51 protein-coding genes (2 of these 51 cut by a window edge) are annotated in these 57,671 nt (G+C 53.6%); 10 read left to right on the forward strand and 41 right to left on the reverse strand.

Annotation, left to right across the window (positions count from 1 at the left end; translation table 11 throughout):
• The 4 genes from FHT67_RS18585 to FHT67_RS18600 form a co-directional block, all read right to left on the reverse strand.
• On the reverse strand, positions 1 to 366 hold the 5' end (the start) of the coding sequence (locus FHT67_RS18585) for a carbohydrate ABC transporter permease (protein ID WP_132312004.1). 474 nt of this gene lie to the left of the window's left edge; 366 of the gene's 840 nt are visible here — the first part of the coding sequence; it begins with the start codon at positions 364 to 366; its stop codon lies beyond the left edge, outside the window.
• A 14-nt stretch (positions 367 to 380) separates the two neighbouring features.
• On the reverse strand, positions 381 to 1,274 hold the full coding sequence (locus FHT67_RS18590) for a carbohydrate ABC transporter permease (RefSeq protein WP_132312002.1): 894 nt from the start codon (positions 1,272 to 1,274) through the stop codon (positions 381 to 383).
• Between the two features lie 91 nt (positions 1,275 to 1,365).
• Positions 1,366 to 2,775 (reverse strand): ABC transporter substrate-binding protein, encoded by a 1,410-nt coding sequence (locus tag FHT67_RS18595; RefSeq protein WP_132312000.1) that lies wholly within the window; start codon positions 2,773 to 2,775, stop codon positions 1,366 to 1,368.
• 281 nt (positions 2,776 to 3,056) lie between these two features.
• Complete coding sequence (locus FHT67_RS18600) at positions 3,057 to 3,980, reverse strand: ArsR/SmtB family transcription factor (RefSeq protein WP_132311998.1); 924 nt, start codon at positions 3,978 to 3,980, stop codon at positions 3,057 to 3,059.
• 244 nt (positions 3,981 to 4,224) lie between these two features.
• Between FHT67_RS18600 and FHT67_RS18605 the strand changes: the two genes are divergently transcribed.
• A complete protein-coding gene (locus tag FHT67_RS18605) occupies positions 4,225 to 4,557 on the forward strand; it encodes an antibiotic biosynthesis monooxygenase family protein (protein WP_132311996.1) in 333 nt (110 codons plus the stop codon).
• Positions 4,558 to 4,572: 15 nt separating this feature from the next.
• Here the strand turns inward: FHT67_RS18605 and FHT67_RS18610 are convergent, their stop codons facing one another.
• Positions 4,573 to 5,025 carry a MarR family winged helix-turn-helix transcriptional regulator gene (locus tag FHT67_RS18610; protein WP_132311994.1) on the reverse strand — a complete coding sequence of 151 codons (453 nt, stop codon included), beginning with the start codon at positions 5,023 to 5,025 and terminating at the stop codon, positions 4,573 to 4,575.
• 129 nt (positions 5,026 to 5,154) lie between these two features.
• On the opposite strand from FHT67_RS18610, the gene FHT67_RS18615 reads away from it, so the two are divergent.
• A complete protein-coding gene (locus FHT67_RS18615; protein ID WP_167200569.1) occupies positions 5,155 to 5,589 on the forward strand; it encodes a GNAT family N-acetyltransferase in 435 nt (144 codons plus the stop codon).
• A gap of 84 nt (positions 5,590 to 5,673) precedes the next feature.
• Here FHT67_RS18615 and FHT67_RS30690 read toward each other — a convergent pair whose 3' ends face one another.
• Positions 5,674 to 5,772 carry a DUF4085 family protein gene (locus FHT67_RS30690; RefSeq protein ID WP_481856090.1) on the reverse strand — a complete coding sequence of 33 codons (99 nt, stop codon included), beginning with the start codon at positions 5,770 to 5,772 and terminating at the stop codon, positions 5,674 to 5,676.
• Positions 5,753 to 5,986: a hypothetical protein gene (locus FHT67_RS18620; protein ID WP_208403346.1), complete on the reverse strand. Its 234-nt coding sequence runs from the start codon at positions 5,984 to 5,986 to the stop codon at positions 5,753 to 5,755. Before FHT67_RS18620 ends, FHT67_RS30690 begins: the two co-directional genes overlap by 20 nt.
• Before the next feature lie 238 nt (positions 5,987 to 6,224).
• On the opposite strand from FHT67_RS18620, the gene FHT67_RS29725 reads away from it, so the two are divergent.
• Positions 6,225 to 6,479 (forward strand): pentapeptide repeat-containing protein, encoded by a 255-nt coding sequence (locus FHT67_RS29725; protein WP_208403347.1) that lies wholly within the window; start codon positions 6,225 to 6,227, stop codon positions 6,477 to 6,479.
• On the opposite strand, the gene FHT67_RS18625 is transcribed toward FHT67_RS29725, so the two are convergent.
• The gene (locus FHT67_RS18625) at positions 6,461 to 7,459 is read right to left on the reverse strand and encodes an aldose 1-epimerase (RefSeq protein WP_132311990.1); all 999 of its coding nucleotides are present in this window, start codon (positions 7,457 to 7,459) and stop codon (positions 6,461 to 6,463) included. The two genes, FHT67_RS29725 and FHT67_RS18625, sit on opposite strands and share 19 nt — an antisense overlap.
• Before the next feature lie 19 nt (positions 7,460 to 7,478).
• Complete coding sequence (locus FHT67_RS18630) at positions 7,479 to 9,368, reverse strand: beta-L-arabinofuranosidase domain-containing protein (protein WP_208403348.1); 1,890 nt, start codon at positions 9,366 to 9,368, stop codon at positions 7,479 to 7,481.
• Positions 9,369 to 9,545: 177 nt separating this feature from the next.
• Here FHT67_RS18630 and FHT67_RS18635 point away from each other — a divergent pair, with 177 nt between their 5' ends.
• On the forward strand, positions 9,546 to 10,418 hold the full coding sequence (locus tag FHT67_RS18635; RefSeq protein WP_208403349.1) for a helix-turn-helix transcriptional regulator: 873 nt from the start codon (positions 9,546 to 9,548) through the stop codon (positions 10,416 to 10,418).
• On the opposite strand, the gene FHT67_RS18640 is transcribed toward FHT67_RS18635, so the two are convergent.
• The 19 genes from FHT67_RS18640 to FHT67_RS18730 all read right to left on the reverse strand — a co-directional run bounded on the left by FHT67_RS18640 (position 10,411) and on the right by FHT67_RS18730 (position 31,894).
• The gene (locus FHT67_RS18640) at positions 10,411 to 11,472 is read right to left on the reverse strand and encodes a glycoside hydrolase family 76 protein (protein WP_208403350.1); all 1,062 of its coding nucleotides are present in this window, start codon (positions 11,470 to 11,472) and stop codon (positions 10,411 to 10,413) included. The two genes, FHT67_RS18635 and FHT67_RS18640, sit on opposite strands and share 8 nt — an antisense overlap.
• Entirely contained in the window at positions 11,472 to 12,536 is a 1,065-nt protein-coding gene (locus FHT67_RS18645) for a glycoside hydrolase family 76 protein (RefSeq protein WP_132312151.1), read from the reverse strand. Before FHT67_RS18645 ends, FHT67_RS18640 begins: the two co-directional genes overlap by 1 nt.
• A gap of 28 nt (positions 12,537 to 12,564) precedes the next feature.
• Positions 12,565 to 13,719 (reverse strand): glycoside hydrolase family 76 protein, encoded by a 1,155-nt coding sequence (locus FHT67_RS18650; RefSeq protein ID WP_167200575.1) that lies wholly within the window; start codon positions 13,717 to 13,719, stop codon positions 12,565 to 12,567.
• A gap of 5 nt (positions 13,720 to 13,724) precedes the next feature.
• Positions 13,725 to 14,648, reverse strand: a complete 924-nt coding sequence (locus tag FHT67_RS18655) for a carbohydrate ABC transporter permease (RefSeq protein WP_208403351.1) — start codon at positions 14,646 to 14,648, stop codon at positions 13,725 to 13,727.
• Positions 14,649 to 14,662: 14 nt separating this feature from the next.
• Positions 14,663 to 15,550 (reverse strand): carbohydrate ABC transporter permease, encoded by an 888-nt coding sequence (locus FHT67_RS18660; protein ID WP_132311982.1) that lies wholly within the window; start codon positions 15,548 to 15,550, stop codon positions 14,663 to 14,665.
• 103 nt (positions 15,551 to 15,653) lie between these two features.
• Positions 15,654 to 17,003 carry an extracellular solute-binding protein gene (locus tag FHT67_RS18665; protein WP_167200578.1) on the reverse strand — a complete coding sequence of 450 codons (1,350 nt, stop codon included), beginning with the start codon at positions 17,001 to 17,003 and terminating at the stop codon, positions 15,654 to 15,656.
• 82 nt (positions 17,004 to 17,085) lie between these two features.
• Positions 17,086 to 18,381: a glycoside hydrolase family 125 protein gene (locus FHT67_RS18670; RefSeq protein ID WP_167200581.1), complete on the reverse strand. Its 1,296-nt coding sequence runs from the start codon at positions 18,379 to 18,381 to the stop codon at positions 17,086 to 17,088.
• Positions 18,382 to 18,586: 205 nt separating this feature from the next.
• The gene (locus tag FHT67_RS18675) at positions 18,587 to 19,105 is read right to left on the reverse strand and encodes a CBO0543 family protein (RefSeq protein ID WP_132311976.1); all 519 of its coding nucleotides are present in this window, start codon (positions 19,103 to 19,105) and stop codon (positions 18,587 to 18,589) included.
• Positions 19,106 to 19,132: 27 nt separating this feature from the next.
• Positions 19,133 to 19,687, reverse strand: a complete 555-nt coding sequence (locus FHT67_RS18680) for a CBO0543 family protein (RefSeq protein WP_167200583.1) — start codon at positions 19,685 to 19,687, stop codon at positions 19,133 to 19,135.
• A gap of 127 nt (positions 19,688 to 19,814) precedes the next feature.
• A complete protein-coding gene (locus tag FHT67_RS18685) occupies positions 19,815 to 20,966 on the reverse strand; it encodes a GntR family transcriptional regulator (RefSeq protein ID WP_167200586.1) in 1,152 nt (383 codons plus the stop codon).
• A gap of 184 nt (positions 20,967 to 21,150) precedes the next feature.
• Positions 21,151 to 21,846, reverse strand: a complete 696-nt coding sequence (locus FHT67_RS18690) for an SDR family oxidoreductase (protein ID WP_167200589.1) — start codon at positions 21,844 to 21,846, stop codon at positions 21,151 to 21,153.
• 141 nt (positions 21,847 to 21,987) lie between these two features.
• Positions 21,988 to 23,595, reverse strand: coding sequence for an ABC transporter substrate-binding protein (locus FHT67_RS18695; protein ID WP_167200592.1), 1,608 nt, complete (start codon positions 23,593 to 23,595; stop codon positions 21,988 to 21,990).
• A gap of 64 nt (positions 23,596 to 23,659) precedes the next feature.
• Positions 23,660 to 24,541: a carbohydrate ABC transporter permease gene (locus tag FHT67_RS18700; protein WP_167200595.1), complete on the reverse strand. Its 882-nt coding sequence runs from the start codon at positions 24,539 to 24,541 to the stop codon at positions 23,660 to 23,662.
• Between the two features lie 10 nt (positions 24,542 to 24,551).
• Positions 24,552 to 25,466 carry an ABC transporter permease gene (locus FHT67_RS18705; protein WP_167200598.1) on the reverse strand — a complete coding sequence of 305 codons (915 nt, stop codon included), beginning with the start codon at positions 25,464 to 25,466 and terminating at the stop codon, positions 24,552 to 24,554.
• A 75-nt stretch (positions 25,467 to 25,541) separates the two neighbouring features.
• Complete coding sequence (locus FHT67_RS18710) at positions 25,542 to 27,146, reverse strand: response regulator transcription factor (protein WP_167200601.1); 1,605 nt, start codon at positions 27,144 to 27,146, stop codon at positions 25,542 to 25,544.
• A complete protein-coding gene (locus FHT67_RS18715; protein WP_167200604.1) occupies positions 27,121 to 28,899 on the reverse strand; it encodes a sensor histidine kinase in 1,779 nt (592 codons plus the stop codon). Before FHT67_RS18715 ends, FHT67_RS18710 begins: the two co-directional genes overlap by 26 nt.
• A gap of 80 nt (positions 28,900 to 28,979) precedes the next feature.
• Entirely contained in the window at positions 28,980 to 29,987 is a 1,008-nt protein-coding gene (locus FHT67_RS18720; protein ID WP_167200607.1) for a LacI family DNA-binding transcriptional regulator, read from the reverse strand.
• Between the two features lie 110 nt (positions 29,988 to 30,097).
• Positions 30,098 to 30,829 carry a ThuA domain-containing protein gene (locus FHT67_RS18725; RefSeq protein WP_167200610.1) on the reverse strand — a complete coding sequence of 244 codons (732 nt, stop codon included), beginning with the start codon at positions 30,827 to 30,829 and terminating at the stop codon, positions 30,098 to 30,100.
• Between the two features lie 15 nt (positions 30,830 to 30,844).
• A complete protein-coding gene (locus tag FHT67_RS18730; protein ID WP_243867286.1) occupies positions 30,845 to 31,894 on the reverse strand; it encodes a Gfo/Idh/MocA family protein in 1,050 nt (349 codons plus the stop codon).
• Positions 31,895 to 32,020: 126 nt separating this feature from the next.
• Here FHT67_RS18730 and FHT67_RS18735 point away from each other — a divergent pair, with 126 nt between their 5' ends.
• On the forward strand, positions 32,021 to 32,890 hold the full coding sequence (locus tag FHT67_RS18735) for an AraC family transcriptional regulator (RefSeq protein ID WP_167200616.1): 870 nt from the start codon (positions 32,021 to 32,023) through the stop codon (positions 32,888 to 32,890).
• Between the two features lie 30 nt (positions 32,891 to 32,920).
• Here FHT67_RS18735 and FHT67_RS18740 read toward each other — a convergent pair whose 3' ends face one another.
• Positions 32,921 to 33,946 carry a PocR ligand-binding domain-containing protein gene (locus FHT67_RS18740; protein ID WP_167200619.1) on the reverse strand — a complete coding sequence of 342 codons (1,026 nt, stop codon included), beginning with the start codon at positions 33,944 to 33,946 and terminating at the stop codon, positions 32,921 to 32,923.
• 213 nt (positions 33,947 to 34,159) lie between these two features.
• Here FHT67_RS18740 and FHT67_RS18745 point away from each other — a divergent pair, with 213 nt between their 5' ends.
• Both FHT67_RS18745 and dhaK read left to right on the forward strand, forming a co-directional pair.
• Positions 34,160 to 35,296: a glycerol dehydrogenase gene (locus tag FHT67_RS18745; protein ID WP_132311948.1), complete on the forward strand. Its 1,137-nt coding sequence runs from the start codon at positions 34,160 to 34,162 to the stop codon at positions 35,294 to 35,296.
• A 1-nt stretch (position 35,297) separates the two neighbouring features.
• Positions 35,298 to 37,058, forward strand: a complete 1,761-nt coding sequence (gene dhaK, locus FHT67_RS18750) for a dihydroxyacetone kinase subunit DhaK (protein ID WP_132311946.1) — start codon at positions 35,298 to 35,300, stop codon at positions 37,056 to 37,058.
• 62 nt (positions 37,059 to 37,120) lie between these two features.
• Here the strand turns inward: dhaK and FHT67_RS18755 are convergent, their stop codons facing one another.
• Both FHT67_RS18755 and FHT67_RS18760 read right to left on the reverse strand, forming a co-directional pair.
• Positions 37,121 to 37,528 carry a nuclear transport factor 2 family protein gene (locus tag FHT67_RS18755; protein WP_167200622.1) on the reverse strand — a complete coding sequence of 136 codons (408 nt, stop codon included), beginning with the start codon at positions 37,526 to 37,528 and terminating at the stop codon, positions 37,121 to 37,123.
• Positions 37,529 to 37,568: 40 nt separating this feature from the next.
• Positions 37,569 to 38,036 carry a DinB family protein gene (locus FHT67_RS18760; protein WP_167200625.1) on the reverse strand — a complete coding sequence of 156 codons (468 nt, stop codon included), beginning with the start codon at positions 38,034 to 38,036 and terminating at the stop codon, positions 37,569 to 37,571.
• Positions 38,037 to 38,242: 206 nt separating this feature from the next.
• Here FHT67_RS18760 and FHT67_RS18765 point away from each other — a divergent pair, with 206 nt between their 5' ends.
• Positions 38,243 to 39,145: a LysR family transcriptional regulator gene (locus tag FHT67_RS18765; RefSeq protein ID WP_167200628.1), complete on the forward strand. Its 903-nt coding sequence runs from the start codon at positions 38,243 to 38,245 to the stop codon at positions 39,143 to 39,145.
• Between the two features lie 83 nt (positions 39,146 to 39,228).
• Here the strand turns inward: FHT67_RS18765 and FHT67_RS18770 are convergent, their stop codons facing one another.
• From FHT67_RS18770 to FHT67_RS18780, 3 genes are all read right to left on the reverse strand, one after another.
• The gene (locus tag FHT67_RS18770; protein ID WP_165930804.1) at positions 39,229 to 39,390 is read right to left on the reverse strand and encodes a hypothetical protein; all 162 of its coding nucleotides are present in this window, start codon (positions 39,388 to 39,390) and stop codon (positions 39,229 to 39,231) included.
• Between the two features lie 109 nt (positions 39,391 to 39,499).
• Entirely contained in the window at positions 39,500 to 40,450 is a 951-nt protein-coding gene (locus FHT67_RS18775) for an aldose epimerase family protein (protein ID WP_167200631.1), read from the reverse strand.
• Between the two features lie 94 nt (positions 40,451 to 40,544).
• Positions 40,545 to 43,883 carry a DUF5107 domain-containing protein gene (locus FHT67_RS18780; RefSeq protein ID WP_167200634.1) on the reverse strand — a complete coding sequence of 1,113 codons (3,339 nt, stop codon included), beginning with the start codon at positions 43,881 to 43,883 and terminating at the stop codon, positions 40,545 to 40,547.
• Between the two features lie 160 nt (positions 43,884 to 44,043).
• On the opposite strand from FHT67_RS18780, the gene FHT67_RS18785 reads away from it, so the two are divergent.
• On the forward strand, positions 44,044 to 44,934 hold the full coding sequence (locus FHT67_RS18785) for an AraC family transcriptional regulator (protein ID WP_132311934.1): 891 nt from the start codon (positions 44,044 to 44,046) through the stop codon (positions 44,932 to 44,934).
• A 19-nt stretch (positions 44,935 to 44,953) separates the two neighbouring features.
• Here the strand turns inward: FHT67_RS18785 and FHT67_RS18790 are convergent, their stop codons facing one another.
• A complete protein-coding gene (locus FHT67_RS18790; RefSeq protein ID WP_167200638.1) occupies positions 44,954 to 47,074 on the reverse strand; it encodes an alpha-galactosidase in 2,121 nt (706 codons plus the stop codon).
• 242 nt (positions 47,075 to 47,316) lie between these two features.
• Between FHT67_RS18790 and FHT67_RS18795 the strand changes: the two genes are divergently transcribed.
• Positions 47,317 to 48,795, forward strand: a complete 1,479-nt coding sequence (locus FHT67_RS18795; RefSeq protein ID WP_167200640.1) for a sulfatase — start codon at positions 47,317 to 47,319, stop codon at positions 48,793 to 48,795.
• Between the two features lie 10 nt (positions 48,796 to 48,805).
• Here FHT67_RS18795 and FHT67_RS18800 read toward each other — a convergent pair whose 3' ends face one another.
• The 6 genes from FHT67_RS18800 to FHT67_RS18825 form a co-directional block, all read right to left on the reverse strand.
• Positions 48,806 to 50,425 (reverse strand): response regulator, encoded by a 1,620-nt coding sequence (locus FHT67_RS18800; RefSeq protein WP_167200642.1) that lies wholly within the window; start codon positions 50,423 to 50,425, stop codon positions 48,806 to 48,808.
• A gap of 2 nt (positions 50,426 to 50,427) precedes the next feature.
• Complete coding sequence (locus FHT67_RS18805; RefSeq protein WP_243867288.1) at positions 50,428 to 52,377, reverse strand: cache domain-containing sensor histidine kinase; 1,950 nt, start codon at positions 52,375 to 52,377, stop codon at positions 50,428 to 50,430.
• Positions 52,334 to 54,028, reverse strand: a complete 1,695-nt coding sequence (locus FHT67_RS18810; RefSeq protein WP_132311926.1) for a type 2 periplasmic-binding domain-containing protein — start codon at positions 54,026 to 54,028, stop codon at positions 52,334 to 52,336. Before FHT67_RS18810 ends, FHT67_RS18805 begins: the two co-directional genes overlap by 44 nt.
• 85 nt (positions 54,029 to 54,113) lie before the next feature.
• Entirely contained in the window at positions 54,114 to 55,013 is a 900-nt protein-coding gene (locus FHT67_RS18815; protein WP_167200644.1) for a carbohydrate ABC transporter permease, read from the reverse strand.
• Between the two features lie 3 nt (positions 55,014 to 55,016).
• On the reverse strand, positions 55,017 to 55,907 hold the full coding sequence (locus tag FHT67_RS18820) for an ABC transporter permease (protein ID WP_132311922.1): 891 nt from the start codon (positions 55,905 to 55,907) through the stop codon (positions 55,017 to 55,019).
• A 164-nt stretch (positions 55,908 to 56,071) separates the two neighbouring features.
• Positions 56,072 to 57,671, reverse strand: the 3' portion of a protein-coding gene (locus FHT67_RS18825) for a beta-mannosidase (RefSeq protein ID WP_167200646.1). It continues 872 nt past the right edge of the window; 1,600 of the gene's 2,472 nt are visible here — the last part of the coding sequence; its start codon lies beyond the right edge, outside the window; its stop codon occupies positions 56,072 to 56,074.

Raw genomic sequence — 57,671 nt, forward strand, 5'->3', positions numbered from 1 at the left:
TACAACCGAATAAGGAATCATCATCGTGCCAAGCAGCGCCATAAAGATCCATTCCTTAAACGGAAAATCGAATTTCGAGAACGCGTAAGCCGCCATTGCGGCAACGAACAAGCCAACCGTCAGCACGCATACGACCACGATGGCGCTGTTCATAAAGCCGTATAACAACGGCGCTTTCGACCAGACATCCTTATAGTTGAGCCAGGTGAGCGGTTCGGGAATCCATTGCGGCGGCACATCGAACACATGCTGCTGCGTCTTAAGGGAAGTGGATACGGTCCATGCCAGCGGGCCAAGCATTATGACGGAGCCCGCAAGCAGCAGCACAAAAATGACGGTATTGATAAGTCGGCGTTGATTAGCCATTTGCCAAGTCCCTCCTAATCCTGATACACCCACCGCTTGGACAAGCGGAATTGTACCAATGTAATGATGAATATAAGTATGCCAAGCACCCAGGCTACCGAGCTGGCGTAACCCATGTTGAAATATTTGAACGCTTCTTGGAAAATGTAGTACACGATTGTCGCGCCGCTGTATTCCGGCCCGCCGTCCGCTGCCAGGATGTACATTTGGCTGAAGGACTGGAACGTTCCGATAATGCCCATAACGACAACATAGAAGTGAATCGGCGACAAAAGCGGAAGCGTAATATGCCTGAATTGGTGCCAACGGGTAGCCCCGTCAACTTCTGCTGCCTCGTAATAGGTAGAAGAAATGCCCTGGAGTCCGGCCAGATACAGCACCATCGTGCCGCCAACGCCGCCCCATAATCCCATAATAATGAAGGATGGTTTCACCCAATTCGGATCGCCCAGCCAGTTCGGTCCCTGCGTTCCGAAGATTTTCCAAATAAACTCGTTAACCAAGCCGTAATCATAGTTCAGCATCCACTGCCACAAGAGAGAAACCGCAATAATCGGCGAGATGACGGGGATGTAATAAATCGTCCGGAAAATCGAGATGCCCGCCAGCTTGCGGTTCATCATGATGGCAAGAATCATCGAGATAATCATGCCAAGCGGAATGCCCAGAAGCAGGAAAAAGGTGTTGTAGAGAGATTTATAAAATTTCTCGTCGTTAAACATGTAATGAAAATTATCGAAGCCGACAATTTCCGAAGGGGTCAGCATATCCCAGGTCATAAAGCTGAGACCAAACGAGGTTAAAAGCGGCGCCAGCCCAAAGATCAGAAAGCCAAGCACGGGCGGCATGACAAATATAAGCGACCAGATCATTTCCTTGCGCCGGTATCCGGGTATCTTTTTCTTCATGAATAATCCTCCCTGGCCGAAGGTAAGAGGGGCAAAGACATCGCCTCAGGCGACTGTCTTCCCCCCGCGTACTCCAGCAAGTTCAACCTTCTTACTTGTTGCCTTCGTCGTACAGTTTTTGAAGCTTCGGCTGCTCCGCCTTCACGAAGTCGGCTGCGCTTTGCTTGCCGGTCCATACCGCGCTGGCGTCCTGCCAGAACGTATCCAGCCATTTGGTGTTTTTCGAGCTGTTCTCGATTGGAGGACGACCGTAGTCGGAAATGATATCCAGGAATACTTGGCGGCTCTCCGGTTTTTTGTCCATTTGCATAAATTCGCCTTTAGCCATATCCATCAGGTTTGGAACCGCTTGGCCAAGCTCATAGTTTTGTCTTTGCGAATCTTGGTCCAGGCTGAGGTAAGCGGCAAGGCGGAAGGCGTCATCAGGGAACTCGGTTTTTGCCGATACGACAAAGCCAAGCGATCCAAGCCATGTTGCTGTTTTACCGGTGTTCGGGCTAGCCGGCCATGCCGCGATATCCCAGTTGAACGGCAGATCCCAGAAGCCCGGTTGGTCCCAAGGGCCCATCGGGAACATCGCCACTTTGCCCGCCACGAAACGCGCGTAACCGTTTTGCGCTTTTTCATCGTCCGGGGAAGGACTTACTTTGTTAACAAGGCTAAGATCCGCCACGAATTGCATCGCTTGCGCGAACTCCGGAGTATCGATGGTGATCTTGCCGTTGCCGTCCGTCCAATCTCCTCCGTTTGCCCATACGGCAGACTCGGTGGAGTAAGCCGCTACGCCAAAGGTATCGATTTTGCCGCGTTCGTTAGCCACAGTCAGCTTTTTCGCGTCGGCAAGCATATCGTCCCAAGTGTATTCGCCGGCTTTCGCGCTAGGATAAGGAAGACCGGCTTTGTCGAACAGATCTTTGTTGTAAGCAAGCGCCCAAGGGCCAACGTCTTTCGGAAGACCGTAGATATCGCCTTTGCCGGAAGCCGTACCGTCATAACGGTAGCGGTCCAGAGCGGCAGGCCATACGTTGCTCTGGTCAACCAGACTGCTTGTGTCCAGCATCTTCTGCAGGTTCATCAGCACGCCGCTGCTTACGAGCTTGTTGAAGTTCGCGCCGCCTGCGTAGAACACATCCGGTGTTTTCTTCGCCGCGATCAAGGTATCAAGCTTCTGGTAGTACTCGCCCGGAGGTACAACCGTGTATTTTACCTTTTTGTTCGGATACTTCTTCATATAAGCATCGATCAGCTTTTGGAAGACGGCTTTCTCCGTGTCTCCGCCCCAGCCCATGAATTCGATGCTCGATTTCGCGTCGGCTCCGGTATCCGTGCCTTCCGCCGCAGCTCCCGTATTCGAGGATTCCTGCGCTGCCGCATTGCTGTTGTTCTTGCCGTTATTCGAGCTCTCCTTGCTGCCGCCGTTATTGGAGCTGCAGCCTGCCAGTACGATCATGAGACAAAGCATTGCAGCCATCCAAACTTTACCGCTTCTCCATTTCGCCATTTGTTGCTTCCCCCTTCATAATGAATGAACGATATGATTTCCTGCGCCTAAACAAATAAGCCATGACCCTTATGTACAGTTCAAACGGCCTCCGCTAGCGTTCCTTCAATAGGCTCGTATATACCGACATATTTTTTAGTTTGTTTCAACTTATTTGTTTATAAACAAAATATACATGCGTAAAATCTCGATGTCAACGCTTTCTTACAATAAAACTGTATCATTCAATAAAAAAGTTCCAGATGCCTTTGTGCTAACAAAACATCTGGAACAATCGGACGTTATTCGTATTGCATCCGCATAATAATTCCCTGCGCGTAATCGCCAAACGATTTGCCGAACAAGTTCATCCCGCCCTGATGCTTGGCATCCGGCTTCAATCCGATCCGGAATGTAATAAAGGGCTTCTGGTCCATCTGCAGATCCCGCAGCGTCGTCGAGGAGCTCTTCTCGTTATCGATGGTGCTGCGGCTTTCTTCGATCGCCCAGGTTTTGAGCAGTCCGTGCTGGGTGCTGGAATCATTCCACCAAGGCGGATTCAGCTTGCCCCGGTGGTCTCCGAAATCGCCGGGCGAAATCCAGGAGCCTATCTCCATGTCATTTACCCATACCGTAATTTCGGAAGGCCAGTCGTTATTGTAATTCGGCGCTTCCGAGCATAGCTCTAGAGAGAATTCGAGCGATTTCACCTTTGCGCCGGCCGGCAGCTTTTTCGGGAACCGGTATTCGATCCAGCCCTTGCGGAACCAGATAATCTCGGCCGTCCGGCTGTCCGGGTGATAGAAGTTTTCGGGCTCGTCCTCAATAAACAGCATGCCGGTCGTATTCGCCATCCCGCAGGTTGGCTGGATGTCGAAGTTAATGAAATGGCCGATCGGCATTTCGACCTCAACAGCCTTGCTCGTATTCTGGTAGTAAGCTATCGGATTAAGGATCATGCGGACATCGTCGAAATTCCGGCTGCATACCTTCATGGCCCCGCGCGACGCCGGCTGAAGCTCGGTCAGAATAAGCTCGGCCTCCTCGAGCACCTTCACGTTGGTAGCCGCCGTGGAGACCGGTATATCAAGCGCTTCCGCAATTTCGATAATGTTCAGGTTTGGCTTGGCAAGCAGCAGCTTTATGATGCCGATTCTGGTATGTGTACTAAGAGCATGCGCAACCTTTACGAGACGATCGGGCTCGTCTATCGTTAATTCTAACAACGCAAAGTCCCTTCTTCCTCTGTATCGATTATGTTTCTTACAATCAGATTAGCGTCATTCGGGCATTTTGTCTAGTTTATTTGTAACAAAATATAAAATTGTTTTTATTACAGTTTTTTTGAAAGATTATGAAGTTATGAAATTCTTTAATGCGCGGCATGATCAATCTTCATTTCTATTATTCGGTAATCCGTAGTATAGTCTAATCCATACAGCAGCTTTATCCCAAAGGAGCCGATGGAAGATGTCAAATGAAGCAGCAGGGTCTTATTACGCGGTTATTTTTTCGAGTCAACGAACGGATGGGGATCATGGATACGGCGCCATGGATGACAAAATGGATGAGCTTGCCGCAAAGCAGCCCGGATTCCTATCCGCGGAGAGCGTGAGGAATGCATCGGGAGCAGGCATTACGATTTCCTATTGGGAAAGCCTGGAGGCGATTCATAATTGGAAGCAGAATGAGCTGCACCGGGCTGCCCAGGAGAAAGGCAAGCAAGTCTGGTATCAGAGCTACAACGTGAAGATCTGTAAAGTTGAACGGGCCTATTCCTATGCGGCAGCCGATCTTTCCTGACGGCTGCCTTCGCTTTCAGTAGTCCCTTTTATTCCCCTTCTTTACGTAATCCCATTCGACCTCGATATTTTTCCTGACCCTTTGCAGCAGCCGGAAAAGGATTTCCGCTTCTCCCTCCGTCAATCCCGCCAGCGCAACCGAGTTCGAATAATCCCCTTCCCTCTTCAAGAAGGGATAAGCTAGGTTGCCCTTCTCCGTTGTAAACAGCCTTTTGATCTTCTTGTTGGATTCATCTTCTTTTTTCTCGATAAAGCCTTGGATCTCCAGCTTTTGGATCGCGCGCGCAGCCGTTGTCCGGTCCACCTTGATCATTTCTGCCAGCTTCTCCTGAATGATACCCGGGTGCTCGTAGATGCGAACCAGATACAGGTATTGTCCCTTGGTAAGCTCAAGCTCCTTGAACTCGATATTGCTTATGGAATCCAATGCTCTCGCAATCATGCCAACCTCACGAAGTATTTCCCTCATGCGCGCACCTGCCACCGTTAAATTTTGTTGCATTTACAACAATAATATAATTATATATACTGCATTTATCGCTGTTATTCATTATGACGATTTCCGCCAAAAAAATAAATCCGTAAAGGACGGGAGTTTATGAATTCCATTATTATTGCAACGCCAGAGGAACTGGAGAAGGCCTTTTCCATTAGAAAAAACGTATTTGTCGAAGAACAAGGAGTACCGCTTGCGGATGAATTTGACGAGTTTGACCGGTTGGACGGAAAATGCGAGCATATTTTGGCCTATTACGAGGGACAACCGGTTGGTACGGGAAGAATTCGTACCGTCGAAGGGATCGGCAAGCTAGAGCGTATTTGCATAGTAGAGCCGTATCGCAAATTCGGGATTGGCAGACACATCATTGCCGCGTTGGAAAACATCGCGCTTGAAAAGGGACTGCCCAAGGTTAAACTGCACGGGCAAACGCATGCAAAGGGATTTTATGAGAAGCTTGGTTACGGGGTATCGTCGGCTGAATTCATGGAGGATGGCATCCCTCATGTCCTTATGACAAAGTCTATGGAATAAGGCTATGGAATAAAGGTTTGAGCTATCCTACCGCTGGGCAGCCTCGGAGCAATGCTCATAATGAAAATCGCAAGAAGCTATGCGCTATGAGATGATCTCCAGGGAAACATGCTCCGCTGCAACGGCAAACTCCTCTAATGGACACTCAAACAAAACGCGAAGCTCAAATCCCGTTTCCGTCATCCATCTTATCTCTATTCGTTTGGGTATGGATCAGAGCATCAAGCTTCTCGATAATAAGCTTCTCATTCTCCAATTGCTTCTTCATCTTCCCGTCAATGTTGAGCACGGCCAGCAGAATAATAACAAACCCAATAAACAAAAAAATCCCCATATCTTCGCCTCCACTGCCGATCGCTGCCGATCGCGAATTGTTGTAATTATCAGCCTGTTTCAATTAAAGTTTAACGCATGAGAATCGCTGAAGTTGCGCTTTGCCCCGCTAACGAAACTACAGAGCCTTAGAACGCGAAAAACAACCTCTTACCAGTTTTAACGAAACTATATATCGCTATATGGCATGGCATTTAGGCGATCAAATGATAGCTTGAAACAGATAATAACGATATGTAGTTTCGTTACAAATACAAATGCCTTGTTTTAGAGCGAATAGCGCTATGTAGTTTCGTTGCAGAGTGGAAGAGCAGGTGAGCAGCAGTCTGGTGGGCACGGATCTGGTGGGCACGGATCTGGTGGGCACGGATCTGGTGGGCACGGATCTGGTGGGCAAGCAGTTTGGTGAGCATGCAGCCCGGTGTCGCACGATCCAGCCATCAAGCGATCCCTTGAGCAGCAGCCAGACACACGCACGCGAAAAAGCTGCCTCTCCTCATCCCAAGGATGACGAGAGGCAGCCCTCGCGCTCAAGCTATCAGCCTTTTATAACATAAAGCCGGCTGGATTCCTCGAAAATCTCTCCCGCAGCCAGGCTCAGAAGGCCGATTTCATCGGCTGGCAGATCCACATTTGGCGCGTTCACCAGGTTGATCTGCGGCTCAGGGCAGAAGAAGCCCTCAGTCGCGTTGTTATTCCAGATCATCCACTGCTTGTAGGAGGTGCCTACATCATAGACAAGCTTAATGCCCGCTTTCGTATCGGTCAGCTCCATCCGGTTGCGTCCGTTCTGCGGGCGAGCCGTATAATGGTTATCCATCGCTTCGAAGAACGGAAATACCCCGCTGTCGCGCATAAGCTGCTCCTCTTCCTTAAGTGGCTGATACTGTTTCGTTGGCAGCATCCGCTCATTCAGCTCCCAACGCTCGCCAAGCGTCATATGGATGCGGTAATCTTTAGCCTCTCCGCCAGGCACAAACGGCGCGTTCACCGAAGTATGGAAAGCAAGAAGGCAAGGCATTACCTCTTCGCCGTCATTGCGGACCGTCACTTGCTGCAGCAGGCCGTTCTCGCTTAACGAGTAACGGAGACGGATCGTATAGTTAAACGGGAAGCTGGCATAAGAAGGATGGTTCTCATCCACCTGAACCGATACAACCACATAGCTTTCCGTCTTTGTTGCCCCGAAGTCTTCGACCTGCCACGGCGTCTGATAGAGAAAACCATGCAGATGGTTGCCCGTTGCCGGTTCATTGACATCAAATTGATGAACTTTCCCCTCCCAAGGGAATTTGCCATCCTCATAGCGGTTCGGAGGGAACAGCACGGGAATGCCATGGATCATCGGTCTTGCCTTGAAGCTATCCATCTCCTCGGGCGTTGGTTCATGCAGGAACGCCATTTCCGCCTCCGTATCCCGAAAAGCAATTAGATTGCCGCCAATCTCGGGAAGAAGTGCAGCCTCGTACGGTCCAAAACGCAGCCAAATCGCGCGTTCGCCGTGAAATAATCCTTCGTTTGCTTGATTTACCGTCATTCTTCTTACACCTCGTCTGTTAGTTTCCGTATTGTCGTGTTCTTGATGTCTTTCGTTCGCCGATTAACGGGAATTCCCCGATCCGAAGCTTTGCTCCGCCATACGGAACAAGCATAAGCTCGGTGACCGGCTGATCATCTGTATTCGGTGCGATTGGCGGAGTTCCTGCATTATTGCCTTCCATTCGCCAATCCGGCACCAGCTGGCCCAATACGGCGAGCTTAACAGGGGACTCTGCGGCCAGGAACGGCTGGTACGGAATTTCTTCGCTGCCTGCAACCGCCTTAAATGGGGTATCGGCAAGCAAGCCGTATTTCCAAGGGGAAGCCGGATACAGCTCATAGTCATGGAACCGTTCGCGCTTCCGCAGCAGCTGCCAGCTTTCCTCCACGGGAAGGACATATACAAGCGGTCCGCGCTCCACGCTTACGGCGTACAGATTGCGGGAGACGGTCTTCGGCTCCATCGGCAGCGACAGCTCAATGCGGTCCCCCGTCTGCCATTCGCGGTAAATGGCCGCGTAACCCTGGTTGATTTCAAGCCCTGCAGCGGTACCGTTAACCGTAATGACCGACGAATCGCACCAGCCCGGAATACGCAGCCGTACCGCAAAGCTGGCTGGACGCTCCAATTGAAGCTCTACTTTGACCCGCTCCCGGAACGGATACTCTCCCGATACCCGAAGCTCGGCCTTCACGCCGCCCGCAACTTCCGTGCGAACGACACAAGGCGCATAAGACACGGCGGCCAACCCGCCTTCGTTGTCCTTCATCCATAAATGGGAAACCAGCTTTGGCCAGCCTTGGTGCATATTAGCCGTGCAGCAGCCGAAATTCGGCTCCAGGCCAAAGACGTTGGCATAAGGGCCGTTGCTCCAGGCGCGCGGGGCTACGTTGCAAATAATCTGGTTCACTTGCTGGTCGTATTGATGGGAAGTCCAATCCGCGGAAATAGCGGCAGGCAAAGCGTTAAAGGCTACCTTTTCCAATACGTCGGCAAACTTGCCGTCTCCGAAAATCCGCGTCAGCTGCTCCAGCGTGAACATATACTCCACAACCGCGCATAGCTCCACGCCTTGGCTAGGATGCGTGCCCGACAGCCATTCGTCGCCGGAGAACATGCCATGCGCCTGCCCGTGATAGGTCATCAGGCTTTCGATTCCGCGGTACACCGCTTCCAGCTCATGGTTGTCCTCGGTCAGCTCGTAGAGCACGCCCGGCGTCTTCAGTCCCATCGCCACATTGACGACATGCGTTCTCCAATCCCACTGCTCGACCTTCCGCCAGAACGGAAATTCGTAAAAAATATCGGTCCAGTCCGTCGTCTGCTCCTTCACGATAGAGGCCAGCTTCAGCAGCTCTTCCTTTCCGGTGCGCTTATACAGCCAGATCAAGCAAAGCAGCAGCTCCGCGCCGCGCGCTTTGGCCCATCCCTGCAGCGGCTGGTCCTCAATCTGCCCGGCTACGTAATCGGCGAATTTCGTCAGGAAAGGGACTACGCGCGCATCGCCGGTTGCTTCCTCGTATTGCGTAAACACCTTGAGCATGATCATGTAATGCCACCAGTCCTGCTCCTTGTTTACGTCATTATTCACCGTTTCGATCCGCGCCGGGCCAAACATGCCGTTCTCCTGCTGGCTGTTCAGCGCCCATTCCACCCAGCGGTTTGCCTTCGCAATCAATTTCTCGTCGTTTAAAATATAGGCCAGCGGCAGCAATCCGTCCAAATAATAAGGACCGCGCTCCCAGCTTTCACCGCTGCCGCCAATCCATCCGTTATCCGGGCCAACGTCAGGCCAATGCTCCTCCAAATGTCCCGTTAACCCGTCTGCCTGAATCCGAAGCTGGTTGTACAGCCACCCCTCCGCTTGAATGCTGCCTAGCGGCAGAGCCTCAAAGTTACTCTTCATGGTTAAGCTCCCTTCCATTCGTCTGATTCGAATATACCATTAAACCGGCCCCTTGCCGGATAGACAATCGCAACTATTAATTGTCCGATCACAACCTAATAGATCAACGAGTCATTTACGAATCTCCCGCATTTATCTATACTGGATTCATTCCTGTTTAATTGGAGGAGCCTTATAATGTTTCATTTTGAATGTCCGCCTATGCCCCACTTTGTTCAAATCGGAGAAGATACGTACCAGCCGGGCAGAAAACATCCCGACCGCAGCAGCATTGGCGTATTCGATCTTCTGTTTGTAACCAGAGGATGTCTGTATCTGGCTGAGGGGGAAAACGAGCTCACCCTGCCAGCCGGTCATTTCGGCATTTTGCGTCCGGACCTGGAGCATCATACCGTCACTCCTTGCCGGGAAGAGACCCATTTCTACTGGCTGCATTTCCAGACGACCGGGCAGTGGCATCCCGAGGCTTACGACAAAGAGCCCTTGCCGCCTGAGCAAGAGCCTCTTTATCCGCCTATCGAATACTTCTCCTTCTATTTGCCGCGCTCCGGCCCGGTTCAAAGCCTAGGGACAGGGGAAGAGAAGTTCCGGGAGCTTCTTCACCTGTATAAAAACCCGGCCGGCAATTCCCGCTGGCAGGAGCAGCAGCTGTTCCACGCGATTCTTCTCAAGCTGCAGGAGGACAGCAAGGAAGAGACAACGCAAAGCTCCCATCTGCAGCTGGCCGAGGATGCCGCCCTCTATTTGCGCAAGCATTACCGCGATCCGCTAAGCTACAAGCGGATGGCGGAGGAGCTGCATTTTCACCCCAACTACATCGCTTTGTGCATGAAAAGAACGTTTGGCTGCACGCCGCTTGACTATGTCACCCAATACCGGATCGAACAGGCCAAACGGCTGCTTATTCATACCAACAATCCCGTCGGCGCCATTGCGGAGGATACCGGCTTTGGCTCCTTCCCGTATTTCGTCCGCTGCTTCCACAAGCGTACCGGTAAGACGCCAAAGCAGTTCCGGATGCTGTACCGTCAGAGCAAGCCGCCTACCTAGGCGCCAGGAAGCCGTCTCTCTCCAGCTCAGCCATTGCCTCCAGCAGCATCACGCCGCTGAGCTGGCCGCTCAGTTGAACTTCCGGCTCCGGCTCTCCGGCCCAGGATAAGCTGAACAAGCCGGACTCCGAGCGCCCTTTCTCCCACAAGGAGCCGGCGTTATGCCGGATCAGATTGACCCATGGCAGCGACAAATCGGGCTGAATGCGAATGAGGTTAACCAGATAGCGGATCAGAATGCCTTTGAATAGGCCGCAATCGTCGTTCCCTTCGCGAGGCAGCATGCCCGTCACCGGATCGACCAGTTCCTGAACGGCTGCTCCTGCGGTTCTCTGCGCATCAACCAGATAGCTCTCATCCCCCGTGCAGTTGTACAGCTCAATGCCGGCTCCGATAAAGACGCCTTGGCAATACGTATACTTCCAATCGTAATCGATCCGTCCGTCGCCAAGCCGGTTCATGCCGTCCCACACAAAGCCGGTCTCCGGATCCACAAGCCGTTCCTTGTTGAATCGGTAGATCCGCTTCGCCCATTCCAGGTCTTCTTCCCGGCGGTCCGCTTGATAGATCCGCGCAGCAAGAATGGAGGCCGGAGCATTCGCGGGCGTGTTTTTGTAGTCCAGCTGATCCTTCTTCCAGGCCATGCCGCCGCCCATATGATCGTTCCACGCCGTCTTGATATCCTCCCACAGCTCAAGAGCGCCTTCCTTGTAGAACGACTTCCCTGTCGCTCTATAAGCTCTGAGCAGCGCAAGCGCCATCCATTCCATATCGTCATAGTAGTTATGAAGAAGCGTATCGCCGTTCCACTTCTTTGCCCCGCGGAATGCCCGCTCCAGCAGCGCCTCATCCTCTTCCGACTTGGTACGCGCCAGGGAATCTACCAATACGTCTACCACATGCGCATGCCACCAATAAATCCAATGATCGTTGCAAGTGCCATTGCAAGGCACCACCTGGTCCATCACGCCGCGCTCTTCATTCCAGAACAGACGGCGAAAATCCTCCTGCGCGGTTGCCGCGCGTTCTGCCCAATTCGTTTGTGCCGCTATCATTAGGACTGTACCCCCTCGGTTAACGCCGTGCTTGTCATGCCGCGCTTCTCCAGCACCGCCAGCTGCTCCAGCAGCATGATGCCGCTAAGCTGCGTGCTAAGCGTTACGCGCTCTTCCGGCTGAACGCTCCAGAAGGTGCTGAACACCCTGCGCGCCGGATCGGCGCCGCGCGTCCACAGCGCCTGCCCCTGCTGCTCCAGCAGCGCCGACAGCTCGGCGCGCTCCTCCGATACGGAAGCCAGCTCGCCCAGATAACGGATCAGAATGCCTTTGAACAAGCCGCCGTCTCCATCGCCCTCATCCGGCCAAAGCCCGCTCTGCAGCAGTTCGTCGGCCGCAACTTTAGCCGTACGCTCAGCATCCCGCAGGTAAGCCGAATCGCCCGTAATCCGATACAGCTCTACCGCCGCGCCAATATAGACGCCTTGGCAATAAGTAAATTTCCAGTCCTTGTCGATGGAGCCGTCGCCGGTTCGGTTCATGCCGTCCCACACAAAGCCGGTCTCGGGATCCACAAGGCTTGCTTTCAGCCAATTGTAGATTTTATGAGCCCATGCCAGATCCTCTTCCCGTCCAAACGCCTGATACAGTCTTGCCGCCAAAATAACGGCAGGCGCGTTGGCCGGGGTATTCTTGTAGTCCAGCTGCGGCTTCTGCCAGGCGATTCCGCCGCCCGCATGCTCGTTCCAGCCGGTCTGAATGTCCTCCCACAAGAGAAGGGCTGCTCCTTTATATTTCTCTACGCCGGTTGCCTGATAAGCCCGCAGCCAAGCGATGGCCATCCACTCCATGTCGTCGTACAGTTCATTGGGCCACGCGCCGCCGTTGCGGTTCAAGATTCCTTCATGGAACGCAGCCAGCCGCTCCCGGTAGAAGTCGCTTCCCGCCCGGTTCAGCCCGTCCGCCAACGCATCCACGGCATGCGCCATCCACCAGTAATGAAAAATCGTATTGCAAGCACCGTCCGGGCACGGAATTTCGATATCGTACATGTTAATGGAAGGATTCCAATACAACTGCTCCAATGCCTGCTGCGCTTCTTCCGCTCTTGCCGCCCACACCATTGCTCTCACTCTCCCCGCACTCCTCTGTCTACTGTAATTGTCCGTTTTTCTCCAATACGGCCATCTGCTCGAGCAGCATCAATCCGCTTAGTTCCGCGCTTAACTGCACGATCGTATCCGGCGCTTCGGCCCATGAATGGCTGAATACCGCTTTGTCTTCCGCTTTGCCGAATTGCCATAAGCTTTCGGCATTGGTCTTCAGCATTCCAATCAGATCATTGCGTTCCGGCTCATCCGGATCAGCGGCGATCAGCTCTCCCAAATAACGGATCAATACGCCCTTGAACAAGCCCCCGTCACCGTCGCCTTCCGATGGAAGCATGCCGGTTGCCGGAGACAGGAACGCCTCCTTCAGATGAGCCGCCGTCCGGCGGGCATCCTCCAGATAAGCCTGATCCTCCGTTACCCGGAACAATTCAACGCCGGCCCCGATAAAGACGCCTTGGCCATAGGTGAATCGCCATTCCTTGTCGATATTGCCGTCGCCCGTTCGGTTGATTCCGTCCCATACGAGACCGGTATCCGGATCCACAAGCGTCTCTTTTTGCCAATCGTAAATCTTTTTCGCCCAGGCCAGATCTTCCCCGTTACGAAAATGTCCGTACAGCCGAGCCGCCAAGATAGCGGCAGGAGCGTTCGCCGGCGTATTCTTGTAATCGGTCTGCTCCTTGCGCCAAGCGATGCCGCCGCCCATTTCCCCGTTCCAGCCGCCTTTAATCTCTTCCCACAGTTCAAGCGAGGCCAGCTTATACCTCTCGTCCTTGGTGGCGTCATAGGCTCTCAGCCAAGCCAGCGCCATCCATTCCATATCATCGTAATAATCGTTGATCATGACGCCGGCGTTGCGGTCAAGCAGACCTTGATAGAGCTTGGCGATTTGCTCCGCATACCGTTCATCGCCGCTGCGCTCGTAGCCGTCGACCAGCGCATCCACCGCATGCGCCAGCCACCAATAGTTGAAGGGATCGGTGCACAGCTGCGCTATGCATGGGGCGGCATTGTTGTAAAGCCCTCGCTTGTCATCCCAAAAGGACTTTGTCAGCTCAAGCTGCGCCTCTTCCGCCCGCTCCTGCCAAATGACGGAGGAGGCCGGATTATCCTTCCCTCCCAATGACCAGACCAACGCGATGAGGATAACTGCCGCAGCGCCGGCCAGCCACAAATACCGCTTGTTTCGTTTCAATCCGATCAGCCTTTCGTCCCCGTAAAGGCAATGCCCTGTACGAAATACTTCTGAAGCAGGAGGAACAAGACGAGAATCGGCAGGATCGCGATCAGCGCACCGGCCATCATAGGGCCGAAATCGGTCTGATGGTTGAATGAGAACGCCTGCAGTCCCATCTGTATCGTTGCTTTTGCCGGATCATTCAAGACGATCATCGGCCACAGGAAGCTGTTCCAGCCCGCCTGGAAGGTAAAGATCGAAAGAGTTGCAAGCGCCGGCTTCGTCAGCGGCAGATAAATATTCCAGAAGATGCGGAACTCCCCGGCCCCTTCGATCCGCGCCATCTCCATCATGTCGGAAGGCAGCGTCAGGAAGAACTGCCGCATGAAGAAGACCGCGAACGAACCGGATGCACCCGGCAGAATAATCCCCCAGAAGGAGTTCAGGAAGCCGTTGCCTCCGGCTCCAAGGATGTCATTGCCGCCAATCAGCGGGAAATGCTTCAATACATAGAAGCTTGGAATCATTGTAACGATGCCCGGAATCATCATCGCCGCCAGCAGGATGCGGAACAGCGGTTTATTCAGTTTAAAGTTCAGCTTGGCAAAGGCGTAGCCGCTGATGGACCCAAAGAACAGGTTGCATAATACGCCAGCTGCGGCCAGAATAAAGGAGTTGGCGAAATATCCCGCGAACGGTACGGTCGTAAACGCCGACCGGTAATGCTCTAACGTAAGCTTGGACGGAATCCACTTGATCGGCACCGAGAAGATCTCGTTGCTTGGTTTAAACGAAGTAATCAAACTCCAGAAAAACGGCAAGAACATTGCTGCCGCTATAGCTATCGCAACCGCGTAGAACAGAACGCCTAACAAGACCCTTTTGAGAGTATAAGAAGGCGGCTTTGGTGCGCGTACTGCGATTGATTTGACAATAGGCTGTGCCATGACCATACCCCTCCTTACACAATCGGTTCCTCGGATTTATTAATGCGCATGTTAATGAAAGAAAAGATCAGAATCGCCACGGCCAGCACAAACGCTTGGGCGGAAGCATAACCCATCTTGAGCTGGTTGAAGCCCTGGTTATAAATGAGATATACCGGCGTCTTCGTTACGTTGCCCGGACCGCCCTGCGTCAGGACAAACGCCTGGTCGAACAGCTGCAGCGCCCCGATAATCGCCATCGTGCTGACAAGGAAGGTTGTTGGGCGAAGCTGCGGCCACGTAATATAGCGGAACCGCGCAAAAGCCGTTGCTCCGTCCAGCTTGGCGGATTCGTACAAGTAATCCGGCACGCCCTGCAGGCCTGCGATATAAATGATCATATTGGAGCCGACCGACTGCCATAACGTCACCATAATAATGGAGAACATCGCCGTCTCGGTCTGAGCGAGCCAAGCCGGACCGGTAATGCCCGCATAGCTGAGCAGGTTGTTCACCAGGCCGAACTCCGGATGGAGCAGCCAGATCCAGACGGTAGACGCCGCAACCGCGGAGGTTAAGGTCGGAAGATAATTCATCGTTCGGAACAGCTTGACGCCAAACCGCTTGAAGTTCAGCAGCATGGCTAGCAATAAGGAAATGATGATATTGAGCGGCACGAAAATAACGGAATAGAAGAATACGTTCTTGAACGTCGTCCAGAACAGATCGTCCTCAAGCAGCTTCTTGTAATTGTCGAGCTTAACGAATTCCATTCGGCTGACCACATCGTAGTTCGTAAAGCTTAAGTAGAGCGCCATGACGACAGGAATAATGGTAAAAGCGAAAAACAGCAGCATCGTTGGCGTAATAAACAGGTAGGCCATGCGGGCCTGATGCTGATTAAGCTTGCCCATTGAAGACATCAGCACTCCTCCCTCCTTCGTAGTGAATCCCAGCCTGCCGGAACAGATAAAGGGAGGTCTCCCTCCCTTTACCGTCCGGTCAGCTCCACCGGGAGACCTTCAATTATTTCACGTCTTCGTTATCCGCAAGCTGCTGGTCGCCCCGCTGCTGCGCTTTCTTAAGCGTATCCTCCGCGTTTTGCTTCTTCTGCTGGTACAGCTCCAGGTTCGGAATAAGCGCTTCGGTCTCCATGACGGAGTAGCCAGGGTGAGCCGGACGAGTCTTCGCGAATTCGAGCGTATCGAGGAACGGCTGCCAGAGCGGATCTTCCTTGAAGAACGGATCTTCAAGCGCCGGCTTGTAGCCAGGGATGTTCAAGCTTGTTTTTGCCCACAGAAGCGCGTTGTCCTTGTTAGCCGTCCACCATTTGATGAACTCCCACGCTGCTTCCTGGTTCTTCGAAGCTTCCGGAATAACAAGGCCGAAGCCGCCCATCACGCCGCCTTTGTCTCCGTTAGGTCCAGCTGGAGGAGGCACAACCCCGAAGTCCAGATCCTTGCCGTATTTCTTGTACGTGCTCAGCATCCACGGACCGTTGTAAGTCATCGCAACCTTGCCGGTCGCGAAGGTATCGGTTCCTTCGCCGAGACCTTGCTCAAAGCCAACCTTATACACTTTGTCCTGGTTCAGCATGCGGTCCCAGAATTCAAGCACGGCCAGGCCTTTTTCGTTGTTGAAGTTCGTTTTTTTGCCGTCGTCGGTCAGCATCGAGCCGCCCGCTTGTTGAAGATACATATTAAAGAGTCCGTTATCGGCAAGCGAGAAGCCTGCTACTTCAAGCTTGCTTCCGTTCCATTTGGTCGTCTTGATGGCGGCCTGTTCGAGCTCATCCCATGTCGTAGGAGGCGCCGTTACGCCTGCGTCAGTCAGAAGCTTTTTGTTATAGAAAAGCGCGCGGGCGTCAACGGTCAAAGGAAGGCCGTACAGCTTGTCGCTATTGGACAATTCCTTCAACGCTTCGCCGAAGAAATCATCCTTGTTCAAGCCGTCTTTCGTCATGAAATCATCGATTGGGTGAAGCACGTTTTTCGGCGCGTAGAGCGGCGTACGCCATCTGTCCCAGAGGAGCACGTCGGGTGCGCCGCCGGATGTGGCCGCCGTCAGAAACTTCGTAATCAGGTCCTGCTGCAGCACGTATTTCACGTGAATTTTATCCTGCGATTTGTTGAATGCATCAACCATCGTCTGGAATTGCTTCTGGCCGTCACCCGCCCAGTCGCCCCAGAACGTCAGCTCTACGGCTTTGCCGCCGCCGGAATTGCCCGAAGCGTTATCCGGTTGCTCATTGTTTGCGTTCGTATTGCTGCTTGCATTCGCATTCCCGTTGCCGTTGCTGCTTGTCGTTGTTTTTGCGCAGCCGGCTGCTGTTGCTACTACCGTGACCAAGGCGATCATCGTGATCCATTTTTTCACTTTTCATGCCTCCCTTTTTTAGTAACAAACTATCTATTTCGAAGAAAGCCGCCGATAGGCGTTGCCCTCTATGAAACCGCTGTCATTTCGTTTGCACTCGAATCCCGCAATAATCAAGCAGAAGCTCGCTGAACATCATGTTGGCCCACGAGAACCATGGACGGCTGAACTGATACGGGTCATCCGCATGGAAACCTTCATGCATAAAGCCGGTTCCGGCCGTTGTGGCTTCCATCAGGCTGAGCAGCCTTTCCTTCTCGGAGCGGTCATCCGTTGTCAGGCCTTGCATGGCCAGGGCGATATGCCAGATGTAACGGTCCGGGGTATGCGGACTGCCGATCCCGGCTGCCGCTTCGCCTTCGAAGTAATACGGGTTGCTGCTGCTGAGCACAAAGTCTCGCGTATTGCGGTAGACAGGATCGTCCTTCGAGGTATAGCCGAGATAAGGAATCGACAGAAGACTCGGCACGTTGGCATCATCCATAAAATTGTAATTGCCTAGGCCGTCGGTTTCATACGCATAAATTTTTCCAAATCGCGGATGATCGGCGATGCCGTGCGTTTGGATGCCTTGATGAAGCTCCTCGCCAAGCTTAGCCGCTCTTGCCGCAAGCTCCCGGTCGCCAAGCACTTCCTCCGCAATTTCCCTCAGATACCCAAGTACGACAACCGCAAACATGTTAGCCGGTACAAGGTAGCCGTATGCGCAAGCGTCGTCGCTTGGGCGGAAGCCGCTCCATGTCATGCCGGTATAGGCCGTTTCCGTGCCTTTCCCCTCCCGCAGGAGCGTATCCGTCGGCGCGCAGTTGAAGCGCTGGAACGTGTAAGGCGACGCGTTCTCATGGTGCTGCTCCGTTGTCCAAAGCTTCAGAATCGCGTCCGCAGCCAGACGGAAGGTATCGCCGAATTGCGAGGTTCTGCCGGTATTCTTCCAGAGCAGATAGCTGAGCTGCAGCGGGTAGCACAACGAATCGATCTCGTATTTGCGCTCCCAGATGGACGGTCCCATGTCCGTCAGATCATCCTGATGTCCTTTGCCGGTTGGCCCGTTGTTGAAGGCATTCGCGTAAGGATCAAGCAGGATTGAATCCATTTGCCTCCGGACAAGACCTTCAATGAGATCGGCCAGCTCGGCGTCCTCGGACGCAAGCACCAGAAACGGACGTAGCTGCGCAGCGGAATCGCGAAGCCACATAGCTGGTATATCACCTGTTATAACAAACGTCGTGCCGTCCGGCATGCGCTGGATGGTCGTTTGCAGCGTATTGTGGATGGCCTTCTCGAATATGGCCGCCCAATTCGGATGCTCCGCCGTCTTTTCCTTAATACGCTCCACCAGTCGCGTTAAGGATGCGGGAATTTCTGTCGATTGCGTCATCAGTTTTCGTGCCTCCTTGATTCCTTTGAACGCTGTTTATAAAACGCTTTCATTTGATATTGCTATTATATTGGCATGTATATGTTATGTCAATATATATTTTTTTGAAAGGTTATACCAACCTTTATACTAATCAACAGGGACTATCGGACGCAAAAGAAAAAAGCCCCCAGGCTGGAGACTCTTCATGCGATTTCCGTTCGATTTAATTTCTTTGTTCAACGGGAACATTAACCGGGATCTTGAAATACCAGATATAGAACAGGCATAACAGAAACGTGATTCCGTAGGCAACGAGCGGCCTCCTGTGAAAGATCCACAGCAAAGGAAACATGGTGAAGTCAAAAAAGATAGACCAATAAAGACTCCAGCCGTACTGGTAGACGATCCGGTCCGTCAGCATAAATAACCACTCCACCCCTATGTAAACCCCGATGTACCTTGCATAATGACCAACGATTTTGTTAGACCGATCAGGATAATTCGAGATGAACATCAACGCCGTTGCGGGGAATACGACAAAGGTGTATACCATTTCGGTCAAGCTATGGTTAGGAAAAAAGTCCGGCTTCAGCTGCCATAGGAAGTGGCCGGCTGTCAGAAAATTATAGAGCAGATTGCCGATGACAATAAACATCATCGTAGGATGGTACCTTTGCCAATGCCGCCAATCCCCGTATCTCCACGCTGCGAGTACGGTTATAACCCCCAGAATCAAATGCACATCGATTGCCCCTCTTTGTAGTCGAGCTTATGTCAGCTCTTGAAAGTTTTTACGGCGGCTGAAGTAGTGAGCCAATAAATAAATGCCCATCTGGATCGGAAAGGAGTAAGTATATCTCCACTTGAGCGGCTCATATATACCAATCCAATGAAAAATAGGCTCCGCAACGTAAGAGGTTAGGAATGCGAATAGGATGGCTTTCAAGAACGGGCTTCCGGCGGGCTTGAACTGCAGCAAGAACATGATGCCCACAGGCATCAAAGTCACGTCCCAAGGGAAGTAGGTCGGAATCAGCGGAATCACGTTAAACCGGTAATGCCATAATCCATATTGATCCCCAAGCACATCCAGCGTCAGGGACACGATCGAGGACATGAATCCGGCATATTGAATACGGTCCGAGCTTTGCCTGTTCCGCAGCACGAACCACAGTACCCAGGGCAGGGTGCTTAAGGCAACCCCAAACCACCATATTCCCGAGAAAACCACGTACTCTGACCAGATTTGGACTTTTTGGTCAAGCAGCCTTTCGACTTGATAATTATTTTCATCGATCAGGTCCTTGACCTTCTCTTTCTCCACGTTCCTCAACTCCCTGCAAAAATATTGTGCGCCAACCTTATTTTGTTATTCGCCTTTTTCCTTGTCCGCCATGAAAAAAGCGCAAATAAAAAAGCCTCCGCAAAGGAGGCTTTCGCATACGCCGAAACTAGGAGTGGGCCGGACCTGTCGAGTCGCTGACAACAAGCGAAGCATCCAGCAAAATTTTATTCGGTACGGATTGCCCGGCCCAAAGCTTAAGCACGTTCTCGAAAGCAACGCGCCCCATCTCATGCTGATTCTGGCTCAGATGGGTGAACGGGTAACGTCCATTGGTCTCCGGGCAGTCGAAGCAGACGATCGAATAGTCCTCAGGCACGGACTTGCCCATCTGCTGCACCGCTTGAAAGGCAATCTGTCCGATATTGAATTCCGTCGCAAACAGCGCCGTAATCTGCGGGTGCTTGTTCAGATGGGTGATCAGCTTCTGAATATCCTCCTGCTTGTTCTCCTCCGTATTATGCTTCGGAAGCGTGGACGTAATATTCTCCATCCAGATCTCCCGGTCAACAACAATCCCCTTCTCCGCATGGGCTTGAATAAACCCTTCGATCCGCTCCTCGATAGCGGTAGTATCCACCGGCGGAGGCGTCAGAAAGGCAATCGATTTATGTCCAAGCTCAAACAAGTGGTTCGTTCCGTCTTTGGCCGCGCCTACGTTGTCCGTTGCAATGGAGCTGGCCGATATGCCCTTCAAATGGCGGTCGACGAGCACAAACGGGAACTGGTTAATAACCAGCTTCAAGATTTCGGCATTAAAGTATTCGCCCTGCGCCGGAAAAATAATGAGTCCGTCCACGCCAAGCTCCAGCAGTCCCTTGATCGCTTCCTCCTCGAGGGCAGGCATGCCGAACGTGCGCCGGAGAACCAGGTAGCAGTTATGCTCGCGGGACGCTTCCTCCATGCCGTAAATCAGTCCGTTGCCGTAGCTGTCCGCAAAGTCGGTAATCACGAGGCCAATCAGCAGCTTGCCGTCTTCCTTGCGCGTCTTCTGGGTCTGCGCCACCGTTGCTGCCGGCTGCTTCGGCTGCGGCGCCGGCTGATCGGAGACGAAGGAGCCGCGCCCCGGCTGCCGGATAATGAAGCCTTCATTGGCCAGCAGCTCCAGCGCCTTCTTGCTCGTAATCCGGCTGACATTGTATTCGTCGCCAAGCTCCTTCTCCGAAGGAACCCGGTCGCCCGGTACGTATTTCTTCTCCATGATGTCTTCGCGGAGCGCTTCGAAAATCCGTTCATACATCGGTTTCGATGATTCGTTCATCCTGTTCGTTCCCCCGTCTTCCCTCTGACAAGTGTTTATTATATAACAATATATCATGATATATGTTATTTGCCAAGATGAATTGACATGTCAACTGCAAAATAACGACAACACAAAAAAGCCTGTCCTCCCAATCAGGAGACAGGCTTGCTCGATTAAGTATAGACGTTGCTAGTATACGTTGCTAGATTGGCATTTCCCTGCCTGTATAATCCACGAAATTAAACCTGCCTTTCGGCACGAGCCGCCCCTCGATCATCGCAAGGATCCCCTTCGCGCTTTGGCGCGGATCGGTAGGCGCATTCTCCCCGCCCATGTCCGTCTTCATCCAGCCCGGATGCACGCTAAACACCTGAATGCCCCGCTCCTTCAGGGCAGACAGCAGCTGCTGCGTGAACATATTCAGCGCCGTCTTCGAGATGCCGTACGGGTAATCTCCCGGATAGGCATTCGAGATGCTGCCAGCTTCGGAGGAAATATTGATGATGGCACCTTGCTTTTCCGTTACCAGAGGAAGGAAATGCTTCACGACCCGCATGGGACCGAACAGATTGATATCGAAGGTTTTAGCGACTTCCTCGATATTCAGCTCTTCTATCGCGGTATTGCGTTCGACGAGAATGGCGGCATTATTAACGATTGCTCCGATTGCTTTTCCTTGCTCCCGCAATGTCCCCGCTAACGCGGCCACTTCCGCTTCATCCGTAACATCCAGCCGTACAAGCTCCAGCCGCTCGCCGTATTGCTTGGCAAGCTCGGCAAGCCTGCCTTGCGCGGCGGTATCGCGCACGCCCGCAAGAACATGATGGCCGCGCTCCAGCGCTTCGGCCGCCATCTCGTAACCCAGACCCCTATTGGCTCCCGTGATCAGAATATTCATCCCGCAATCTCCTCCTTCATCTTCCATTCCTCTAAACTATAGCATAAAGGGATATAAACATACCTTAGCAGATCCTTTGATAATCCTAAAAAAAGAAGGGTATAACCGCTGCGGATTATACCCTTGCCTTCGTGTTGCCGCTTATTTGCCGTTTGCCGCGCGCCAAGCGTCAAGCTGTTTTTGCGCTTCGGCGATAACCTTGTCCGCGCCTGCCGCTTTTTGCTTCCCAAGCAGCTTCGGAATGTTCTCCTCCGGATCCAGCTGGCCGGATTTCAGTCCGTCAACAAAAGCCTTGTTGGCATTGTCGATGGCGATAATCTCGTTCTTCACCGGCTCCGGATCAAAGATAAAGCCAAACGTGCGGGCCGGACGGCTCGATACCATCTCGTTGAACTTCTCGTAGTTCTGATACTTGTTCGGATCTTCGCCTTCGCGGGTATAGTTCAGCATCTGGTTGCCGATCTGCCACATAATATCGTGATAGAAGCCGGTGTCGTTCGTCGTTTTGCCTTCAGGCAGCGCGATTTGTCCATTCTTCATGATGTAATGCTTGCCTTCTACGCCGAAGTTGAACAGCGTGAGGAGCTTTTGGTCCTTAAAGAACAGGTTCAGCAGCATCATCGCGCGGGCAGGGTCCTTCGACGTTTTGGAGATGGCCTGCATCGTTGCCGTCATCTTGCCGGTTTGCAGTCTGTCGACGTTTAACGGGATTTGGATCATTTCACGGCCGGCTTTAATGGAGGCGTTAGGCGCTTTCGATACCGCGCCGATCTCCATGTTGGCCAGAATCTCCATGTCGCCCACAAGGGCAAACGCTTTGCCGGCCTGAATTTTCTTCCACGCATCAAGCCCCGGAGTTAACGCGTCCTTATTGATAAAGCCCGCTTTGAACCATTTGTGGGTCAAGTCGGCAAGCTCCTTGTAACGAGGAGTCTCAAACGAATTAATGACCTCATAATTATTCGGATCCGTATTTAATACGTTTACCACCGCTACGCTGGAGATCGTGTCCAGCGTACCGGAAGAATAGTAAGCTTCAAGCGGGAAGCTTGGCGCCGCCAGCGGCGTTACGCCCGGCTCCTTGTCTTTAACGATTTGAAGCAGCGGCTCCAAATCTTCCACTTTTCCGGATTTCAGCGCGGATAAGTCCATATTGTATTTGTCGACCAGCGCCTTGTCGAGATAAACGCCCTGCGAGCCGCCAAGCTCCTGATGGGTATGAATGCCGTACAGCTTGCCGCCGCGTTTGGCGGGCTCGTGGTAATCCTTCTCTACCGCCTCGATATCCGGGCCGTATTGGGCAAGCAAATCATCCAGCGGAAGCAGTCCGCCCTTCAATACCTGCTGGTTATAGCCCAGCCAGTCGGCCGTGAACAGCAGATCGAACTTCTCGTTGGACGCCATCATCAGATTGGTCTTGTCGCTCCAAGCGCCCCAGTCAATCGGGTTCAGCTTCACCGTCATATTCAAATCAGGGTACGTTTGCTTCAAATAATCGTTCATTGCGGTCTGCACGCTGGCCAGATCGGCTTGCGGCGCATCCGGGTACACCATGACGACTTCGTAAGGATCAAGCGCCTTCGCGCCACTCTTTGCCGGCTCTGCCGAAGTATTCGCCGAGCCGGAAGCGGCGCTCTCTTCCTGATTGCCGTTCGAGGTTTTGTTCGTCGACGAGCATCCCGTTGCGGCAAGCACAATCGCGAGAATAAGCGTCAGAAGAACAAGCGAGCTTTGTCTAAACCTTTTCATTCGTGTGACCTCCCCAAAATGATCAAGCTTAAGTTCTATATACTAAACCGAAGCAAGTTCGGACTTAGCCTTTGACTGCGCCTACCGTCAGCCCTTTGACGAAATACTTCTGCAGGAACGGGAATACGAACACAAGCGGGCCGATCGCCACCATCGCCATCGCCATCCGGATCGATTCCAGCGGCTGCGTGACGTTGGCCGTGCTGCTGTAAGCCTTATTCGCGATGCTTTGCAGGAACGAAGCGTTCATCAGCGTTTTGTTAAGCAGATACTGCAAGGAATACAGCTTCTCGTTATTGATAAACACCAGGCTGGTAAACCAGTCGTTCCAGTAGGATACGATCGTGAACAGCCCGATCGTGGCCATAACCGGCAGGGACAGCGGCAAAATAATGCTGAAGTACGTCCGGTACTCGCTGGCGCCGTCAATCTTGGCCGACTCGACGAGGGACGGCGGAATGCTGTTCGTAAAGAACGTGCGGATAATAAAGACGTTGAAGCCGCCTATTAACCCCGGAATGATAAGCGCAAGCAGCGTGTCCTGCACATGCAGGAACCGGGTATAAACCAGATACCAAGGCAGCAGTCCGCCGGAGAACAGCATCGTGAAGAATACATAGAAACCTAGAGCATTCCGATACGGAAACTCCGTTCGGGACAAGGCGTAAGCCATGGCCGAAGTTATCAGCAGACTTATCGCAACGCCGATAAGCGTAACCGTGATCGTTACCCCGTAAGCCCTCGCGATATTCGCGGAATCATGGATCAGGTAACGATAGGCCTCCCAGTCGAAATGCTTGGGCCAGAACGTGTAGCCGTTTCGCGTCAGATCGTTTTCATTGGTCACCGATACCATAAAAACAAGCCAGAACGGGATTAGGCAAGACAAGCTGAACAAGGTCAGGAACAAAAGGATAAACGGGTTGGTGCGATTCTTCGTCTTCATGCTTAGCCCCCTAGAACAACGCGTTTTCTTTGCTGAATTTCTTCACGGTATAGTTGACCGTAAGGACCAGCACAAAGCCAACGACCGATTGAAGAAGACCTGCGGACGATGCGAGCCCCGTATCGCCGGTTACCAGCAAAGCGTTGTAGACGTAGGTATCGATAACCTCGGTTGTTTCCTTCAGCATCCCCGAAGCCATCGTTGCTTGATAGAACAAGCCAAAGTCCGCATTAAAGATCCGGCCTACCGCAAGCAGCGTCAGAATAATAATGACCGGCGTGATAAGCGGAACGGTAATGGCGGTCATCTGCTTCCATTTGCCCGCTCCGTCAATTCGGGCCGCTTCGTAATACTCCTGGTCGATGCCAACGATCGCCGCCAAATAGACGATGGCGGAGTAACCGACCGTTTTCCACGTATTGACGATCGTAAGGATATACGGCCAATATTTCGGCTCCGCGTACCAGGCAATCGTCTCTTTGCCCATCGGCTCGAGTATCGATTTGTTAATGAATCCAAGCTCCGGATTGAGGAAGCCGTAGACGAGGTAACCAACGATAACCATCGAGACGAAGTTCGGAAGAATGGCCGCGCTTTGGAAAAACTTCGAAAGGACCTTTCTCCTCACTTCGTTGAGCAGAATCGCGAGCAGCACGGCAAATGCCGTGTTGATGACCAGAAACGCCGCATTGTACAAAATCGTATGCTTGATAATCATCCACGCGTCGCTCGAGGCGAACAGAAACTTGAAGTTTCGCAAGCCTACCCAATCGCTGCCCCATACGCCCTTCGTGTAATTCAGATCCTTAAACGCCAGGAATATGCCGAACATCGGAAGATAGTTGTTGATAAAAAGCATGACAATCCCGGGTAACGCGAGAATAATCAAAGCGCGATGCTTCAGCAGCCGTCGCAGCACGGGCATGTGTTTCACCTTCTTGTTGTTTGTATGTCCTAAGTATACGGCCGCCCGGTTGACCCCCCTACCGTTTTTGTAACCTCAGTCTAGTCGTTTTGTGACATTGCGGTATTCTTGCGGATTCACGCCGTATTGCTTCTTGAACATCTTTGTAAAATGGGAAAAGTTCGAGTAACCGACTTGCTGCGCAATCGCGCTGACCGTCATTCCCGTCGCATCGAGCAAATATTTGGCTCTTACCATCTTTGTCTCAATAAGGTAGTCGATCAGGTTCTGCCCGGTCTCCTTCTTGAACAGGCGGGACAAATAAGCCGGGTTCAGACCGACATGCGCGGCCACATCCTCGCGGGAGATGTCCTCCTCCACATTCTCTTTCATATATTGAATCGACTTCTGAACGACGCTGTCGCTCTCTAATGCAGTAAAGGCCGCATCCATGACGGCAGAGACGATATTTGCCGCCCAATGCCTGTACTGGGTCAAGCTGCGGATTTGAGCCGATGCCCACAGCGGGAAGTTCGGCACTTGGCTTGGGCCGATTCCCTTTACGTGCATAAAGCCGTAAACCACCTGCAGCGTATCCAGATGGTAAGTCTCCAGCTGGTTCTGATGAATCTGGCGGGCTTCCAGCTTATCCACGCTCCGGTTAATCAAGGAGATAACCTTGTCCCGCTCCCTGTTCAGCATGTAGGACGTCCATTCCGTTACGTTGATGCTGTCCGGCACAAGCAGCGGCGCTGCCGCCCCGCCTTGCGGAACGTACACGATAACCGACTGCGACTCTTTGACATTGTGACGCTCCCTGTCCTTCAGCCCTTCGCATAGCCCGGACACCTCCTGCAGGCTGACAAACTTCCCGATATAACAGGTGATCTGGCAGTAGAAATAAGTCCGGCATACCTCGATAAATCGTCTTCCGGTCTCCACCCAGCTGCCCGCGGACCTGGCGGCGCCTGCCGTATAGACCATCGCGAACATCACGCCGCCCCGGTCCGTAATGACATCCCCGGCGCAGCCCGAGAGGAACAGCTCTCCGGCTGCTTTTTTCACCGCGTATTCCATAATCTCCTGATCCCGCGCATCAAGAGACTTATGCCATTCCTCGATACTGATCAGAATAGGCATGACTCTGCCCTCTGCTTCCAGCTCGATTTGGGCATCCCGCAGCCCCCGCTCGAGAAAATCGCCGAACGACAGCTGACGCCGCGACAACAGATCCTGCCAGAAGCGTTCCGCGAGCAGCGGCTGCTGCTTGCGCCACAGCTCCGCGTATTTGCGGTACCCGGCATGATGCTGGATGCTCTCTTCCTTTTCTCTTACCGCCTGCAGCATTAAGGAGACCGCCTGCACAAGCTCCTCGCCGTCGACCGGCTTCAGCAAATAATCAAAGCTGCCGAGGTTAACCGCCTGCTTCGCGTAAGCAAACTCGGAATGGCAGGTAAGGAACAGCGACTCGGTATGCGGCGAATGCTCCTTCACCCAGCGCACCAGCGACAGACCGTCCTCATCGGGCATCTCGATGTCGCAGACGAGAATATCGATGCGGTGCTCCTTTAAGATTGTTCTTGCGGCATCGGCATGGTTGGCGGTAAACACGGCTTCAATGCCCAGCGTTGACCAATCATTGCATTCGCAAATGCCGTCCACCGCAAATTTCTCGTCATCCACGACCAGCATCCGCGCCATGTTCATCCCGCTCCTTTATGTGATCGATAGGTAATGTCAGCCGTATGGCTAATCCTTTGGGTTCGTTTGGCCGGAAGCTGATCCGGGCCCGGCTGCCGTAACGCATAGCCGCCCGCTTCTTCACATTCCAGATTCCGATATGATTATCGTCCGAGGAAGGCTTGTAATCATCCGCCGCCAGCTCCTCCATCCGCTCCTCGCTTAAGCCTTTGCCGTTATCCTTCACTTCGATCCGCATCAGGCCGGCGTCCCCGGGCTCTTGCGAAGCCGTGATTTGCAGCAGGAAGGGCTCCCCTTTTACGCTCATGCCGTGAATCATCGCATTTTCGGCAAACGGCTGCACGAGCATCGAAGGGATGCGGGCCTCCAACAGCTCCTCCGCGCACCCGATTTCGAAGTCGAAGGTATCCTGGTACCGCATCTTCTGAATCTCCAAATAGTTGCGGATATGTTCGAGCTCCTGCGACAGGGTGATCGTATCCCGGCTTGTTCCGAGCATAAACCGGAAGTAGCCGACCATATGGCGCACCGTCTTCTTCACCAGCTCGTATCTCTTCAAATCCGCCAGCTGAAAAATAATGTTCATCGTATTGAGGAAGAAATGCGGATTGATCTGCGTCTGCAGATGCTTCAGCTCCGCCTTCTGCGCGCTCAGCCGTTCCTCGTACACGTCGATCTTAAGGTCCTTGATCTCGTCCATCATGTTGTTAAAGGTATGGTTGATTATGGCAAACTCGGTAATCGGCGAATCCGGCAGCTTCATCTCCATATCGCCGTCCTTCACGCGCCGGAGGGTGCCGAGCAGCTGAAGAATGGGGGCCAGAATGATGCGCCGGAATACAAAGAGATAGATCAGCAGGATAATCAGGACAAACAGCGGGAGCAAATTAATAACCGTCTGGAATTGCTTCAGCCCCTTCAACAGGTCCGAATAAGGCAGAACGACGGCCATGCTAATCCCGCTGAGCGGCGACTTGCTCGTAATGATAAACAGCTTCCTGCCCCCGTCCGAATAAGAGAAGGACGTATTCCTTGCCAGCTTGTCGGCCGGAAGCCGGAAATCCTTGCTTAAGCTATCCGACAGCTTGGACAGAATCCTGCCGTCTTCCCCCGCAAATAGCACGTCGCCGCCCGTCCGTACCTCTTGAAGAGGCAGCTTTAACGTATTCATGCTGATCAAGGCGCCGATATACGCGTTATTGGTCGTATCATCGCTGACGACCCTGTGCAGATAATAGTCCTCTCCGATCTTGACGACCTTCCATTGATACAGAAGCGGCTGCAGCCTTTCCGCGTTGTTAAGCGTCCGCGTAATCCAGCTGCTGACCTGATCATGATCGGTATCGCTGATCACATTCGTTGTCGCGAGCACGTTATTGGGCTTCGAATATACGTAAAACATGTCTACCGTATGGTAATAGGAACGGTAGGCCGAGTTTCTCTGAATCAGCTCCATCTGGGCAAAATAGTATTCCGAATCGGACAGCCCCGTCTGTCCGAACTTCTGAAAGTTCTCGTCATGGTCCACGTTGTAGACCATATTCGTCGTAATGTCGTCCAGACTCCGGTCAATCATGTTCAGATTGGAATTGACCATATTCTGATAGGAACTCGCCACCTGCGTGAGCACGACATCCTGCGCGTAATGACCTGCCGCGAACAGAATAAGCAGAAGCGGCAAGGTGACGGCCGAGAACAACAGGATGAACCGCGAGCTTAGCTTCTTTGTTTTTTTCATGGATTTGCCAAACATGGTGGAACCTCCCGCACCCAATCTAAGAGCAGAAAATGCGTGACAGACCTCTTGCATTGGCCCGCCACGCATTTCCTGTTTTATGTACGCAAATCCTTGACCGTCTGCCGTTCCACAATCTCATGCGGAACAATTAGACTCGGGACGGTCTTTCCCGTCTCAATCATCGCAATCACCTTGCCGGCCGCATCGCGGCCCAGCTGCAGCAGGGGCTGCCCGACTGTCGTCAGTGCCGGGTAGATCATCCTGGACAGCCGGATATTATCGTAGCCCATCACGGACAAATCCTCCGGCACCCGAATGCCTTGCCGCAAAGCCGCATTCATGGCTCCGACAGCCATCTCGTCGCTTGCGGCAAAGACGGCCGTTATCCCGCGGTCCTGCGCTAGGAGCGTTTCCATCGCCGCATGGCCGCTGTCATAATGGAAATCCCCGTAAGCCACCCGCGAGCTGCGGAACGGAATTCCTTTGTCGTACAAGGCATCCTTATAGCCCTGCAATCTTGGCACGCCCGCTATCGGATCCTCCGCCGTGCCGGCGATCATCGCGATATCCTTGTGTCCCTTGCCGATCAGATAACGGACCGCGTCGTAGGAAGCCTGCCGGTCATCAACCTTCACGAACGGAACCTTCGCATCCTCATTCTCGGAGGAGACGAGGACAAGCGGCACACGCATCGTATCCAGCATTTGCTTGTATTCGTTCTTAAGCACCTCGCTGGCGAAAATAATGCCGTCGATCTGCCGCTCCCGAAGCACCTGCAGGTATTTCATCGTCCGGTTTCCGTCTACCTCCGTATTGCAGACCAGCACGCTGTAGCCCCGCTCCAGCGCAAATTCTTCGATCCCTTGCAGCACGGCCGATGCGAACTCGTTCGTAACGGCAGGGAACATCACCCCAATCGTCTGGGTGCGCCTGTTATTCAAGTAACGCGCTATGGCGTTTGGATGATAGCCCATATCCTCTATTGTCTTGATCACCTTTTGTTTGGTTTTATCCGAGTAGCCTGTTAATCCGTTTAGAACTCTGGAAACCGTGGCGATTGATACATTAGCTTCTCTAGCAACATCTCTGATTGTCGGTATCATAGACCATCCATCTCATTCCATGAAGTATTGCCCCGTTCCTTTTACGTAACCGGTTACCTCAAAGTATATGGTCCTGAAAAACGCTCTGTCAATCGCCTTGAATCAGTAAATTATTTACTTCTATTCTCTATCGGCTCCACGCGTCCGTAAGAGGCTGCCGCTCCTTGCGTCGGAGCCGCCCAATGCACGGCATTTTTGATAACGTGAAGAATCTCCGGCTGGTGGTAAATCGGGAAGGTCTCATGTCCCGGACGGAAATAGAACAGCTTGCCTTTGCCTCTTCGGTAGCAGCAGCCGCTGCGGAATACTTCTCCGCCTTCGAACCAGGAGATAAACACCAGCTCATCCGGTGCCGGAATCTCGAAGCGCTCGCCGTACATCTCTTCCTTCGGAATTTCAATGTATTCGCCAAGGCCGTCGGCAATCGGGTGACCGTGCTCAATAACCCAAAGCCGTTCCTTCTCGCCGTCATCCCGCCATTTGAGCGCGCCGGTCTTCGTGCCGAGCAGCTTCTCGAACACTTTGGACGCATGGCCCGAGTGAAGAACGATCAGCCCCATGCCCTGCAGCACCCGGTCTCTTACCTTTTCGGCAATATCGTCCCGCACTTCATGATGGGCTAGATGCCCCCACCAGATCAACACGTCGGTGTTATTCAGTACGTCGTCCGTGAGACCATGCTCCGGCTCGTCAAGCGTAGCGGTTCCAACCTCAAGGCCTTCAATGGTTTTCAGGTATCCGCCAATGGCATTATGAATGCCTTCCGGATAGATGCCTTTTACATGCTCGTTATGCTTCTCGTGGCGATACTCGTTCCATACGGTTACTTTAATTTGCTTCATGTTCGATAGGGCCTCCTATTTTTGAATGTCGATCCAACGTTCTTCGGTAAAAGATTGAATAATCGCGTCTACGGCAAGCTGATTGACGTAACCGTCTTCCATCGTTGCGTCCAGGCCGTCGCCGCGCCCGTTCAAAAGGTTAAAAAACGCCTGCATTTGACCCGTACGGCAGTGGTCCGGAATGTCGACAGGGCGGAACTCGTTGTCGCCTTCCTCCTTGAACTTCACCTCAAGCGAGTCTTCCGCATCGAGGTTATAGACAAGAGCGCCTTTGGTGCCGTAAATTTCAATCTGCTGATAATTGCCCCGTCCGTAAGCGAAGCGGGAAATCATCATGGAAGCGGATATGCCTCCCTCCATCCGGGAGAGCACATGGCAGTAATCATCCACATCTACCTCGCCTTGTCCGGAACCGTCCGGCAGATTCCGCTGCTTGATAATCGTGTCCGCGTCGGCAATCACGCGCTCCGTACGGCCAACCAGGAAGCGGGTCAGATCAAGCATGTGGCAGCCGAGGTCGCCAAAGGCTCCCGATCCGGCAACCGATTTGACGAACCGCCATACTAGCGGAATATCCTCATGAATGCCCCAATCCTGCAAGTATTGGCTGTAGACATGCCGGATTGCGCCCAGCCTCCCCTCTTCAATCAACTGCTTGGCATATCGGGCGGCTGCTTTATAGCGGTAGGAGAAGCAAATCATGTGAGGCAGCGGCTTGTTCTGCAAGGCAGCCCCCAAGGCAGCCGCTTCCTCCGCGTTCATCCCGACCGGCTTCTCGAGCGCAAACGGCTTGCCGTGCCCGATGGCTGCCATGGCAATGGAGAAATGGCTGACGGTTGGCGTACCGATGGTGACGGCATCCACCTCCGGATTGCGAAGCAGCTCGGAGTAGCTGAGGTAGGCACGATCCTCGGGAATATTCCACTGCACGCGCCTAGCGGCAAGACGTTCGGCATCCTCGTCGCAGATTGCCCAAATCTCGGCATCCCCGCTTGCGAGTATGCCTTCGCTATGAAAGTCGGCAATGCCGCCAAGTCCGATAATACCGATTTTTAATTTAATCATAACCACCATCCCAACGATTCCCGGATTAAAAACCACACCATCAGATTAGCCTGTGATAGAATGATTGAAAATGGCGGATCGAGACACTTTTTGTACAATAGCGACTTTTGGCAAAGGAGAATTGTTATGCTGGCCGTAAATATGGAGCTTGTCCCTACCGTGACCTTTCTCGGATTCGTGGCATATACGAGTCCGTGGATTCACTTCAAGCGGAACGTTGACGAATATATTCTGTACATTATCAAAAGCGGAGAACTTCATATCGAGGAGAACGGCGAGCGTTACGTATTGCGCAAAGGGGATGTATTTATGCTGGAGCCGAATCTGGATCATGAAGGGTTCGAGAAGCATGTATGCGACTATTACTACATTCACTTCAAGCATCCGGATATTCAAACGGTTCATATCGGGGATATGGAGAGCTACGCAAGGAGCTTCTTTCTGGAGGATCAGGAACCGGAGGCAGGCAGCCGCCAGGGCTTCCCGAAGCATTTTAACCTGGCGAACCTAAACGCGCGGAGTCAAGTGTATAATCACCTGAATGAGATGGGGCAGTTATACCAGCGGAAAAATTATAACCGCAGCATGACGGCTCTCAAGCTGTCGGAGCTGTTCGTCCAGCTGTCCCGCGCTTATCTCGCGGAGCATCTGCAAAGCGCAAGGAAGCGGACCACCAAAGGGGAGGCGAAAGCCTACGAGCTGCTGGATTACATTCATCAGCATTACCCGGACAAAATAACGGGCTCCGATATCGAAGCCCGCTTTGCTTGCAATTTCGATTATTTGAACCGGATCTTTAACAAGATAACCGGCTGCTCCATTACGCATTACGTCAATAAAGTGAGGGTGAACCGGGCCCGGGAGCTGCTGGAGAGAACGCATATGACCATCGGCGAAGTCGCCGAGCTGGTTGGCTTCGGCGATATTTATTATTTCAGCAAGGTGTTCAAGAAATACGTCGGGCTTTCCCCCGCTTACTACAAAGGGACAAGGTGAGCCGGCTTCTCCGTCCCATGGCAGGGGCGATCAGGCCTTGTCGCGGTAGATTTTTCGGTATGCGGCTGGCGTCAGGCTCTCGAACTTTTTGAACGTCTTGATAAAATAACCCGCGTCGGCGAAACCCAGCTCGTCGCTGATCTGATTGACCGACAGCCCGGTTGTCTCGAGCAGCTCCTTCGCCCAGCCGATCTTCAGATGCGGGACAAACACCGAGAAATTCTCGCCCGTCTCCTTCATGAAGATCCGGCTGAAATAACTCGGGCTGACATGGCATAAGGCAGCCATCTCCTTAAGATCCGCATTTTCATGCTTATGACGGTAAATATAATCAAAGGCCGGCTGCAGAATCGAGTTGCCTGCCTGGTAGACGCCGGAGGATTTCTTCAGCTTTTTCTCAATCAGCGTATGGGACAGCTCGCTTTGCAGCGCTTGAATATGCTCGTAAGAGGAATCAATCGCATGCACGGTAGCCGCGGCCGGATTTTCCCGAGACAAGGAGTCCCGGTACATCTGAAGCATATCGCTCTTGCGGATTGCTTCCTCCACGATATAGTTGCACAGATGGAACAGCATATCGGCGATTTTCTCGACTTCCCCGTAAGACAACACCGGCAGCGACCGGTACTGCTCCTGCAGAGCGTTAAACTTTTTATCCGTTTCCGCATTGGGCGGCCTTGTCACGATCTGCTCAATCGGCACATCGGGATCGCTCAGCTTCACCTGTCCCGCCATAACCGCGCCAATATATTGGTTGTCCACCACAATCGGAATCGCGATATCGAGAATTTGAAAATGGCATTGATAAATATAAGGCTTGTTCGACCGGACCGCCTCGAGTCCCCCGCGCGCGTCGCATTTCTGGCAATACGAAGACAAAGCCGGGTCCTTCCGCACCTCGCGGCAGAATGCCTGGCATTCGCTATGCTTGGAGACGGGAACCCCCTTGTAATCGACCGTAATAATCGCCATCTTCGTGACAAGGGACATGGAATCCTGAAGCTTATGCCATTTGTCGATATCCATAATTTGTTTCAGATCGTATCTTGCGTTCATTGGGATCGCTCCAAACCCGAAGGGATGTCTTTATTATACTAGAACCCGTTGTCAGGACAAAATAGTACAATTTCAGGAAGGATTGAGCATAAAAACACCATCGTAATCTGCTTTATTTTGCGCTTAAGATACAATGCTTCCACCCACTTCTAAATTTATAATGGCAGTAGTCTGTAAATGAATACGACCATTCACTTTAGGAGGTTATTCCAAATGAGAAAAGCATTTATCAGCCCAAGCAAATACGTTCAAGGTGAAAACGAACTGCTTAACCTCGGCTTTTTTGTTCAATCGTACGGCGATTCCGCCCTTCTTATCGCTCATCCCGAAGATGTAAAGCGCGTAAAGGACAAGCTGGACTTTACTTCTAATAAATTCCATATTACGCTGGTTGAAAGCGGATTCCGCGGCGAATGCTCCCGCGAGGAAATCGCCCGGCTGAAGGAGCTTGCCCGCGAGAAAAACTGCTCCTGCACGATTGGCCTCGGCGGCGGCAAAGCGATCGATACCGCCAAATGCGTGGCCGAAGGCGAAGCGCTTATTATCGTTCCGACGATTGCGGCGACCGATGCCCCAACCAGCCATTCCGCCGTTATTTACACGAATGACGGTGCTTTCGAGGACTATGCTTACTTCAAATCCAGCCCTAGCGTCGTTATGATCGACACGACGGTTATCGCGAATGCTCCTACCCGCTTCCTCGTATCCGGCATGGGCGACGCGCTGTCGACTTACTTTGAAGCCAGAGCAACCTCCCGCTCCTTCTCCAAAGTAAACGCCGGCCTGCCTAACGGCGTGCATGCCGGCGCCGCGCCAATCGCCCGCGGAACCAAAGCGGCGCTTGCGCTTGCGAAGCTCTGCTATGAGACACTCCTCGAGGACGGCGTGCAAGCGAAATTGGCAAGCGACAGCAACAAGGTAACGACGGCGCTTGAGAACATCATCGAGACCAACATCCTGCTCTCCGGTCTTGGCTTCGAAAGCGGCGGCCTTGCGGCAGCCCACGCGATCCATAACGGACTGACCGTGCTTGAAGGCACGCATCACTATTTCCACGGGGAAAAGGTTGCCTTCAGCACGATTGCCCAGCTCGTTCTGGAGAATGCGCCGAAGGAAGAAGTAAACGAAGTGCTTGCATTCTGCGCCGCAGTTGGACTGCCGGTATGTCTTTCCGACATCGGCGTGGACAGCATGACGGACGAGGAGCTTGCACAGGTTGCGGCGCTTGCCTGCATCCCGGAAGAATCGATTCATGCTATGCCATTCCCGATTACGGAGGAAGCGGTAGCCGCTGCGATCATCGTTGCCGATCAGCTCGGCCAGGCTTTCAAACAAGGAAGGAAGTCGTGAGATGAAAAAGATCATCAATCAGCCGGAGACGCTTGTCCGCGAGATGTGCAATGGACTTGCGATGGCGCATCCGGGTCTTGAATTCAACTCCAAATACAAAGTCATGAAGAAAAGAGACATCAACGCCGCGAAAGTAACGCTGATCAGCGGCGGCGGCAGCGGCCACGAGCCGGCTCATGCCGGCTTTATCGGCAAAGGCATGCTGGATGCGGCGGTCTGCGGCGACGTCTTCGCCTCTCCTTCCCAAATCCAGGTCTATCAGGCGATTAAGTCTACGGCAAGCGAGCAAGGCACGCTGCTTATTATCAAGAACTACAGCGGCGACATGATGAACTTCAAGAATGCCGCCCATCTTGCGGCGGAAGACGGCATTCAGGTCGATTACGTCAAAGTGGACGACGATATTGCCGTTGAAGACAGCCTGTATACGGTGGGACGCCGCGGCGTTGCCGGCACGGTGCTTGTTCACAAGATTGCCGGCGCGGCGGCGGAAGCAGGACGGAGTCTCGCCGAAGTTAAAGCCGCGGCCGAGAACGCGATTGCCCATGTCCGCAGCATCGGGTTTGCTTTTACCTCCTGCACGGTTCCGGCTAAAGGCACGCCAACGTTCGCGATTGGCGAAGACGAAATGGAATACGGCGTTGGCATCCACGGCGAGCCGGGCATCCGCAGAGAGAAGCGGATTTCCGCCGACGAGCTGGCGCAGCGCATGGTATCGGAGCTGCTTGCCAGCTTAGGCATGAGTGCCGGTTCCACCGAGCAAATTGCGGTTCTGGTCAACGGCTTTGGCGGCACTCCGCTTCAGGAGCTGTACCTCTTGAACAACGCCGTCATGCGCGAGCTGCACGAAAAAGGCATTGCCGTTAACAAGGTGTTTGTCGGCAACTACATGACCAGCATCGATATGGCGGGAGCATCCCTATCCATCATGAAGCTGGACGAGCAGCTGAAGCAGCTGCTGAACGAAGAATGCGATACGCCTGCGTTCCTCGTGCGCGGCGGCACCTCGGGGCCCGTGTCCTATGTGGCCTTGGAGGAGCAGGCGACAAACGCGAAGGACGTATCTTACCGCGTTGAATCAAGCGAAGAGTATGCCAACGTCGAGGACGGAAGGCTGTCCCTCCGCAATATGATTTACCTCATTGATAAGATGAGCGAGATTATTATCGAGAACGAAGTGCCGTTCTGCGAGCTGGATTCCCATGCCGGCGACGGAGACTTTGGCATGAGCGTGGCAAAAGGCTTCAAGCAGCTGAAAGCGGAATGGAAGGATATCGTGAGCGAGTCCGAGGATATCGGCAGCTTCCTGCATGCCTGCTCCCTGATCATTATGGAGCATTGCGGCGGCGCGTCCGGCCCGATCTGGGGCTCGGCCTTCCGCGCGGGCGGCAAATATGCCGAGGGCAAAACCGAGCTTTCCGTTGCCGAGGTAGCGGAACTGCTTGATGCGGTCGTGAAAGGGATTCAGGCAACCGGCGAACGTTCCTTTGGCCGCGGCGCCGTCGTAGGCGACAAAACGCTGATCGATGCGTTGATTCCTTACGCGGAAAGCTGGAAAGCCGCAGCGGAAGCGGGAACCGAGCTGAAGGCTGCCGGCATTGCGGCTGCGGAAGCAGCGGTCGAAGGCGCCAAACAAACCGAGACCATCGTTGCCCGCATGGGCCGCGCCGGCACCGTCGGCGAACGCAGCATCGGTTATCCCGATGCAGGCGCTTACGCGCTTGGCGTTATTTTCACGGGATTGTCGGTCGTGCTGAAATAATATAAAAGCAGCAGCCTGGGATGAAATGTAATTCCCAGGCTGCTGCTTTGTTCAACTCATCATTATGGGGCCTCGTAATTTTTTAACGGTGTCCCTACATATTCTCGAAAAGAACGGATCCTGTCGTCTTCTTCATACTCAAAGACGACAATAAGTTCATTGTGATAAGGCTTTCCAGTTAACATGCCTTCAGCGCGGAAAACAACCATTCCGTTGTCTTCGTTTTCCAGTACGATAGTTGAGGTTAAATATACCTGCAATACGGAGCGCTCGAACCTAATCAGATCCTCGAACCTCTCTTTGCCATACTGCTCGTTATCCCATCCCTCCAGAGGAAGCGGAACGCGGAAACGAAAATCCTCCGTTACCTTCTGAAGAAAATCCTCGGTCTTCCCTGTTTCGAAAGCATGCTTGAAAGCATCAAATGCATCATGCGTCCGGGATATACCCGTACCGGCGGACTTATGCATGGAAGAACCCTCCTTCATGTCATTCTTGCTTCACAGCAATTTAGCGCGACAAAACCTGCAACTGCCCGGATATCGTTCCTAGGTGGATGGCTTCGTGAATAAGGGCGAAGTTGAATAATTCTCCGGCCGTGTCGAATTGAAACGGTCCGAATACATAAGGAGCTGAAAGCTTCTTTTCCAGCATTTCCGGCGTCAGCTCAGACAGGCGGGAGAACTGTGCCGTTAATAGCTCTGCAAGCTCTTCCGTAGATGGAGGAACCATCGTCCAATCCAATGGACTTGTTCCCGAGTTAAACAACTCTCCATACGAGCTAGGAATGGACGAGGGGGTACCAAAGCTTAGAGAACAATACTTATCCATCCAAAAGATGATATGACCGACATTCCAACGAATGGTATTGTTGAAGCCTTCGGGCTGCTTGTCATAATAGCCTTCCGTCACGCCTTGAAGCTTTCCAATCACGATCTGATGCAGCATTTTACCGGTATTGATAATGGACTGTGTCATCGTTAACCGCCTCCTAATAAAGTTGATTTCATGTGGTTCGCTTTCTTATCCCAAGATTACCTCCACACGGAACTTTCCATCAATGCAGCAGGCGTTATCGTAACGTTAAGCATAAGTTAACGATTATAGATTGACAGAAGCGGAAGATGGCGTGACACTATTCATTAATCAAATACCCGCATAGCGATGAAAGGCAGGTATGAGTTATGGAATTCAAACAGCTGCAGTATTTTATGGCAATATGCGAAGAGCTTCACTTTACGAGAGCGGCTGAAAAGATGGGGGTCAGCGCCCCCAACGTCAGTCAGCAGATAAGGAGATTGGAAGAGGAATTAGGCGTCCTGTTATTCGATCGAATCGGAAAAACGATCGTCCTGACGGAAGCGGGAGCGATTCTCCATGAACATGGCGCTGCCGTGCTCGGACACCTTCAACAAGCGAGCGACGCTATCGCTGACCTGAAACAGATGCGAGGAGGATCGTTATCGATTGGCGTTTTGCCCGGTGATGCGGATCTCCTGTTTAACGCTTTGCTGCTAAACTTCCACCAAGCCTATCCAACCGTCTCGTTATCTCTTCTTGAAACTATGAAGGTAACCGAACAAGTACTGGACAGGAGCATTGATATCGGAGTAACTATCGGGCCTGTTATAGACGAACGCCTCACTTCAATCCCCTTGTTTCACGAAGAATTCTCATTGGCGGTAAGCAGGAATGATCCACTTGCAACCGAGAGCATTATCCCCTTCAACAAGCTGCAAACACTGAAGCTGGTCATGTTCCCGTCCGACCATCAATGCCGCATGCTGATCGACCGTTATGCCATGGACAACGGGTTTGCTTTGCAGCCTCATCTGGTGACGACTACATTATCATCCCTCCTCCAGATGGTGCAAAACGGGGTTGGGGCTTGTGTTCTGCCGAGATTGCTGCTTGAAAATCTGCATCATCCTGACATTAAAGTCGTGCATTTAAAGAATCCTTCGCCTTCCCAGGACATATGTCTCGTTTACCGCAAAGACAAGTATATCGGATATGCTATGCGCACATTCATCAAAAGCGTAAGAGCCTACATCGAAAATGCGATCAAGCATGCAAAGACCTCATAGGAAAGGGCGGACTTTTCAATACCGTCTTTTCAAGCCATAAAAAAACAACCAATCGATAGATTGGCTGCCCGGATGTTAAAGATTCATTTCTTATTTTTCTTTGATGCCATCCAGAAAACGAGAATAACGACGGGAATAAAGATAAACCAAGGAATATGAATCGTGCTTTGGGTAATCACGGCGAGCACCAGCAAGCCTAAAGCGCCGAGAATAAGCCAGAGGCAACCTCTGCCAAACGTCTCCACAGCTGCGGATCCTCCTCCCTCTTTGACTGCCTTCTTTATGCCAATTGTATTAATCGGAGCTCGATAATAAAACAGCGAAGGCAACAAAAAAACGGGAGAAGCATGATGCTTATCGGTTGAATTTATTTGCAAGCTCGAGCTCGAGATGCCATTCGTACCGGCCGTATCCGGGAATAACCGAGGTTTCTCCCTCTTCCCAAGCTGCGGAAGCATCGTCGAGGAAGCCGGTTGCGGGCTCCAGCGCGATATGGTACTGATTCGAATAACCGCCGTAATTCGCCCATACCGCCAGATAAGGAACCTGCTCCTTCGGGAATGTCATCGTCAGCATCTCTTCGCTCGCTGGATCATACAAGGAAGCCCGGCCTTCCGGCAGCGTACCGTCAAAATAAAACTTCTCCGCAGTCTTCGCAGTTGCCGCCTCCGCGATATTCAAGCTAACGTCCGGCAGCGGACGCGGCCACGGCAGAAGCGTTCCCTTATCGCCAAGTCTGCGATTATGGGAGTAGGACACCGCAATTCGTTCAAACTTTGCGGGCACGATTATTTCCATTCCCGCTTCGACTTGAAACAAGGGATGGGCCGCCCAAAGAAACGGAAGAGGATCGGCACCAAGATTATGGGCGGTATAATCAATCCTCAGGCGGCCTTCTTCCGTAAAAGAGTAGGTCTTCTCCAGCCGGTAGGGCAAGCTGCGGCCTTCCACCTCGCATAAGAAGCGATCGTCCCGCAGGCCGCACTGCCAAGCCAGTGACCATACCTCGCCATGATCGGGAAGATCGATGCCCGCCCACGGGGATTGCCGCAGACGGCAGGCATCCACCGTAGGGAACATCTCGTCCCAGCCGCTGCCGTCGCCTTCCGCGAATGAACTGGCGTATCCCGCATTGCCAAGCGGAAGCGTTGTGCGGGACAACCATTCCCGGCCGGTGGCAGCGTCCCTGAGCGATACAACCTTGCTGCCCAGCGACGGAATAAGCGTCAGCTCCAGCATGGAAGAACAGCCTCTCCATGCCTCGTGACCCTCGAACCTCACTTTCTCCCAATACAAGCTTGTCATTGTCTTCAAGCACCTCCCGTACTTAATGAAGCAGCTTCGGCAAATAAGGGAGCGTTGTGCAGTCCGGACCGGACGGTATGACGCTCCCGCAAAATTATGAAATGTAGGCCGATGCCGGCAAGCAACGATGAATAGCGGCACCTTGATGGGTCGGCTCAAGCTCCAGCACGTCGCGGAAATGCGCTTCGGCCTCTGCAGCCCTTCCTAAGCCCAGCTGTCCAAGCGCAATCATATAATGGCAATGAATGCGGTTCTTCTTGTCCAGATCCTCGTCGAAGACCAGGAAATCCGGAAGCGATACCGCAAAATAATCGATCTTCTGCGGTTGGAACAAATGCTGCTCGCCGTAGTCGACCAGCTTGTTGAACCGGCTGCGGGCTTCCCGTTCGCGTCCGAGCTCGCGCAAGGCTACGCCTTGATAATAAATCATGTGAGGCGGCTGATCGTTGTAGAACATGGCGCTGGTTGGTTCATCCAGCCCTTCGGAAGCCAGCAGCCAGAAGGCTTGCGCCTGCTCGGCTTGGCCGAGGAGCCGGTATGCAATGCCGAGATAATAGTTGATATCGTTCTCCTGCGCGCCTTCAAGCTTGCCCTCGTTCATGGACAACGGATATTGCTTGGCCGCTTCCAGCTGCTTGATGGCTTCGCCGGCTTGCCCTTGCTCCAGAAGCTGCTTGGCCAGCTCTACGCGGGCCAATACGTATTGAGCCGGCACCTTTCCTTCACCGCCCTCCCAAGGATGGAAATGGCGGGCGAAGATAAGCTCCAGCGCTTCTTCATGACGGCCAAGCGAGTTGTGAAGCGTTACGTATTCGAGATACAAATCATCGCGAAGCTCCACCAGCTCCTTATTCCGCTCCAAGACGGTCAGGCGCTGCTCCGCCGTATAAGCCAGCTTCTTGTACAGCTGATCCAGCTCGTAGAAGATGCGGGCGTCATCCGGCGCCAAGGCATGCGCTTTCTCAAGCGAAGCCAAGGCGGCTTCCGGCTTGTTCTGTTTATTGTAATAAGCAAGCGCGAGGTTACGGTGCACGGTCGCGTAATTGCCGTCGATGGCGGCCGAAGCCTCCCAGCTTGCCGCGGCTTCGGCATGGCGCTTCTTGTCATACAGCAGGTTGCCGAGATAATAGAAGGCTCTTGCGTCATCCGCGCGCATCCGGGACGCATGGGTCAGGGTAACGTAATCCGCAATCGTATTCGGGAAGCAGTAGGCCGGATTCGCCTCTTGACCAAGCGAGTAGTAATAGTTGCCGGCTGTTTGGTCTCCGGCCATATGATGGTAGTATCCCTGGTAATAATGCACCATCGGATAAACGCTGCCCGCCGTCCGCTCCTCGATTCGAGCCAGTACGTCAAGCGCTTCGGCGTACAATCCGGCATCCGCGTAATCCTGCGCCAGCGAGATGTAATTGTGGGCATCGTCCCGCATAAGGCCGGCAAGAGCTTCCAAAGCTGCCGAGGCTTGCTCTTCTCTTCCTTCAAGCTGATGAATGCGAATCCATTCGTTGCGCGAGCCAAAGTCGATGGGATCATAATCGGATGTTTCCGTCGCCAGCAGCCCCGCTTCTTCCAGGCGTCCCAGTCTGCGCAGCAGAGCTATTTTCAACAGCCGGGCCTTGCGGTTGCGATACTGCGCATCGATGGAACGATCGATTAACTCCAGCGCTTCCTCGTATTTGCCGCTGCCTGCGGCCAGCTGCGCAAGGTGAAAGTATCCCGCAGCCTGCCAAGCTCCGGACCAGACCGACTTGTAGAATGCGGCGAACGCCTCCTCGTGACGCCCCTGCCATTTCAGCACCTTGCCCAAATGGAAGAACGGCTCCGCGTCGTACGGCCGCGCGTTATGCCGCGTCAGCGTCTCGATCGCGCGGCGGAAGTGCGTCTCGCTCTCCGCGAACCGGCCCCGGCGCAGCAGCAGCAAGCCGTATGCATTGTTCAGGCGGATATCCCCCGGGTCGCGCTTAAGTCCTTCCAAGTAGTAAGGATCCGGCTCGTAGGTAGCATGCCGGTACTGCTCCAGATGCTGCGCTGCCAGGAATAGCGCCTCCGTACTGCGAAGCTCCTCCGGCTCGCCGATCGCTTTCGCCGGTTCCGGCGTCTTCTCCAGCTGCTTCCGCTGCGGACGATAGCTGACAAGCTCTTTGCCGTTTTCCGCGAATACCGCAAGCTTCAGGTTTTCCTCCAGCTCCCCTTCCTCAAGAACAACCGTTGCGGCAAAAACCTGGGATGGCGATAATGCTGCCGTCTGATCGATATAAGTGCGGGCTGCCCCCTTTAATACGATACGGGCTTTCTCGAAGATCGAAGTCGCGTAAGCATTTACTCTAGCCTGCGGGCCTTCGATTTCCAAATTGACCGCGGCGTCAATGGTGGCGTTTTTCACCATTCCGACTTCCTTGTAAGGCATAAAGTATTGCTTGAAGCTTTTCTCCTCGTACGGCTGCAGCCATGTGAAGTCCGGCTGGTTGTCCGTATAGACGCCCGTCATCAGCTCGATGTAAGGCCCGTCTTCGTCCGTCAGGTTCCGGTCCCAGGCCTGGCCGAATTCGCCATGTCCCCAGGTCCATTGTTTTTTGCCGGGGGACACATGCTTGTTCGCGATATGCAGAATACCCGCCTTCACGTTGTGGTCATAGCCGCCGACAAAGTCGTAATCCGACCGGTACGCCATATACGAGGTTGGCACCGGTATATTGCGGTAACGGGAGATGTCGACTCCTTCGGAGTAATCCATCTTGTAATACGTGCCTGTCGCAATCGGGAACTTGGATACGTCCCGCTTGCCATGGTCGAACACGGCGTGAACGTCGGGCGGAAATACGGACTGCGTATGGTCGTTGACCGCAACCGCCGGATTGGCCCACCACAGGAACGTTTGCGGCTCGGAGGTGCGGTTGAACAGCTGCGCGCTTATTTCCAGATAAGCCTTCCCGGGAAACAGGGTGAAGCCCGTCGTTACCTTGGTCCCGTACATCCGGTCGATCTCTCCGACCCATACGGTCTTACTGCCGTCCGCATTCTCCCGAATATCGCATTCCACCGGCCCGTAGGTGTTCGGACGGTGATGCTGCGGCCAGTTGAATTCGATGCCGCCGGAGATCCATGGACCTGCAAGTCCAACCAGAGCCGGCTTGATAACCTGGTTATGGTAGACGAAATCATAGTCGTTGGTTTTGTCTACCGCCCGGTAGATTCGTCCTCCAAGCTCCGGCATCAATTGAATTTGCACGAATTCGTTTTCCAAAAAGACGATCCGGTAAGGCTTCATCACCTTCTCGTCGTAAATCTTGTCGATAACGGGATGCGGATAGACCCGGCCCGAGCTGCCTTGATACACGCGTTTCTCCAGGAACATCGGGTTGAGGTCCGGTTTTCCGACTTCATAGGTGGGCAGCTCTACCGTCTGCTCCCATACTTTCACTTCAGTTGCCATTCACGATTCATCCTCCCCAAGGTACGATAGTTATGGGTTAATCGTACGCAATCGCGGCAAGGACCGCCATTGACAATCAAATGATAATAATGGACAATATGATGATTATTAGAGCCTGTAAACCCCGGTCAACAGGCATGATTGGAGGATATCCAAAGGCATGGATAGACTATTAAAGGAAGAAGGCTTCCCCTCGCAGAAGCTGATCGTGCTTCCCGACCACATATTGGCCGAATATGCCGCCCATCCTCTTATCCGGCCCCTTCATATTACGGATATCGGCTGCTTCCCTTACGCGCGGCACCACTACCGCCGCCGTCCGGAAGGAAGCGAGGCCTATATTGTCATGTACTGTACGGACGGCTGCGGATGGGTCAAGCTGGACGACGAGCGGCGCCATGAGGTGCGCAAGGGCGAGCTTGCCGTCATTCCCGCCGGCACGCCCCATGAATACGGATCGTCGGAAGAGGAACCATGGACCATCTATTGGATCCATCTGAAAGGCGAGCTTGCGTCCTCCTTCTTCGGCGAGCATGGGAAAGCAGCCCCCGTACCCATCCCTGTGGAACGGTCCTCGACGATTATCGGGCTGTTCGACGAATGCTACGAGATGCTGCTGAAAGGCTATACGCTGGATCATGTCGTCTACGTCTCGCAGCTCGCCTGCCATCTGGCAGGCATAATCCGGTTAGTTCATGCGTTTCGCCAGGCTGCCCCAAGTCCGCGCAGGCAGCTCGACATCGAGAAAGCGATCCAATATATGACGGAGCATCTGGAGGATAATGTGTCGCTGGCGGAGCTTGCGGCGGAAGCGGCGCTTTCCGTGCCCCATTTTACCCAATTGTTCAAAAAAAAGACCGGCTATTCGCCGATCGATTATTACCTGCGGCTGAAGATTCAGCTGGCCAGCCAATACCTCGACCTGACGGATCAAAGCGTCAAGGCCGTTGGCGTACGCGTCGGCTTCCAGGATCCCTACTACTTCTCCCGGCTGTTCAAAAAAATAATGGGGAAGTCGCCTTCCGCGTACCGGAGCACGCACAAAGGATAACTTCCCCATTCGGATAGGATTATCGTTGTTCCCGGATATGGTACATCAGGCTGTCGAAGTCGCCTCTCAGCGGAAGCTCCACTCCGATCCGCATAAGCGCGCGTCCGCTAAACACGCCATCGATGCCTTCAACGCGGTATTGCTTGTCCGGGTTAAGGCCCTGCAGGAGCAAGCGCGGGAATCGGTCTCCCAGCTTTTGCGAATGCAGGAAGGCAAACAGCACGCTTTCCTCTTCCCCGCTTTCGCCGATGCCGACGTATTGCACCGCTTCGACGCCTTTATGCCTCAGCATGCTCAAGCGATACTGCCGGCCTTCCTGAACGAGCGGACGCACCGTTTTGTACTGCGCGACCAAAGCGCCCGCTTCCGCAAGCTGCTCCTCGCTCCAATGATTCAGATTGGCGCCGATGCCAAGCGTGCCCGTCATGGCGCTGTGGAAGCGATACGGGATGGAAGTCGCGCGTTTGTTCATTCCGCTTACCTCTTCCGTCACCCAGCAGGTCATCAGCTTAGGCGCGTACGCATACGAGAAGCCTTCTTGAATGCTCAGCCGGTCGAAAGCGTCCGTGTTGTCGCTTGGCCAAGCTTGGTCCGCGTAACGCAGCATGCCGAAGTCGATGCGGGAGCCGCCGCCCGCGCAGGTCTCGAACGCGACATGCGGGAATTTCTCGCGCAGCTCCGACCAGATCTCGTACAGGCTGCGCACATGGCGGATCCACAGTTCCTTCTGCCGGTTCAGCGGATGATTCATCATGCCCGGCTCGGTAATGGTCCGGTTCATGTCCCATTTCACGAAGGAAATGCGGTGACGCTCCAGCAGATCGGACATAAAGCCGATGATGTAGCTTTTAACTTCCGGCATGGAAATATTGAGGACAAGCTGATTGCGCAGCTCCGTCCGCGAGCGGGTCGGGAAATGGTAGACCCAGTCCGGATGCTTCCGGTACAGCTCGCTGTCCGGGTTTACGGCTTCCGGCTCGACCCAGATGCCGAACTCCATGCCAAGTCCGCGAACCTTGTCAATCAGCTCGCCGAGCCCGTTCGGGAATTTCTCCGGATTAACGGTCCAATCCCCAAGACCCGCCCGGTCGTGGTTGCGCTGCCCGAACCAGCCGTCGTCAATGACGAACAGCTCTACGCCAAGCTTCGCCGCACGTTCGGCAAGGGCCGTCTGGTCCTGCACGTTAACGTCAAAGTACGTCGCTTCCCACGAATTGTACAGCACCTTGCGCAAGTCCCGTCCGGGAGCCACGACTTCATACTGATACCGATGCAGCATGCGGCTCATCGAACCAAATCCGCCGCAAGCGTATCCCCCGATAAATACGGGCGTCTCGAAGCTTTCTCCGGAAGCCAGCGTCCATTCGCTGTCGAAGTCGTTGATGCCGCCCGTTACCCGCACAAGGTCAAACGCCGTTTTCTCCGCGACCATCTTCCAGTTGCCGCTCCAGGCCAGCGCCCCGAACCATACCTCGCCGGCTTCCTCCGTTGCTCTGCCGTTGTCGATCGCAAACCAAGGATTCGCGTGGGCATCTGTAAAACCGCGGCGGGACTCCAGCACCTTCTTCCCTTCCGACAGCACCGTCTCCCTCCGTTGAAACTCGCCGGCCCATTTGCCCGTTACGTGCGTCAGCCGGTAATGCTCAAGCGTTGGCATCGTCCATGCGGCCGATTGGGCATTCTCCAGCACGATATCCTCGCTGCCCGTATTCACGATAACCGCGGACCGCTCAATCAAATCAAGCCCCGGCACCACCGTATAGATCAGACGGGCTTCAATTGGATACGTCTCATCCTTCAGCGTAATGGTGAGCGTCTCTTTGCCGCCTTCTGCTTCCGTTTGATAGCCGTCGTAGACAAGACGCAAATCGCGCACGCCATCGTGCAAGCGAACCTTCAGCGTTGGCTCCATATACGACAGTCCGCCCCAGTAGGCGTATTCTTCCGCTTCCCGGTCAAGCGCGGCGTCAAACGAGCTATGCGAACGGGAACCCATCAGGAGCGCGCAGTCGGCAGCGTCAACGGGAGCCCCCCAATACAAATGCTGCAGGATCCCCCTATCGTTTAATCCAAACACGTAGGAGCTGTTTGCCGTCGAGATCGAAAATAACCGCAAATCGGAATCGAATTGTATGCTCAAGAGAATCACCTCATGTATTTGATGGGCTAATCGTACGGAAAAAAGAAGCGCGAATCCATTAACGATATACGGATAATGATGGACGATATGATGATTCAGACAAGCAGGCAATCAAAACGATAAAAATCCAACCGCTGTGCCAATGGCCTCTCCCCCGCAAGGGGGTATAATGAAGTCGCGGAAGATGCACGATGATCCGATTTCTTTAATTTCAAATAAATTCCCGCAAAAGGAGAATCCGAATGAAAGCCATAATCGTCATGTTCGATTCGCTGAACCGCCATATGCTGCCTCCCTACGGAGGAAAGGATGTCCATGCGCCCAACTTCAGCAGGCTTGCGGAAAGAAGCGTAACCTTTGACAACAACTGGGTAGGCAGCATGCCCTGCATGCCCGCAAGACGGGATCTGCTCACCGGCCGTCATAACTTCCTGCATCGAAGCTGGGGACCGCTGGAGCCTTTTGACGATTCCCTGCCCGCATTGCTTCGGAAGCAAGGGGTCTATTCGCATTTGGTCAGCGACCACTATCATTACTGGGAGGCAGGCGGCGCAACCTACCATAACCAATATACGACCTGGGACAACGTGCGCGGGCAGGAAGGCGATCCTTGGAAAGGCGTTGTCGCGAATCCCGATATTCCGGAGCATGTCCATCGATACGAAGGGTATCGCGGATGGCTGTTCCGGCAGGATTGGATTAACCGGCAATATTTGAGCACGGAGGCCGACCATTCCCAGTCGCAGACCTTCGAGAAGGGGCTGGAGTTTATTCGGACCAACCGGAGCGAAGACAAATGGCTTCTGCAGGTCGAAGCCTTTGACCCGCATGAGCCTTTTTTTGCGCCGCAAGCCTACCGGGAGCTCTATCCCCATGACTATAAAGGCAAGCCCTTCGACTGGCCCAATTACGCCAAGGTACAGGAAACCAGGCAGGAAATCGAGCATTGCCGCTTCGAATATTCGGCGCTGCTCAGCATGTGCGACGCTTCGCTAGGCAAGGTATTGGACGCAATGGACGAGTATGATCTGTGGAAGGATACGATGCTGATCGTCACGACGGATCATGGCCTGCTCCTCGGCGAGCATGACTGGTGGGGCAAAAGCATGATGCCTTTCTATAACGAAATCGCCCGCACACCGCTTTTTCTATGGGATCCGCGCTCTGGCGACCACCGCAGAAGATGCGGCCAATTAACGCAAATGATCGATCTTGCCCCAACCCTGCTCGAGCTGTTTGGCGTTCCGGCCCCGCCGGATATGACCGGCATCCCGCTGTCGGAGGCGCTTAAGGCGGAAGCCGAAGGACGGCGCAGCCGCGAAGCCGTGCTGTTCGGCATACATGGCGCCCACGTCAACTGCACCGACGGGCAATACGTTTATATGCGCGCCCCCGTGCATCCGGACAACTCGCCTTTATACAATTACACCTTGATGCCTACGCATATGGCCTCGTTGTTCTCCATTGAAGAGCTGCGCGGCATGGAGCTGGCCGAGCCCTTCCCGTTTACGAAAGGCGTGCGCACGCTCCGGATCAAAGCGGACAGCTTTGTCCCCGCCCACCGGATGGGGACCCTGCTCTACGACACGGTTAACGATCCGGATCAATTGAGGCCGCTGGAGGACAAAGAGGCCGAGAACCGGATGCAGGGGCTGCTCATCTCGCTTATGAAGGCAAGCGATGCGCCGCCCGAGCAATACGAACGTCTTGGCTTGAGCTGAAGAAGGCTGTTTAAAGGTCTCGGGCGTCTTCTGGTGAATAACCGTAATCCCGGTACTCCTGCGGGGTGACGCCCACCAGCTTTTTGAACAAATAAGTAAAATACGCGGTTGTCTGAATGCCCACCTGGTCGGCGACCTCGTAGACCTTAACGTTGGGATCCTGAAGCAGCTTTCTGGCGCGCGTAATGCGGGTATCCTGAACGAACTCGGAAATCGTCCTTCCCATCTCCTTCTTAAACAGCACGCTGAGATAGCTGGCATTCAAATTAAATTGCTCCGCCAATTGCTTCACCGTCCAATGCTCGTGAAGCCGCTCCTCAATAAACAGGGATACTCTCCGGATCAGGTTATGCTGCTGGTTCAATTGCGCTTTCTGCTCGGTATCCATATAACGCTGCACGTAGCCGGTCAGCAGTTCAGCCAGCTGCAAGGCGCTTCCGCAATCGAGCATTTGCCGCCACAGCAGAATGTTCGCTTCGCTGTCCGGCTCGTTCTTCCACTTCAAATGACGGATCAGCTCGCCCAGGAAGCTCATGGCGAAGGCCTGCGCATAGGAGAAAGAAGCATTCCCCGTCGCAAGCAGCGCGTCCTTGATCCGGTCCATGTATTCGGCAACCTGCCCGGCATCGCCGGAGTCCAGCCGCTTAAGCAAGCCCGGAATAAATTCGTCATGCATCCGGTAGGCCGCAAAGTCGCCCGGCTCCGCTTCGCTTCCACGCACGATCTGACCGTCGGCGATCAGCCTCGCCTTGGTCATGCTGAACCGTATTTCCATGTACAGCAGCGGCGCTTCTTCCCAAGCGAAGCCTTCGCGGCTGCAGCCGATCGTCACGCTTGCCCCGTACTGCTCGCTCATGATGGCTTGAATAAACTGATATTGCTTCTCCGCCTTGGCGCGCGCTGCCGGCGACGGATTAACGTGGAGCGCGACGAATTCGTCGAACGAAGTCTGCGCAAGCCAGACGGAATCGTCATGGGAGAAGGCGATTTCCACCGTTTTCTTAAAGCTGCTGCCAAGAAGCATCCGCTGCTTCGCCTCCTGCCCGGAGGAGGGATTGCGGTCCAGGCCAAGCACGATAATCTGGTATCCGGGATCCAGAACGGGAAGCGTCAGCAGGCCGTCCCAAGAAGCCATTAACTCATCGACGGGAAGGGCTTCGGCAATCAGGTCGTCGACGAACCTTTCTTTGACGAGCTTTACGCTGCCCGACACTTTTTTCTCAAGCTCCCGGGTCTGCTCCACGACTTCCTTCCGCATCTCAATGGCGCTCCGGAAGCTTTGCAGACGCGAAGCCACCTCTTCAATCTTGAGCGGCTTCAGTACATAGGCCTGAGCGCCGACATGGATGGCATCCTGGACGAATTCGAATTCGTTGTAGCCGCTGATCATCAGAATCTGAATATGGGGATGAAGCCGCTTCGCCTCCGCCGCAAGCTCGATCCCCGTCATGCCGGGCATGGAAACATCGGTGATCAGCACATCAAATTCCGTGCCTTGAAGAATCTCTACGGCTTCCTCTCCAGATTCTGCCGTCGACGGTGCCGCATAGCCAAGCTTCTCCCATTCGATAAACCGGACGAGTCCCTGCACATGCGATATTTCGTCATCCACAATAAGTACGTTCAGCATCCCTATCGCCCCTTCTTAATGACTGGCTGGACCCGGCAGGCCGGAAAATCAATCGTAACCAGCGTCCATGCTCCCAAAGCGCTTTCTATCGTATAATGAGCATCGTCGCCAAAATACAGCGCCAGCCGCTCCTTAATATTCGTGGAGCCAAAACCGTTCCCTTTCCCTTCGTACACTCCCTCAGCCAGCTGCCTGATCGTATCCCCGGAAATGCCCTGCCCGTTGTCGAACACCGACATAATGACCCGGCCATCCCTAGTATGAATGGAAATACGAATGAAAGCGTCCTGCTTGCGGACAATAGCGCCATGCTGGTAGCAGTTCTCCACAATCGGCTGCAGCACCGTCTTGATCGTATACAAGTCAAGCGCCGATTCGTCGATTTCCCACTCAAGCCGGACTTTGCCCGGATAGCGGAATTCGCAGATTTCCAGGTATGCCTTCACATGCTCTACCTCTTCCCTGATTCGGATAACGCTAATCTGATTGTTCAGTGTCAGCCGGTAGAAGGTCGTCAGCGCGTCGATAATCTGAATTTGCTCCTGATCCCTCGCATCCATGGCGCGCCAGCGGAGCAGCCCCAGCGAATTATAAATAAAATGCGGATTGATTTGGGCCTGCAATGCCCTGAATGCCTGCTCCTTCTCCTGCAAGCCGGCTTGCGTGATGTCTTCGACGAGTTTTCCAAGACGTTCGGACATCAGGTTAAACCTATTTTCCAGGTCGCCTAATTCGTCCTGCTCGCTGTAGCGGATGGCCGCTTCGAATTCACCCCGGGACAGATCGCCCATTCGGTTGCCAAGCTTGCGGATCCGCCGAACGATGTTCTGCACGACGGTCATCATCAAAGATACGGACAGCAGCAAAAAGAAGATCGTAATCCCGGCAATAAGAAGCAGGATCATGCGGTCCTGGGTGCTGAGCTGCCTCATCGCGGTGGACGAAACAACGCTCCAACCGGAAGATAGCGGCTTCACGATGAGCAGCTCTTTGCTGTGCGTGAGATCGAGCCAATGAGCTTTATCGTTGATGTCGTCCTCCTGGAGTTCCTCTTGCCACTCGCTTAGCGCAAGCCTTTTCCCGATCTGCTCCCGGTCGGTTGCCGCCAGGATGCTCCGGTTGTTATCCACGATGAACAAGCTTCCCTTATCGTTAAACGGACGGTCGACCCGCTCCCCGAATACAGCGTCATAGTCCAGCAATATATAAACGAGACCCAGCGGAGTCCCCGTCCTGTCTACAATCTTGTGCGTGATGACGACGCGATCCTGGCTTCCCGGCACGCTGCTCCATTTGAGAGGCTCCGCGGCAGCCATGGTATCCCGGTACCACGCGCTTTCCTTCTGGCCCGCAATGATTCTCGATTCCGGGCGCCATAACAGCTGACCGTCCTGCACGAGCGTATCGTTCGTATGATAAATGCGGAAATCCAAAATGCCGGGCAAATACTTGCCCGTAAGCAGGAAGGTGCGGTCCACGTAATTGACGGTATCCACCACTTCCGTCATATCGTCGTACTGCCTGGAGAGACGGGCTATCAGCTCGCCGTCGGTCGCCGTTCGGACGGCCAACAGATCGTAGTTTCGTTTGCTGAAATCGGTAATCTGCGCCGTCTGCAGGACCGTCTCATCCACGGCGGACAAATAGCTGTTGTGGAAGCCACGGGCAACCAAATACGCGGAACCGCTTCCCAATAGCAGCGTAGGCAGCAGCAGAATAAGCACGTATAAGGACAAAATCTTGCCGCGGAGACTCATGCCGCGGGTAAATCGGATGATCCATCGAGAGAGAGGGAAGCGCAAAAGGCCCCGCTCCTTTCCTGAAAAATGCCCGGCCGCAGCCGACGGAAGGGAAGCCGGCATCCCGGCTTCCCTTCTCTTACGGCTGAGCTGCGCCGTATCTATGTGTTTATGCTCCTGGGAATTGCTTGGATAGCAGCTGATGCCATTCATCCTTCAGCTCGCTCCAATGCGCGCGCTTCTCAAGCGCCGACTGGAACTCGGTCCATGCCGCTTCGAAGGCCTTGTCGTCCTTGGCCATCATCAGCTTGGCCTTGTATTCCTTCCTTACGTTTTCCAGCTCGGGCGAATATTTCTCCCACAGGCTGCCCGGTTCCGATTTGACCAAGTCATACGGCTCCGCAACCCGAATAGCTCCCATTTTGCTGATTGCGTTGGTGAAATCGATTGTCTTCTGTCGTCCCGCTACGGTGTCGGTAGCCTCGTAATTCCACCATGGATACCACTCGTTGCTGTACGAGGACGTTGCGTAAAGCTCAGGCGTTGTGCTTGCTTTCTTCGCTGCATCGCCGGAATCGTGAAGCGCCGTGTAGTTCTCGTCGATATAATGCCATTTGCCCAGCGGCTTATCCACCCAATCCCAGAAGGTTCCCGCAGGTCCTTCATTGACGACTTGCTGCATTTCCGGCTTAGGCGTAAGCGTATAATCGAAGAATTTGAGTATGGCGTCGAGATTTTTCGTATTTTTGCTGATATACACGTCATCGCCCGGATTCGGATTAATGATGGTGTTAATGCCGACTTTGTCTACGCCGGCCACCTTAGGATACGGAACAGTCTGATAATACCAGGCCGGTGCGGTAGGTCCGTTCAGCACTTCCCACAGATGTGCATCCATGTTGAAGAATCCGCCAACGTTCATCGCAATGCGTCCGGACTGATTTTTTTCCTTGTAGCGCTCTTTTTTGTCCGTGATCGCTTCTTTGTCGATTAGTCCTTCGTTGTACATTTTGTTCATCCACTTGTAAGCTTCTTTGTATTGCGGATTGTCATAGATGAACTCGTAGTCGTCGCCCTTCTTCTCCACCGGTACGACGCCGCCGCCGCTGGTCGATACGCCGAACGTGTTCAGAATGACGTTCTCGTCGTTGGCATCCGACAGGAAGCCCAGCGGGATGAGCTTGTTGCCGGAGGCGTCGGTCTGCTGGCTTGCCGCCTTCAAATATTGCTCCACGCCTTCAATCGTAGCCAAATCTTCTTTCTTCATGCCCGCTTTCTCCAGGACGTCCTCGCGTACGAACCAACCAAGAGATGCCCAGCCCGGCCATGGATCTTCCGGGTTCTGGTCATACCACGTCGGAATGGACCAGATATGTCCGTCCTTGTCCTTCATCGCATCCAGATATTGCTTCGGAATCGAAGCGAGTCCCGGATATTTGTCCGGCATGTCGAAGTATTTCTCAAGCGGCTGGATCGTACCGGAGCGAACCATCGACGTATTGATAACGTCGCTCCGCCCGAAGATGGCCGCATCATCGAAGCCGCCCGTATTCAGCTTCAGGTTAAGCGCGGTGGAAGCGTCGCCTTGCGTGGATTCGATCTGCACATCGATGAACGGTTCGTTCTCTCTCCAATATTTTTGCACCATGCTGTCGTTATTGACGGTGGTCGTCCATCCGAGCCACAGATTAAACTTTCCTCCTTGCTGCTTGCCTCCCTCGGCCGTCTGCCCGGTCTGTTCCGGATCCTGCGATGGCGAGTTCGTCGAGCTGCCGCCTCCGCCCGAGCAGGCGGTTAAGGCCAGCATAAGCGCGGCGAGCGCGCCGGCTGTGGTCGATTTCGCGTAAAATGCGCGACTTTTCATGTTTTTTCCCCTCTCTGTCTGGCTATTTTGGTATATGTGGTCAATCCTAATACCCTGCGATAACATGCAACAAGAACGGAATGTCTTATCCTTTGACCGAACCGATAAGTACGCCTTTGACGAAAAACCGCTGAAGGAACGGATACACGCACAGAATGGGAATGGCGCTTACCATGACGGTTGCCATCTTCACGGACATCAGCGTCACCTGAGCCAGGTTTTGGCTGCCCCGCGCGAGTGCCTCCACGCTATTATTGGAGCCCATCACCACCGAGATATCCTGTGCGGAGAGCAGCTGCTGCAAGAACGTTTGGACCGGAATGAGATTCTGGTCCGAGACGAAGAAGGTGCCGGCGAACCAGTCGTTCCAGTGCATAACGCCCGTGAAGAGACCAAGCGCGGCGAGCATCGGCTTGGATAACGGAATGATAATCGAGAACAGGACTCTTGGCGGCTTCGCGCCGTCCATCTCCGCCGATTCGATCAACGCTTCCGGAATGCCTTGGATAAACTTCAGCATGACGAACATATTCCAGGCTGAAAAGGCGCTTGGCAGAACGTATACCCAGAACGTGTTGATCAGAGACAAATCATACAGCTGAATATAGAACGGTATGAGACCGCCGCTAAACAGCATCGTGATCAGAACGATCGCGAGCAGCGTCTTTCTCGCCGGCATCTGCCTGTAGGACAAGGCGAACGCGGCCAGCAGCGTCACTAGAAGGCCGCTCACCGTGCCGATAATCGTTCGCAGAATCGTAATCAGGTAAGAGTGCTGAATGACCTTGTTGCCAAGCACGATATGGAAGTTGGACAACGTGAATTGCCTCGGCCACAAATATACGCCTCCCTTGGCGGCGTCGCTGCCCGTGTTCAGGGAAATCGCCAGCATGTAAACGAAGGGATACAGGACCGTCAGGCAGAGCAGCAGAAGGAGCAGGGTAATAAGCGCCTGTCCGAACTTTTCGCCGGTTGAACGTTTCATCGGTTACCAGAGCCCCTCTCCGTTGATTCTTCTGGATATCTGGTTCGTGCTGAGAACCAGCAGCAGACTGATCACCGAAGACAACAAGCCTACTGCCGTCGCGCTGCCGAAATAGCCTTGCTGCAAACCGCTCCGGAGAATATACGTATCGAGAACATCCGCAACCGGCTGGTTGGCAGGGTTCATCAGCGGATAAATCTGATCCATGCCGACCGCTATGAGACTTGGCATGCTGAGGATCAGGACGATGGAAATCGTCGGCAGAATACCCGGGAACGTAATGTGCCGAATTTGCGCCAGACGGCCCGCTCCCTCAACCTTGGCTGCTTCGTAAAGCTGCGGGTCGATGGACGTAATCGCGGCCAGATACAGAATCGTGTTCCAGCCTACTTCCTTCCACAATCCGCTCGCCACGATCATCGGGCGGAACCACTCGGTCGAGCCCAGGAAAAATACCGGATCGCCGCCGAGAGACACGATCAGCTGATTCACGAGACCGTTGTCCAGCGTGAGCAGCGACTGCAGAATGTAAGCGACTACAATCCAGGAGAAAAAATGGGGCAAATAGCTGACCGATTGCACGAATCGCTTGAAGCCCCCGCGGCTTACCTCGTTGATCATCAAAGCTAAGATAATGGGGGCGGGAAAACCGAATACGAATTTAAGCAGCGCGATGTACACGGTGTTCTTCACCACCAGCCAGAATTGGCTGTCCTGAAGGAATGCGAAATTTTCGAAGCCGGTCCATGGGCTGTTCCAAATCGTATAGCCGATATGGAAGTCCTTGAACGCGACCTGTATACCGGCCATCGGCACGTAGCTGAACAGCAGAAGCAGCACGACGGCCGGCATGATCATGAGATATTGCCATTTGTATTTAAGTATGGCAGACATCGTATCACCTCTTTCTAGCTTAATTGTACGCAGCGCCGGCCTTTCGAACTACGCAACAACGATTGGTTTTCTATCGCTATGTTTGTCAATTTGATTGGCGCCCCGAAGAGAAAGGACACACGCAAACGGCTATTGCCTGGCATGTGTCCTCCCTTTAAAGAACATTATTCAAACGTATCGTATAAGCTAGTAACCGCTAACTGTTCGCGGAACGCAGCCAGGCTAAGCGGCTCGGACAAGCCGTCCTTCGGTACCGTCACAACGGCCGGACGGCCCGCAGAAAGAGCAAATACGTTGTTGCTCCAGCGGGCGTCGGCATGACTCAGCTCCAGCAGGACAAACGGCGCAAACGCCTGACTCTCCAGCTTGACGACAAAACGGTCGTCTTCCTCCGTCACCTCGGCGCGGATATCCGGATTCAGCAGCTCGAAATGCTTCGGCTTCACGAACAGGGCCGTACCCTCGCTGATCGTCTCACCGCCAATGACAAATTCGAAGGCGAGATAGCTTTGGCTGAGCAGCTGCTTGGTCGACAGCGTCTCCGAGAAGTCCAGCGAGACGATCTCTTCCGAAGCGAGCGCATCCAGCGTTACGTCGGCTTCTCCGAATTGGATCGCCTCCGACTTGCGGTCCAGCAGCCGCCAGCGGAGCTGCCCGCTTACGGCCTGCAGCGATTCGTTGGTCACATGAAGCGATACCGTTGTCCCTTCTTCCAGAGCGGATGCAAGCACCGGCGCAAAAAACCGCTTGGCGGCATGATGCGTCGCCTTCCATCTGCCGAAGTAATCCAGGCTCGACCAGGATGCGCCCGGCCAGATGTCGTTAAGCTGCCAGTAGACCGCCCCCATGCATCTGCCCCGGTTGCGTCTCCAATGCTCCACGCCAACCCGCATCCCTTCGGCCTGGATGAGCTGGGAGACGTACAGCAGCTTCTCGAAGTTTCTCGGGTATTTGAAATACTCGCTGATGTAATACATGATCTTTTCGTTGCCGGTGCCGTTCTTCTGATGAGCCTCCATCACCCGCGAGAAAATATTGCGGTCTTCGGGGAGCGTAAACGTCTCGACCGTCTTGATGGACGGGAACGATTGCAATCCGAACTCGGACATAAAACGGGGATGCAGCGTCCGGTATTCCGTTATCGGCTTGCGTCCGTGCCAGACGTCCCAATAATGCATGTCACCGATATTTTCATTATTCGGATCGTCGATCCCCCCCTTGGATGAGGGCGATGATAGCAAATAGGACGTATTTGGATCAAGCGACTGCGACAGCGCCGGCAGGAACTCTTCGAACTGCTTCAGGTAATCGTCGCGCTGCTTCTCGCCGTAACGCTCCGTCCAGCCCCAATACGCCCAGGCGTATTCCAGCTCGTTATTTCCGCTCCATAGGCCCAGCGAGGCGTGGTGGCGGATCCGCTTCATATTGTCGATCGTCTCGAGGCGGATATTTTCCTTGAACTCGTCATTGAAATCGTAAGCGCCGCAAGCGTATAAGTGATCCTGCCATACGATCAGGCCATGCCGGTCGCACAGGTCGTAGAAATAATCGTCGGCGTAATAACCGCCGCCCCAGACGCGGATGCAATTGTAGTTAGCTTCCACGCAGCTTTGGATCAGCTGTTCCGTCCGCTCGTTGCTGCGCCGCCCGAAGATATTGTCCTCCGGAATAAAATTGGCGCCCATCGCGAAGATCTGATGACCGTTTATTTCAAACGCAAACGACTCACCCCACTTATCCGGCTGGCGGACGACCCGCAGCGTC

The organism is Paenibacillus sp. BK720 (genome assembly GCF_011761545.1).
Taxonomy (GTDB): Bacteria; Bacillota; Bacilli; order Paenibacillales; family Paenibacillaceae; genus Pristimantibacillus.

Bases quoted from the DNA above. Each gene is read 5' to 3' on its own strand.
- FHT67_RS18730 (WP_243867286.1), bottom strand. From the start codon at position 31,894: ATGATTAAATTAAAAATCGGTATTATCGGACTTGGCGGCATTGCCGAC.
- FHT67_RS18700 (WP_167200595.1), bottom strand. From the start codon at position 24,541: ATGAAGACGAAGAATCGCACCAACCCGTTTATCCTTTTGTTCCTGACC.
- FHT67_RS18695 (WP_167200592.1), bottom strand. From the start codon at position 23,595: ATGAAAAGGTTTAGACAAAGCTCGCTTGTTCTTCTGACGCTTATTCTC.
- FHT67_RS18590 (WP_132312002.1), bottom strand. From the start codon at position 1,274: ATGAAGAAAAAGATACCCGGATACCGGCGCAAGGAAATGATCTGGTCG.
- FHT67_RS18670 (WP_167200581.1), bottom strand. From the start codon at position 18,381: ATGACGCAATCGACAGAAATTCCCGCATCCTTAACGCGACTGGTGGAG.
- FHT67_RS18720 (WP_167200607.1), bottom strand. From the start codon at position 29,987: ATGATACCGACAATCAGAGATGTTGCTAGAGAAGCTAATGTATCAATC.
- FHT67_RS18760 (WP_167200625.1), bottom strand. From the start codon at position 38,036: ATGACACAGTCCATTATCAATACCGGTAAAATGCTGCATCAGATCGTG.
- FHT67_RS18645 (WP_132312151.1), bottom strand. From the start codon at position 12,536: ATGGTGTGGGCGGCAAGAGCGGAAGAAGCGCAGCAGGCATTGGAGCAG.
- FHT67_RS18755 (WP_167200622.1), bottom strand. From the start codon at position 37,528: ATGCATAAGTCCGCCGGTACGGGTATATCCCGGACGCATGATGCATTT.
- FHT67_RS18710 (WP_167200601.1), bottom strand. From the start codon at position 27,146: ATGGCGCGGATGCTGGTCGTGGATGACGAGAAATTTGCGGTGGACGGC.
- FHT67_RS18795 (WP_167200640.1), top strand. From the start codon at position 47,317: ATGAAAGCCATAATCGTCATGTTCGATTCGCTGAACCGCCATATGCTG.
- dhaK (WP_132311946.1), top strand. From the start codon at position 35,298: ATGAAAAAGATCATCAATCAGCCGGAGACGCTTGTCCGCGAGATGTGC.
- FHT67_RS18735 (WP_167200616.1), top strand. From the start codon at position 32,021: ATGCTGGCCGTAAATATGGAGCTTGTCCCTACCGTGACCTTTCTCGGA.
- FHT67_RS18705 (WP_167200598.1), bottom strand. From the start codon at position 25,466: ATGCCCGTGCTGCGACGGCTGCTGAAGCATCGCGCTTTGATTATTCTC.
- FHT67_RS18810 (WP_132311926.1), bottom strand. From the start codon at position 54,028: ATGAAAAGTCGCGCATTTTACGCGAAATCGACCACAGCCGGCGCGCTC.
- FHT67_RS18625 (WP_132311990.1), bottom strand. From the start codon at position 7,459: ATGACGGTAAATCAAGCAAACGAAGGATTATTTCACGGCGAACGCGCG.
- FHT67_RS18595 (WP_132312000.1), bottom strand. From the start codon at position 2,775: ATGGCGAAATGGAGAAGCGGTAAAGTTTGGATGGCTGCAATGCTTTGT.
- FHT67_RS18820 (WP_132311922.1), bottom strand. From the start codon at position 55,907: ATGTCTGCCATACTTAAATACAAATGGCAATATCTCATGATCATGCCG.
- FHT67_RS18655 (WP_208403351.1), bottom strand. From the start codon at position 14,648: ATGGCACAGCCTATTGTCAAATCAATCGCAGTACGCGCACCAAAGCCG.
- FHT67_RS18635 (WP_208403349.1), top strand. From the start codon at position 9,546: ATGTTTCATTTTGAATGTCCGCCTATGCCCCACTTTGTTCAAATCGGA.
- FHT67_RS30690 (WP_481856090.1), bottom strand. From the start codon at position 5,772: ATGACGGAAACGGGATTTGAGCTTCGCGTTTTGTTTGAGTGTCCATTA.
- FHT67_RS18805 (WP_243867288.1), bottom strand. From the start codon at position 52,377: ATGAATGGCATCAGCTGCTATCCAAGCAATTCCCAGGAGCATAAACAC.
- FHT67_RS18745 (WP_132311948.1), top strand. From the start codon at position 34,160: ATGAGAAAAGCATTTATCAGCCCAAGCAAATACGTTCAAGGTGAAAAC.
- FHT67_RS18775 (WP_167200631.1), bottom strand. From the start codon at position 40,450: ATGACAAGCTTGTATTGGGAGAAAGTGAGGTTCGAGGGTCACGAGGCA.
- FHT67_RS18780 (WP_167200634.1), bottom strand. From the start codon at position 43,883: ATGGCAACTGAAGTGAAAGTATGGGAGCAGACGGTAGAGCTGCCCACC.
- FHT67_RS18690 (WP_167200589.1), bottom strand. From the start codon at position 21,846: ATGAATATTCTGATCACGGGAGCCAATAGGGGTCTGGGTTACGAGATG.
- FHT67_RS18765 (WP_167200628.1), top strand. From the start codon at position 38,243: ATGGAATTCAAACAGCTGCAGTATTTTATGGCAATATGCGAAGAGCTT.
- FHT67_RS18725 (WP_167200610.1), bottom strand. From the start codon at position 30,829: ATGAAGCAAATTAAAGTAACCGTATGGAACGAGTATCGCCACGAGAAG.
- FHT67_RS18605 (WP_132311996.1), top strand. From the start codon at position 4,225: ATGTCAAATGAAGCAGCAGGGTCTTATTACGCGGTTATTTTTTCGAGT.
- FHT67_RS18640 (WP_208403350.1), bottom strand. From the start codon at position 11,472: ATGATAGCGGCACAAACGAATTGGGCAGAACGCGCGGCAACCGCGCAG.
- FHT67_RS18685 (WP_167200586.1), bottom strand. From the start codon at position 20,966: ATGAACGAATCATCGAAACCGATGTATGAACGGATTTTCGAAGCGCTC.
- FHT67_RS18815 (WP_167200644.1), bottom strand. From the start codon at position 55,013: ATGAAACGTTCAACCGGCGAAAAGTTCGGACAGGCGCTTATTACCCTG.
- FHT67_RS18785 (WP_132311934.1), top strand. From the start codon at position 44,044: ATGGATAGACTATTAAAGGAAGAAGGCTTCCCCTCGCAGAAGCTGATC.
- FHT67_RS18660 (WP_132311982.1), bottom strand. From the start codon at position 15,550: ATGTCTTCAATGGGCAAGCTTAATCAGCATCAGGCCCGCATGGCCTAC.
- FHT67_RS18800 (WP_167200642.1), bottom strand. From the start codon at position 50,425: ATGCTGAACGTACTTATTGTGGATGACGAAATATCGCATGTGCAGGGA.
- FHT67_RS18715 (WP_167200604.1), bottom strand. From the start codon at position 28,899: ATGTTTGGCAAATCCATGAAAAAAACAAAGAAGCTAAGCTCGCGGTTC.
- FHT67_RS18630 (WP_208403348.1), bottom strand. From the start codon at position 9,368: ATGAAGAGTAACTTTGAGGCTCTGCCGCTAGGCAGCATTCAAGCGGAG.
- FHT67_RS18610 (WP_132311994.1), bottom strand. From the start codon at position 5,025: ATGAGGGAAATACTTCGTGAGGTTGGCATGATTGCGAGAGCATTGGAT.
- FHT67_RS18615 (WP_167200569.1), top strand. From the start codon at position 5,155: ATGAATTCCATTATTATTGCAACGCCAGAGGAACTGGAGAAGGCCTTT.
- FHT67_RS18740 (WP_167200619.1), bottom strand. From the start codon at position 33,946: ATGAACGCAAGATACGATCTGAAACAAATTATGGATATCGACAAATGG.